Source organism: Bradyrhizobium sp. CSA112 (assembly GCF_029051645.1).
Lineage (GTDB): Bacteria > Pseudomonadota > Alphaproteobacteria > Rhizobiales > Xanthobacteraceae > Bradyrhizobium.
Genome location: NZ_JAACFS010000004.1, coordinates 395,210 through 449,038 on the forward strand (window position 1 = coordinate 395,210; position 53,829 = coordinate 449,038).

General features: G+C 62.5%; 52 protein-coding genes (1 of these 52 running past the window's edge). 19 read left to right on the top strand and 33 right to left on the bottom strand.

Translation table 11 applies throughout. From position 1 onward, the window contains the following. The 3 genes from GWE18_RS11915 to GWE18_RS11925 form a co-directional block, all read right to left on the bottom strand. Positions 1-298 carry the 5' end (the start) of an MFS transporter gene (locus tag GWE18_RS11915; RefSeq protein ID WP_275185934.1) on the bottom strand. The gene continues 986 nt to the left of window position 1, outside the view, so only the first 298 of its 1,284 coding nucleotides appear in the window; its start codon is at positions 296-298; its stop codon lies off the left edge, out of view. A gap of 446 nt (positions 299-744) precedes the next feature. Continuing rightward, positions 745-1,722 carry a DUF808 domain-containing protein gene (locus tag GWE18_RS11920; protein ID WP_275185935.1) on the bottom strand — a complete coding sequence of 326 codons (978 nt, stop codon included), beginning with the start codon at positions 1,720-1,722 and terminating at the stop codon, positions 745-747. Between the two features lie 121 nt (positions 1,723-1,843). Beyond that, a complete protein-coding gene (locus GWE18_RS11925) occupies positions 1,844-2,650 on the bottom strand; it encodes a response regulator (RefSeq protein ID WP_275185936.1) in 807 nt (268 codons plus the stop codon). Positions 2,651-2,954: 304 nt separating this feature from the next. On the opposite strand from GWE18_RS11925, the gene GWE18_RS11930 reads away from it, so the two are divergent. Both GWE18_RS11930 and GWE18_RS11935 read left to right on the top strand, forming a co-directional pair. Continuing rightward, a complete protein-coding gene (locus GWE18_RS11930; protein WP_275185937.1) occupies positions 2,955-3,152 on the top strand; it encodes a NepR family anti-sigma factor in 198 nt (65 codons plus the stop codon). Next, on the top strand, positions 3,152-3,700 hold the full coding sequence (locus tag GWE18_RS11935) for a sigma-70 family RNA polymerase sigma factor (RefSeq protein WP_057854563.1): 549 nt from the start codon (positions 3,152-3,154) through the stop codon (positions 3,698-3,700). The genes GWE18_RS11930 and GWE18_RS11935 overlap by 1 nt, the downstream gene beginning before the upstream one ends. A gap of 308 nt (positions 3,701-4,008) precedes the next feature. Here GWE18_RS11935 and GWE18_RS11940 read toward each other — a convergent pair whose 3' ends face one another. From GWE18_RS11940 to urtA, 16 genes are all read right to left on the bottom strand, one after another. Beyond that, positions 4,009-5,667, bottom strand: a complete 1,659-nt coding sequence (locus tag GWE18_RS11940) for an HWE histidine kinase domain-containing protein (RefSeq protein WP_275185938.1) — start codon at positions 5,665-5,667, stop codon at positions 4,009-4,011. Positions 5,668-6,027: 360 nt separating this feature from the next. Continuing rightward, positions 6,028-6,657, bottom strand: a complete 630-nt coding sequence (gene ureG, locus GWE18_RS11945) for an urease accessory protein UreG (protein WP_275185939.1) — start codon at positions 6,655-6,657, stop codon at positions 6,028-6,030. A 159-nt stretch (positions 6,658-6,816) separates the two neighbouring features. Continuing rightward, complete coding sequence (locus GWE18_RS11950; protein ID WP_275186006.1) at positions 6,817-7,554, bottom strand: urease accessory protein UreF; 738 nt, start codon at positions 7,552-7,554, stop codon at positions 6,817-6,819. Next, positions 7,535-8,113 carry an urease accessory protein UreE gene (locus tag GWE18_RS11955; RefSeq protein WP_275185940.1) on the bottom strand — a complete coding sequence of 193 codons (579 nt, stop codon included), beginning with the start codon at positions 8,111-8,113 and terminating at the stop codon, positions 7,535-7,537. Before GWE18_RS11955 ends, GWE18_RS11950 begins: the two co-directional genes overlap by 20 nt. Positions 8,114-8,300: 187 nt before the next feature. Continuing rightward, positions 8,301-8,600 carry a putative quinol monooxygenase gene (locus tag GWE18_RS11960; RefSeq protein ID WP_275185941.1) on the bottom strand — a complete coding sequence of 100 codons (300 nt, stop codon included), beginning with the start codon at positions 8,598-8,600 and terminating at the stop codon, positions 8,301-8,303. 24 nt (positions 8,601-8,624) lie between these two features. Continuing rightward, positions 8,625-8,924 carry a putative quinol monooxygenase gene (locus tag GWE18_RS11965; RefSeq protein ID WP_275185942.1) on the bottom strand — a complete coding sequence of 100 codons (300 nt, stop codon included), beginning with the start codon at positions 8,922-8,924 and terminating at the stop codon, positions 8,625-8,627. Between the two features lie 102 nt (positions 8,925-9,026). Beyond that, on the bottom strand, positions 9,027-10,742 hold the full coding sequence (gene ureC, locus GWE18_RS11970) for an urease subunit alpha (protein ID WP_275185943.1): 1,716 nt from the start codon (positions 10,740-10,742) through the stop codon (positions 9,027-9,029). Between the two features lie 23 nt (positions 10,743-10,765). Then, positions 10,766-11,302: an HD domain-containing protein gene (locus tag GWE18_RS11975; RefSeq protein ID WP_275185944.1), complete on the bottom strand. Its 537-nt coding sequence runs from the start codon at positions 11,300-11,302 to the stop codon at positions 10,766-10,768. Positions 11,303-11,358: 56 nt separating this feature from the next. Beyond that, positions 11,359-11,664 (bottom strand): urease subunit beta, encoded by a 306-nt coding sequence (locus GWE18_RS11980; RefSeq protein ID WP_275186007.1) that lies wholly within the window; start codon positions 11,662-11,664, stop codon positions 11,359-11,361. Positions 11,665-11,734: 70 nt separating this feature from the next. Further along, positions 11,735-12,037, bottom strand: a complete 303-nt coding sequence (locus GWE18_RS11985) for an urease subunit gamma (RefSeq protein ID WP_275185945.1) — start codon at positions 12,035-12,037, stop codon at positions 11,735-11,737. 45 nt (positions 12,038-12,082) lie between these two features. Beyond that, positions 12,083-12,919, bottom strand: coding sequence for an urease accessory protein UreD (locus GWE18_RS11990; protein WP_275185946.1), 837 nt, complete (start codon positions 12,917-12,919; stop codon positions 12,083-12,085). 45 nt (positions 12,920-12,964) lie between these two features. After that, the gene (gene urtE, locus GWE18_RS11995; RefSeq protein WP_057853162.1) at positions 12,965-13,660 is read right to left on the bottom strand and encodes an urea ABC transporter ATP-binding subunit UrtE; all 696 of its coding nucleotides are present in this window, start codon (positions 13,658-13,660) and stop codon (positions 12,965-12,967) included. 157 nt (positions 13,661-13,817) lie between these two features. Continuing rightward, complete coding sequence (gene urtD, locus GWE18_RS12000) at positions 13,818-14,579, bottom strand: urea ABC transporter ATP-binding protein UrtD (protein WP_275185947.1); 762 nt, start codon at positions 14,577-14,579, stop codon at positions 13,818-13,820. Positions 14,580-14,583: 4 nt separating this feature from the next. Further along, the gene (urtC, locus tag GWE18_RS12005) at positions 14,584-15,750 is read right to left on the bottom strand and encodes an urea ABC transporter permease subunit UrtC (protein WP_275185948.1); all 1,167 of its coding nucleotides are present in this window, start codon (positions 15,748-15,750) and stop codon (positions 14,584-14,586) included. After that, entirely contained in the window at positions 15,747-17,360 is a 1,614-nt protein-coding gene (gene urtB / locus GWE18_RS12010; RefSeq protein ID WP_275185949.1) for an urea ABC transporter permease subunit UrtB, read from the bottom strand. Before urtB ends, urtC begins: the two co-directional genes overlap by 4 nt. Before the next feature lie 130 nt (positions 17,361-17,490). Then, positions 17,491-18,807: an urea ABC transporter substrate-binding protein gene (gene urtA, locus GWE18_RS12015; protein ID WP_057853165.1), complete on the bottom strand. Its 1,317-nt coding sequence runs from the start codon at positions 18,805-18,807 to the stop codon at positions 17,491-17,493. A gap of 565 nt (positions 18,808-19,372) precedes the next feature. On the opposite strand from urtA, the gene GWE18_RS12020 reads away from it, so the two are divergent. The 4 genes from GWE18_RS12020 to GWE18_RS12035 all read left to right on the top strand — a co-directional run bounded on the left by GWE18_RS12020 (position 19,373) and on the right by GWE18_RS12035 (position 23,524). Next, entirely contained in the window at positions 19,373-20,812 is a 1,440-nt protein-coding gene (locus GWE18_RS12020; protein WP_275186008.1) for a DEAD/DEAH box helicase, read from the top strand. A gap of 24 nt (positions 20,813-20,836) precedes the next feature. Further along, complete coding sequence (gene infA, locus GWE18_RS12025) at positions 20,837-21,121, top strand: translation initiation factor IF-1 (RefSeq protein ID WP_057853167.1); 285 nt, start codon at positions 20,837-20,839, stop codon at positions 21,119-21,121. A gap of 270 nt (positions 21,122-21,391) precedes the next feature. Beyond that, on the top strand, positions 21,392-21,604 hold the full coding sequence (locus GWE18_RS12030) for a cold-shock protein (protein WP_002714433.1): 213 nt from the start codon (positions 21,392-21,394) through the stop codon (positions 21,602-21,604). A gap of 303 nt (positions 21,605-21,907) precedes the next feature. Next, positions 21,908-23,524, top strand: a complete 1,617-nt coding sequence (locus GWE18_RS12035) for a pilus assembly protein (protein WP_275185953.1) — start codon at positions 21,908-21,910, stop codon at positions 23,522-23,524. Positions 23,525-24,107: 583 nt separating this feature from the next. Here the strand turns inward: GWE18_RS12035 and GWE18_RS12040 are convergent. The 7 genes from GWE18_RS12040 to GWE18_RS12070 all read right to left on the bottom strand — a co-directional run bounded on the left by GWE18_RS12040 (position 24,108) and on the right by GWE18_RS12070 (position 30,387). Further along, positions 24,108-24,728 carry a TadE/TadG family type IV pilus assembly protein gene (locus GWE18_RS12040; RefSeq protein WP_275185954.1) on the bottom strand — a complete coding sequence of 207 codons (621 nt, stop codon included), beginning with the start codon at positions 24,726-24,728 and terminating at the stop codon, positions 24,108-24,110. 19 nt (positions 24,729-24,747) lie between these two features. Then, positions 24,748-25,302: a TadE/TadG family type IV pilus assembly protein gene (locus tag GWE18_RS12045; RefSeq protein ID WP_275185955.1), complete on the bottom strand. Its 555-nt coding sequence runs from the start codon at positions 25,300-25,302 to the stop codon at positions 24,748-24,750. A gap of 220 nt (positions 25,303-25,522) precedes the next feature. Next, positions 25,523-26,023 carry a pilus assembly protein N-terminal domain-containing protein gene (locus GWE18_RS12050; protein WP_275185956.1) on the bottom strand — a complete coding sequence of 167 codons (501 nt, stop codon included), beginning with the start codon at positions 26,021-26,023 and terminating at the stop codon, positions 25,523-25,525. A 136-nt stretch (positions 26,024-26,159) separates the two neighbouring features. Next, positions 26,160-26,987: a sterol desaturase family protein gene (locus GWE18_RS12055; RefSeq protein ID WP_275186009.1), complete on the bottom strand. Its 828-nt coding sequence runs from the start codon at positions 26,985-26,987 to the stop codon at positions 26,160-26,162. Between the two features lie 59 nt (positions 26,988-27,046). Beyond that, the gene (locus tag GWE18_RS12060; protein ID WP_275185957.1) at positions 27,047-28,087 is read right to left on the bottom strand and encodes an acyltransferase; all 1,041 of its coding nucleotides are present in this window, start codon (positions 28,085-28,087) and stop codon (positions 27,047-27,049) included. Beyond that, complete coding sequence (locus tag GWE18_RS12065) at positions 28,084-29,541, bottom strand: hypothetical protein (protein WP_275185958.1); 1,458 nt, start codon at positions 29,539-29,541, stop codon at positions 28,084-28,086. The genes GWE18_RS12060 and GWE18_RS12065 overlap by 4 nt, the downstream gene beginning before the upstream one ends. An 18-nt stretch (positions 29,542-29,559) precedes the next feature. Continuing rightward, on the bottom strand, positions 29,560-30,387 hold the full coding sequence (locus GWE18_RS12070) for a sterol desaturase family protein (RefSeq protein ID WP_275185959.1): 828 nt from the start codon (positions 30,385-30,387) through the stop codon (positions 29,560-29,562). Between the two features lie 308 nt (positions 30,388-30,695). Here GWE18_RS12070 and GWE18_RS12075 point away from each other — a divergent pair, with 308 nt between their 5' ends. The 9 genes from GWE18_RS12075 to GWE18_RS12115 all read left to right on the top strand — a co-directional run bounded on the left by GWE18_RS12075 (position 30,696) and on the right by GWE18_RS12115 (position 39,478). After that, positions 30,696-30,860, top strand: coding sequence for a Flp family type IVb pilin (locus GWE18_RS12075; protein WP_275185960.1), 165 nt, complete (start codon positions 30,696-30,698; stop codon positions 30,858-30,860). Between the two features lie 198 nt (positions 30,861-31,058). Beyond that, positions 31,059-31,583, top strand: coding sequence for a prepilin peptidase (locus GWE18_RS12080; protein ID WP_275185961.1), 525 nt, complete (start codon positions 31,059-31,061; stop codon positions 31,581-31,583). Between the two features lie 126 nt (positions 31,584-31,709). Continuing rightward, the gene (gene cpaB, locus GWE18_RS12085; RefSeq protein WP_275185962.1) at positions 31,710-32,495 is read left to right on the top strand and encodes a Flp pilus assembly protein CpaB; all 786 of its coding nucleotides are present in this window, start codon (positions 31,710-31,712) and stop codon (positions 32,493-32,495) included. Positions 32,496-32,512: 17 nt separating this feature from the next. Beyond that, positions 32,513-33,988: a type II and III secretion system protein family protein gene (locus GWE18_RS12090; protein ID WP_275185963.1), complete on the top strand. Its 1,476-nt coding sequence runs from the start codon at positions 32,513-32,515 to the stop codon at positions 33,986-33,988. 21 nt (positions 33,989-34,009) lie between these two features. Next, positions 34,010-34,750: a CpaD family pilus assembly protein gene (locus tag GWE18_RS12095; protein WP_275185965.1), complete on the top strand. Its 741-nt coding sequence runs from the start codon at positions 34,010-34,012 to the stop codon at positions 34,748-34,750. Then, positions 34,747-36,018, top strand: coding sequence for an AAA family ATPase (locus GWE18_RS12100; protein ID WP_275185966.1), 1,272 nt, complete (start codon positions 34,747-34,749; stop codon positions 36,016-36,018). The genes GWE18_RS12095 and GWE18_RS12100 overlap by 4 nt, the downstream gene beginning before the upstream one ends. Positions 36,019-36,040: 22 nt before the next feature. After that, positions 36,041-37,507 (top strand): CpaF family protein, encoded by a 1,467-nt coding sequence (locus GWE18_RS12105; protein ID WP_275185967.1) that lies wholly within the window; start codon positions 36,041-36,043, stop codon positions 37,505-37,507. Between the two features lie 8 nt (positions 37,508-37,515). Next, the gene (locus GWE18_RS12110) at positions 37,516-38,493 is read left to right on the top strand and encodes a type II secretion system F family protein (RefSeq protein ID WP_275185968.1); all 978 of its coding nucleotides are present in this window, start codon (positions 37,516-37,518) and stop codon (positions 38,491-38,493) included. Positions 38,494-38,503: 10 nt separating this feature from the next. Next, entirely contained in the window at positions 38,504-39,478 is a 975-nt protein-coding gene (locus GWE18_RS12115) for a type II secretion system F family protein (protein ID WP_275185969.1), read from the top strand. Positions 39,479-39,710: 232 nt separating this feature from the next. Here the strand turns inward: GWE18_RS12115 and GWE18_RS12120 are convergent, their stop codons facing one another. Further along, positions 39,711-40,547: a tetratricopeptide repeat protein gene (locus GWE18_RS12120; RefSeq protein ID WP_275185970.1), complete on the bottom strand. Its 837-nt coding sequence runs from the start codon at positions 40,545-40,547 to the stop codon at positions 39,711-39,713. Positions 40,548-40,684: 137 nt separating this feature from the next. Here GWE18_RS12120 and GWE18_RS12125 point away from each other — a divergent pair, with 137 nt between their 5' ends. Beyond that, positions 40,685-42,067 carry a leucyl aminopeptidase family protein gene (locus tag GWE18_RS12125; RefSeq protein ID WP_275185971.1) on the top strand — a complete coding sequence of 461 codons (1,383 nt, stop codon included), beginning with the start codon at positions 40,685-40,687 and terminating at the stop codon, positions 42,065-42,067. Continuing rightward, positions 42,060-42,902 carry an NlpC/P60 family protein gene (locus tag GWE18_RS12130; RefSeq protein WP_275185972.1) on the top strand — a complete coding sequence of 281 codons (843 nt, stop codon included), beginning with the start codon at positions 42,060-42,062 and terminating at the stop codon, positions 42,900-42,902. Before GWE18_RS12125 ends, GWE18_RS12130 begins: the two co-directional genes overlap by 8 nt. A 291-nt stretch (positions 42,903-43,193) precedes the next feature. Here the strand turns inward: GWE18_RS12130 and GWE18_RS12135 are convergent, their stop codons facing one another. From GWE18_RS12135 to GWE18_RS12160, 6 genes are all read right to left on the bottom strand, one after another. Continuing rightward, positions 43,194-44,819 carry an ABC transporter ATP-binding protein gene (locus GWE18_RS12135; protein WP_275185973.1) on the bottom strand — a complete coding sequence of 542 codons (1,626 nt, stop codon included), beginning with the start codon at positions 44,817-44,819 and terminating at the stop codon, positions 43,194-43,196. A gap of 9 nt (positions 44,820-44,828) precedes the next feature. Next, positions 44,829-46,007 (bottom strand): ABC transporter permease, encoded by a 1,179-nt coding sequence (locus tag GWE18_RS12140; RefSeq protein WP_275185974.1) that lies wholly within the window; start codon positions 46,005-46,007, stop codon positions 44,829-44,831. Next, entirely contained in the window at positions 46,007-47,119 is a 1,113-nt protein-coding gene (locus tag GWE18_RS12145) for a microcin C ABC transporter permease YejB (protein WP_275185975.1), read from the bottom strand. Before GWE18_RS12145 ends, GWE18_RS12140 begins: the two co-directional genes overlap by 1 nt. Further along, positions 47,119-49,002 carry an extracellular solute-binding protein gene (locus GWE18_RS12150; RefSeq protein WP_275185976.1) on the bottom strand — a complete coding sequence of 628 codons (1,884 nt, stop codon included), beginning with the start codon at positions 49,000-49,002 and terminating at the stop codon, positions 47,119-47,121. The genes GWE18_RS12145 and GWE18_RS12150 overlap by 1 nt, the downstream gene beginning before the upstream one ends. Positions 49,003-49,016: 14 nt before the next feature. After that, positions 49,017-50,918, bottom strand: a complete 1,902-nt coding sequence (locus GWE18_RS12155) for an extracellular solute-binding protein (protein ID WP_275185977.1) — start codon at positions 50,916-50,918, stop codon at positions 49,017-49,019. Between the two features lie 299 nt (positions 50,919-51,217). Continuing rightward, positions 51,218-51,769, bottom strand: coding sequence for a cytochrome c family protein (locus tag GWE18_RS12160; protein ID WP_275185978.1), 552 nt, complete (start codon positions 51,767-51,769; stop codon positions 51,218-51,220). A gap of 210 nt (positions 51,770-51,979) precedes the next feature. Here GWE18_RS12160 and GWE18_RS12165 point away from each other — a divergent pair, with 210 nt between their 5' ends. Beyond that, positions 51,980-52,720 carry a 3-deoxy-manno-octulosonate cytidylyltransferase gene (locus tag GWE18_RS12165; protein ID WP_275185979.1) on the top strand — a complete coding sequence of 247 codons (741 nt, stop codon included), beginning with the start codon at positions 51,980-51,982 and terminating at the stop codon, positions 52,718-52,720. Between the two features lie 21 nt (positions 52,721-52,741). Next, a complete protein-coding gene (locus tag GWE18_RS12170) occupies positions 52,742-53,602 on the top strand; it encodes a prephenate dehydratase (RefSeq protein ID WP_275185980.1) in 861 nt (286 codons plus the stop codon). Positions 53,603-53,829 lie beyond the last annotated feature (227 nt).

The window sequence follows — 53,829 nt, forward strand, 5'->3', positions numbered from 1 at the left end:
CCAGCGTAAACAGGGTGCCGCCGAAGCTGGCGACGATGAGCATGCCGACCACGGTGTAGCGCGGCCCGAACCGATCGAAGAAGAAGCCGCAGGGAATCTGCATCGCCGCGAAGCCGAAGAAGAACGCGCCGGTCAGTGCCCCCAGCGCTTCCGGCCCAATGGCCAGATCGCGCATCAGGTCGAGACCGATGGTGACATTGGAAGCGCGGAAAAAATGGCTGGCGACATAGGCGGTGGCCAATGTCGCAACGATGATCAGGCCCCGGCGGTGGGGGAAAGGCCGCTCGGCAGACCGCATCGGTAAAGGGACGTTTCCGTTTCTTTTCTTGTGGCTGCGGCGAGCCTATGCGGGCGTGGGCCGCAGTTCAACAAGCAATCCGCCGACCGCCTTCTGCAAAGCCAGCGTGACGCCGAAGGTCAACACCATTCGCAGCAAAAAAATCCGGCGCGCAGGTGGGGCACGCCGGATCAGTCCGACCAGCTTTGAAATCGAAGCTGGTGGCCCGAGCCAGGGGGAGAGATGCCTGGCCGCGAACTAAGTATCGCCCATCCCAAGACGTCGTCCTAAGACGTCGTCTCCGTGACGCACGGATGATAACTCCGACTTGGCGAACCCAAGGTGAACTGGTTCACAGGGCACGCGCATAAAAAAATCTGGCACGCAGTCGGGAGCGCTCCGGAACTCTACGCTACGACGCTTCGATCAGCCCGTGGCGCGGTGGTCCAATTGACGCGGGCGGTTCTTCAGCGTCGCAGAAGACGCTTCAACCCTGTCCATGCAGGCGCAAGGGCAAACCCGGCGATCGGAATTGATGCGGCGCCAACCAACAGCCCGATGGCACCCGAGATGGCCGCCACGACGATCCATTCAAGGACACCGGCCGCAGGCCGGAAGGCGTGAGCCGCGGCCTCCTCGATGGCCTTGACGGCTGAGCCTATGGCCGGAGGCCCGTAGACTTCGAGGCCATGCAGTATGATGCCGCCGCCAACCCAGATCATGGCGGCTGTGCCGACCACGCTGAGGAATTTCAAAAGCACGGGCATGCCACGAACAATGCCGCGGCCGACCGCCCGGCCGGTCGCCGAGGCGCGGTCGCTCCGTGCCAGCGCTACACCGACATCGTCGGCCTTCACGATCAGCGCCACCACGCCATACACGGCGGCGGTGATTCCGATTGCCACGACCGCCAGCACGAGCGCCTGCGTCAGGATGTTGCCCGCGGGGATGGCCGCCAGCGTAATCGCCATGATCTCGGCCGAGAGGATGAAGTCGGTCTTGATCGCGCTGGCGATCTTTTCATCCTCGACCGACTGCGCGTTCAATGCGACCGTGCCGAGCTGGGCTTCGTGCTGGTGCGCCTGATGGGGCATAACCGCTTCCAGCACTTTCTCCACCCCTTCATAACAGAGGTAGGCGCCGCCCAGCATCAGCAGCGGCGTGATCGTCCAGGGAAGGAAGTAGCTGAGCACCAGCGCCGCAGGGAGCAGGACCAGGAGCTTGTTACGCAGCGATCCTGCCGCAATCCGGCCTACAATCGGCAGCTCGCGCGCCGGCGTAAATCCGATGACGTAGCCCGGAGTGACGGCGGTGTCATCGATGACGACACCCGCCGCCTTTGCGCCCGCTTTGGCGGCCTGGCTCGCCACATCGTCGAGAGAAGCTGCGGCCACCTTGGCAATCGCCGCGATATCGTCGAGAAGGCCGATCAGCCCGACACTCATCGATCCCTACTCCACATCATCAAGAGGTTCGTCGCCAGGACCGTAGCAGGGTGCCCCAACAAAAATCCGGTGCGCACTGGGGCGCACCGGATGATTCCAACTCTACGCTAGAACGCTTCGATCAGCCAGTGGCCGCCCGCGGCGCGCGATTGCGCGAGTTGCGCTGGAAGAACAGTGCCTGGCTGGCGACCGCGGAGACCATCGCGGGCTGGAACGGTTTCGAGATCAGGAACGCCGGCTCGGGGCGTTCACCGGTCAGGAAGCGCTCGGGATAGGCGGTGATGAACACCACGGGCACCTCGAACACGCGCAGCAATTCGTTGACCGCATCCAGGCCCGACGAGCCGTCGGCGAGCTGGATGTCGGCGAGGATCAGGCCGGGCTTCTTGTTCTTCGCCAGCGCGACCGCATCGGCGTGGGTGCGGGCGACGCCGATCACGTTGTGGCCGAGGTTCTTCACCAGGCTCTCGAGATCCATCGCGATGAAGGTTTCGTCCTCGATGATCAGGACATCGGTGGCGATTTCCGCCGCCATCTCGCGGCCTGCGGCATCCGTCAACTGGCGGGTCTCGGCGATGTCGGTGTTGAGAATGAACGCCACCTCCTCCTCGGAGAAGCCTTCGAGCGACAGCAGCAGGAAGGCCTGCCGCGGCAGCGGCGTGATGTTGGACAGCCTTCGCTCCGGCGGCAGCGCCAACGTCGCGACATCAGGGTTGTCGTTGAGCGAGACCGAGTTCCAGATCTGGGTGAAGAGCTTGAACAGCCCGGCGCGCGGGCCATACCGCTCGTCGAGCAACGAGGAATCCTGCAGCAGGGCCTCCAGCATGGCGGCCACGTAGGCATCGCCCGAGGCCTGGTTTCCGGTCAGCGCACGGGCATAGCGCCGCAACAGCGGCAGATGTTCAGCAACGAGCTGTGATCGGGACATCCCCATTCCATCCTTATCTTGGGCCGTATCCATGGCCGTACACTTAGGGTCTCAGCCCGGCGGACGTAACCTTAAGCGCCGCGTCGGGGCGTCAAATTTAGTTTCGGCGGGGGGACCCCGGTTCCCCTGTCACCCCGATTACTCGCGGGGGACAAAAAAGTTCCAGAAAAAGTTCCCAGATTTCGGAACCTTCCGCAGATATTCGCATTAGCCTTTGACCTATAACGCGGCGGCCTAGGCCCAATTTCGAGGTAACCTCTTGAAACCACAGAGACTTAACTCTCGGGGAAGCGTGGATCAGACCATGAAGGAAGTAAAAAAGCAGGGCGGGCTAAACGCCGAGATTCAATCTAGGATCGGCCATCAGCTCCGCGCCATGTACGACGACGTGGTCCGACAAGGCGTGCCGGACCGCTTTGCCGAGTTGATCCGGAAGCTCGATGGGCCGGAGGCGGCAGCGGCCCAAATCGACGACACTGCAAAAAATGACGGGAGGGACTAATGCCTCTCACAGACTCTCTTCGCGACGACATTTTGGCGTCGGTACCTAGCCTACGCGCGTTCGCGATCTCGCTCTCAGGCAATGGCGACCGTGCGGACGACCTGGTTCAGGAAACGTTGCTGCGCGCCATTGCCAACATCGACTCGTTCCAGCCCGGCTCGAACCTGCCGGCCTGGTTGTTCACCATCCTGCGCAACCTGTTTCGCTCCGACTACAGGAAGCGGCGGCGCGAGGTAGAGGACGCCGAGGGTAATTACGCGAAAACCCTGAAGACCCAGCCGGCGCAGAATGCGCATCTGGAGTTCGAGGAATTTCGCAACGCGCTCGACAAGCTGCCGCAAGACCAGCGTGAAGCGTTGATCCTGGTCGGTGCCTCCGGCTTTTCCTACGAGGACGCCGCCGCCATCTGCGGCTGCGCGGTCGGCACCATCAAGAGCCGCGTCAACCGCGCGCGCTCGAAACTGTCAGCGCTGCTCTATGTCGATGGCGCCGAGGATTTCGGACCCGACGAGACCGTGCGCGCCGTGATCGGCGGCAATGGCGGGTGATGACGCTACCGAAATGACATGGAAAAGGCGGCCCGCGTGGCCGCCTTTTTGTGGTGGTTTCGTAGCCCGGATGAAGCGCAGCGAAATCCGGGATCAACTGCGACGCCCCGGATTTCGCTGCGCTCCATCCGGGCTACAAGGCTCCTCCATCGTCCCTCGATGCGGGCTAACGCGTGGATACATGGTTTGAACGGGCCACATGGTTCGAGACGCGCGGCTGCGCCGCGCTCCTCACCATGAGGGGATAGAGCACCTCATCCTGAGGAGCATCGCGAAGCGATGCGTCTCGAAGGATGTAGCCACCGTCCCTACTTTACCGGCCGCACGGGTGCGGAAATCTGCTCGGTGCGGTCGCGCTCGGTCATGTCGACGACGGTGACCATCGGCGCGGTGAGTTCGTAGACGTAGCTCACCTCGGTGAAGTAGCGCTTCGCGGTGCCGCCCATCGCTTCCGGCGCGACGCGGTCGAGCAGGATGAGACCGAAATCCGAGTCTTCCCGCCGCGTCGCCGCGCTGGTGTTGAACTCCTCCCAGCGGAAATGAAAAATCTCGTCCGGCGCCTCGCCGGTGACTTCCCAGTTGGCAACGATGTGCGGGTGCTTGCCGACCAGCGACAGCCCCTCGTCGGAATGCGAGGCCAGTTCGAAGAACAATAGCGACAGCGACTGCGCGGCGCGCGCGCTGACGGCGATGTCCGGGCCGTTGACCACGATGCGGTCGGCATGCGGAATGGCGCGCGACTCGAACAGCCCCCTCAGCTTGACACCTTGCCACTGGCTTTCGCTGAGCAGCGTCACCACGTTCGACATCGCGTGGATGCGGCCGATCAGCAGTTCGCGCGACACATCCATGTCCGAGCCGTGGCGCAGCGTGCGTGTCACGATCGACTGGATCACGGCCAGGATGTTCTTGACCCGGTGGTTGAGCTCGTCGATGACGGCGGTCAATCGCCGCTCGAAACCGATCCGGACCTGGATCTCGCGGCTGAGCCGCAGATTGTTGTACGCGACATATCCGAACAGGCCGCAGACGATGCCGGTGAGCGCCAAGCCAATGGCCGCCACGATGATCGCCGTCTGCTGCGCGCGCTGTGCGGCGTTGCTCTTGGCATAGTAGCCGAGCGACCAGTCGCGGCTGCCGAACGTCACCGTCCGCACCACCGACGGCAACGGATCGCCCTGCTTCACCGGCCGCAGGCTGATGACGCCCTGGTCGTTGGCGACATATTCGTCGCTGGCGTCATCAGGGTCCTTCAGCACCACCGCAAACAGCGAGCGGTCGTCATTGGTCAGCATCAACGGCGCCAACTCGTAGGAGAAGGTGACGAAGCCCACGGGATCCGCCGTGCCATCCTTCAGAATGGCGGAGGCAAGCACGATGCCGATCGGCCCGTCCCGCCGCTGCAGTGGAATCGGGTCCGACGCTACCGGCTTGCCGGAGGCCGCCGCCTGCGTCAGCATCGGCCCGATCACCGAATGGCGGTCGTAGGCGCGACCGGGAAAGCCCAGCGTATCCGCGCTGCGCGGCTCCTGGTCCATCAGGACGTCGAGCGGCCTGTCGATGGTCTTGATGTCGAGCGGCCGGTCGTCGAAATCGCGGATCGTCGGGTTGGTGAAGCCGGCGCTCTTCAGCTCCGCCTGCGCCGCGACCAGATCGCTCGGCTTGAGACGCGCGATCCAGGACGCGATCACGAAATCGGTCTTGAAGGCATAGATCGCCGACCGCAGCGGCTGCAGCATGTTGGCCTTCACCACCGAAGGTGTACGAAATAATCCGGATGCAACGCGCGCGAGCAATTCACGCTCGGTCAACCGGTCCTGCACCAGGCTGGCGTGAACGTCGATGGCGCGGGACAGCGCAATGCCGTCAAGCGCCAGTTCCTGCTCGTGGACGCGATAGGCTGCGAGACCGGAGAGCAAAACTCCGATCAGCGCAATGAAGCCGATAATGAAGCCCAGCCGAACCACTCGCTTACTCAGGAATGACGTGTTGGCGAAGACGTATTGAAAGCATCTCTGGGTCTGCCGGGGCAGAAGCACATGGCAATAGCGCGAAAGCCAACCGCGGCGAATATGACGGAGCGATCATCAGCACGCAACTGACAGGTTGGCAGCGGGCAACAACACGGCCGCCGTTAACGCTGATTTGGCGGGGCCAGAAGTTAATAATCTGACGGCGCCGATTTGGTTCCGGCGAGAACGGACAATTCACCGGCACCGGCGGCGGGACCGAATGTTAACATTAACGCGCGGCTCACCCCGGCCGCTGGCCGGACCGCTTGTCCGGCCGCCTGCGCGGCCCGCCTGGCTGGGCCGTTCATCCTGGCCCTACCCGGCCTTGGCCGGGCGCAGGCCGCCCTTGGCCTCGATGAAGCCGATGATGCGATCGAGCCCCTCGCTCTTCTTCAGGTTGGTCATCACGAATGGCCGCTCGCCCCGCATCCGCTTCGCGTCGGTCTCCATCTTCGCCAACGACGCGCCGACATAGGGCGCGAGGTCGATCTTGTTGATCACCAGCAGATCCGACCTGACGATACCAGGCCCGCCCTTGGAGGGGATCTTGTCGCCGGCGGCGACGTCGATCACGTAAATCGTGAGATCGGCCAGTTCGGGTGAGAATGTCGCGGCAAGATTGTCGCCGCCGGATTCGATCAGCACCAGATCGAGATCGGGAAATTTCGCGCGCATGTCGGCGACCGCCGCAAGATTCATCGAGGCGTCCTCGCGGATCGCGGTGTGCGGACAGCCGCCGGTCTCGACGCCGGCGATGCGGTCCGGCGTCAGCGAGCCCGAACGCACCAGGAACTCCGCATCCCATTTGGTGTAGATGTCGTTGGTGATCGCGGCTATGTCGTAGCGCTCGCGCATCGACTTGCACAGCAGGTCCATCAGTGCGGTCTTGCCGGAGCCGACAGGACCGCCGACGCCGATGCGGAGCGGGCCGTGAGAGGTTGCCATGTTATGCACTCTTTCCGTTCCGTCGTCCCTGCGAACGCAGGGACCCATAGCCACTGAACTCAATTGTTGTAGCAAGCTGGAGCTCCAACCCGGCATAGCCACGAACATTTGTGGTTATGGGTCCCTGCGTTCGCAGGGACGACGGGAGAGTGTGCTGCATCATGACCGGAACAACCGCGTGTACTGGGTCTCGTGGCGCAGGCTGGCGAGATCGGCGCGGAAGGTGGCGCTGCCGAGATCATCGAGCGAAGCTGTGAGCGCGCGCCTGGCGGTGGCGGCGACATCGGCTTCGAGCCTGGCGAGAATGCGCTGGCTGTCGGTTTGTCCGAGCGGCACGAGGCGAGCGCCGGCGGAAATCCAGTTCGACACCACGGCATGCAGGAAGGCATGCATCGCCGGCGCCAGCGGTACGGCATGGGCGGCGCTGACGACGCCGACTGCAACGGGATAGACCGTGCCGCCGCCGCACGCGGCGACCATGTCGTCGAGGCCGTCGCGGGCCCAGGCTGAGCGTGCGATTTCGATGAAGGCGCGGCCCTGCGTCGCCGTCTCTAGCTGTCGCTCGCGCGAGGGCACGAACGCGGCCGCGAGTTCCGCAATCTGGCGTAAGGCGGCGTCGTTTTGCGCGGCGGCCGCGCGATACGCCTGCGCCAGGAACACGGCGTCGCAGAAGCCTGAGCCCTCGGCGAGCATCGCGGCCAGCCAGTCGCGCAGCGATACGGCGTCCGTGATGTCGCCTGCCTCCACCGCCCATTCGATGCCGCTGGAATAGGAAAATGCGCCGACCGGAAAGGACGGCGACAGCCAGGTCATCAACCTGTACAGCGCCGCCGCCTCATCCGCATTCATTCCGCTGCTCGCATCGGCCTGCGCGGGCTCACTTGTGGTCATGAGCATGGGAGTGATCGTGGTGGTGATGGTCGTGGTCGCAATGCTCGTCGTGGTGATGGTGGTCGTGATCACCGTGATGGTGATGATCATCGTGATGATGGTGGCCGTGATCGTGTGCAGCATGATCATGCGCCGCCTGCGCATACGCGCCGCCCTCGGGATCGAACGGCGCCTCGATCTCGATGACGCGCGCGCCTAATCCCCTCACCATGGCCTCGATGACGTGGTCGCGGCGGATGCGCAGGCCCTTCGGCATGATCTGGGTCGGCAGATGACGGTTGCCGAGATGCCAGGCGATGCGGACGAGATGCAGCGGGTCGGCGCCCCTGATCTCGATCAAGGGCTCGGCGGCTGCGACCACCTCGATCAGCCTGCCGTCTTCCAACACCAGTGCGTCGCCGCCGCGCAGCGCCACCGCGTTCTCGAGGTCGAGCAGGAATTCCAGCCCGCGCGTGCCGGTCATCGCCATCCGCCGCCGGTGCCGGTCGTCGAAATCGAGCACGACGGTATCGGCCGCCGATTGCGTCCAGCGATGCTGGCCCAGGACTGTTGTCGCGCGGATCATGTGAGGACGCCCGGAGCAAGTTTTAACATCGTGGCCTCGTGGTTCGATCGGCGATGCAAGCCTCGTCCGAGGACGCGCGGCGGTGCCGCGCTCCTTACCATGAGGGTCTTAGACCTCATCCTGAGGAGCGCGCTCTTGCGCGCGTCTCGAAGGATGAAGCCACCCAATGCGCCACGACGCATATTCACTAAAACTTCTCCACCTTGCCGTCGCTGATGATCTCGATCACCGTCGGCGCCGTCTTCATCTGCGAAGAATACTCCCGCCACACCTTCATATGGGGCGCACGGCCATGCGCGTTGAGGTCGTCGCGGGTCTCCCAGCGCTCCACCACCACATACAGATTGGGATCGTTCACGCTGACATGGCCGTCATAGGAGATGCAGCCCTTCTCCTTGAGCGTTTCAGCGGCACAGGCCTTGTGCCCCTTGATGAAGTCGTCCTTGTTTTCCGGCTTCATCGGCGTGGTGGCGATGACGTAGATCATGAGTTTATCCCTTGTTTTTCTTGATTAGCGGACGTCGACCTTTTCGGGCGTGATCACTTCGATCTTCGGCGGCGCCGTCATGCACTTCACGGCGACGCGGCCAAACGTCTTCATGTGCTCGGCGCCACGATGCGGCACCAGCGCTTCGGCGTTCTCCCACTGCTCGACGAACACCATCTTGGAGGGATCGGTGACGCTTTCATGCAGGTCATAGGCGATGTTGCCCGGCTCTTTCCGGGTTTCCTTGATGCAGGCGGTGGCAGCGGCAATGAATTCGGCGCGCGTTTCGGGCTTCACGGTCAGCGTGGCAACGACGTAGATCACTAGATCCTCCCGGACTTTTGTTTTGGCTTGAGTTCCGGGACGGACCTTAACTCAGAAGCGCGATCGGACGCAAAACCGGAATCCACTTTTGCTGATCGCGCTTTAGAACATGAAATACCTCTGCGCCATGGGCAGGACCTCGGCCGGCGCGCATGTCAGAAGCTCGCCATCTGCGCGCACCTCATAGGTCTCGGCATCGACCTCGATCTTGGGGGTGGCGCCGTTATGGATCATGCTCTTCTTGGAGATGCCGCCGCGGGTGTTTTTGACGGGATAAAGCTCCTTTTCTATGCCGAGCTTGCGCGCCAGCCCGCCCGTGATGGCGGCCTTGGACGTGAACACCACCGAGGACGCGGTCAGCGACTTGCCATAGGCGGCAAACATTGGCCGGTAATGCACCGGCTGCGGCGTCGGAATCGAGGCGTTGGGATCGCCCATCGGCGCCGCCACGATCGAGCCGCCCTTGATGATGCAGTCGGGTTTCACGCCGAAGAAGGCCGGCGACCACAGCACGAGATCGGCGAGCTTGCCTTTCTCCACCGAGCCGATCAGCTTCGAGACGCCGTGCGCGATCGCGGGGTTGATGGTGTATTTCGAAATGTAGCGCTTGACGCGGAAATTGTCGTTGTCGTTGCCCTTGTCCTCCGGCAGCGCGCCGCGCTGTTTCTTCATCTTGTCGGCAGTCTGCCAGGTGCGGATGATGACTTCGCCGAGCCGGCCCATCGCCTGCGAGTCCGACGACATCATCGAGAGCGCGCCGAGATCGTGCAAAATGTCTTCCGCGGCGATGGTTTCTTTCCGGATGCGGCTCTCGGCAAAGGCGAGATCTTCGGCGATCGAGGGATCCAGATGGTGGCACACCATCAGCATGTCCAGATGCTCGTCGATGGTGTTGCGGGTGAACGGGCGCGTCGGGTTGGTCGAGGACGGCAGCACGTTCTTTAAGCCAGCGATCTTGATGATGTCAGGCGCATGTCCGCCGCCGGCGCCTTCGGTGTGGAAGGCGTGGATGGTGCGGCCCTTGAAGGCCTTGACGGTGTCCTCGACGAAGCCGGATTCGTTGAGCGTATCCGAATGCAGCATCACCTGGATGTCGTAATCGTCGGCCACGCTAAGGCAGTTGTCGATCGCGGCCGGCGTGGTGCCCCAATCCTCGTGCAATTTTAGCGCGCAGGCGCCGCCCTTGATCATCTCGACCAGCGCGGCGGGCCGCGCCGCATTGCCCTTGCCCGAAATGCCGAGATTGACCGGGAAGGCATCGAACGACTGGATCATCCGCGCCATGTGCCAGGGGCCCGGCGTGCAGGTGGTCGCAAAGGTGCCGTGCGAGGGCCCGGTGCCGCCGCCGAGCATCGAGGTGACGCCGCTCATCAGCGCGTGCTCGATCTGCTGCGGGCAGATGAAATGGATGTGGCTGTCGAAGCCGCCGGCGGTGAGGATCTTGCCCTCCCCCGCGATCACGTCGGTGCCGGGCCCGATCACGATGGTGACGCCGGGCTGGATGTCGGGATTGCCGGCCTTGCCGACCGCCGCGATCATGCCTTCCTTGATCGCGACGTCCGCTTTGACGATACCCCAGTGATCGACGATCAGCGCATTGGTGATGACGGTATCGGCCGCGCCCTGGCGGTTGGTGACCTGCGACTGCCCCATGCCGTCGCGGATCACCTTGCCGCCGCCGAACTTCACCTCCTCGCCGTAGGTGGTGAAATCCTTTTCGACCTCGATGATGAGATCGGTGTCGGCGAGCCGCACCTTGTCGCCTGTGGTCGGCCCGAACATGTCGGCATAGACGCTACGTTTGATTTTTACGGACATGTCAGCCCCCTATTTCCCTGCGCTCAGAACGCAGTCTTAGCCGCACTTACGGCTTCATCGAATTCGGCATCGAGTTTTGCATTGACGCCACGGCATCCGGCGACGACTTTTTCGGCAAATATCGTATAGGCCGCGAGATCGTTGCGTTCGTCCTGACTCGGATCGGGCACGATGCGCGCGCGGAGATTGCTGATCTTGTCGGCAATCTTAATCAGCTTTGCGTCCGGCGACTTTCCGGGCGCCTCTACGATCTGCAGTTGATGACGAGCGCTCTTGGGCAACCTCATATCGTCGGTCACTTCTGCTACCAGACTGGCAACGCGCTCACTGAATTTTTGCGCAAGCTCTTCCTGCGTGGTGGCCGTATCCTCGATCGTATCATGAAGCCAACCAGCCGCGACTAGTTCAGCGTCACGACCTCCGGTGACTGTCGCAAGCAAATTTGCTACCTCGGCAAGGTGATTGACGTACGGCTCGTTGCCACGCCCCTTGCGCGCCATACCCGTGTGGCGGCGCGAGGCGAACTCGGCGGCTTCGGAGACGAGGCATATCGGGGGCATCCACATGTCACAGCCTTCTCTAGCGGTCGGCGACCTTCTGGCCAAAAGGCTAGAGATCACAGCTTGCCCTGTACGTCGCCGCGGAAGCCGTAGACCGTGCGTTTGCCGGCGAGGGCGACCAGTTGCACGTCGCGGGTCTGGCCGGGCTCGAAGCGCACCGCAGTGCCGGCGGCGATGTCGAGGCGCATGCCGCGGGATTTCTTGCGATCGAATTTCAGCGCGGGGTTGGTTTCGAAGAAATGGTAGTGCGAGCCGACCTGGATTGGGCGGTCACCGGTATTGGCGACCGTGAGCGTCACGGTCTTGCGGCCGGCATTGAGTTCGATCTCGCCGTCCTTGATGAAGAGTTCGCCGGGGATCATCTTCGTTACCTCACACACTTGCTGCGTCATGGCCGGGCTTGTCCCGGCCATGACGATAGATCCACGCACATCATCGTATCGGCTCATGCACGGTGACGAGTTTTGTCCCATCGGGAAATGTTGCTTCCACCTGGATGTCGTGGATCATCTCCGCGATCCCATCCATGCACTGCGCGCGGCTGATGACCTGCGCGCCTGATTGCATCAGCTCCGCAACGGTGCGGCCGTCGCGGGCACCCTCGACGATGAAATCGGAGATGATGGCGACGGCTTCAGGATGGTTGAGCTTGACGCCGCGCTCGAGCCTGCGGCGCGCCACCATGGCCGCCATCGAGATCAAGAGCTTGTCCTTTTCGCGGGGAGACAGATTCATGCGAGCACTCTGGTGATTGAAGACCTAATTTAGCCAAAACCTTTATTAGTTAAGCCAAAGCCTTGGCAACGCCACGCCGCTGGCGCGGCCGAGCACAGCCATCATATCGGCGCGGAGCCGGACGGCATCTTGGGCACAGAAGCGGGCCATTGCAAATCCATTCCAGCAGGAGATGCCGACCTCGCCGCCGAAGGTCTCCGATGCCTCGCGGATCCGCTCTACCAGCGCCGCGTCGCCGGGCACGATCAGCGCGGTGCCGATCGCGACGCCGCCGTTGGCGATCGCCCGCCGCGCCAGTTTTGCGCCGATATCGCCATCGAGCCGGACGGTCTCCGCGAACACCAGCCGGCCGCCGCGGCGCACGCGCCAGCGGTCGATGAACTCGCCGTGCCGCATCGTTTCGCCCATCGCGGCGCGGCCGAACACCACGATTTCGCAGAGCAGAAGTGAGGCGTCTTCGGCCAGGTCGATATCAATGCGGCGCGAAATGCGCGCGCGGTCGAACAGGATGGTCTCCTGCGGCAGCCAGGCGAGATGCGCGCCGCGCTCTGCCTTCAGGGCGATGCTGAGCTCTGCCGCAGCACCGGGCGCGCGATAGATCTTTTCGGCCGCCGCCGTCGTCAGCGTCAGCCGGGCCCCCTCGCCTGCCGTGATGTCGATATCGAAACGGTCGCCGCCGGCGATGCCGCCGGCCGTGTTGACGAATACGCCGGACAGGCCCTCTTGCTCAGGAGAAGGAAAGCGCACGCGCAGCGAGCCGGATTCATGCAGGTCCCCGCGGCGGGTGACGCCATCTTGCAGATGCACGCCAAACCTCACCGCGCCCTGAGCGCGGTTGGCCGCAAATGTCGCAGCGTTGGCGCGCGTGCTATCGGTCCGCATCCGTCCCCCAAAAACGCGTTATGGCGCAACGCTCGAAGCGCGACGTTACAGCGCCATCTGGCGGCTGATCTCGGCAGGATCGAGGTTGGCGCGGTCACAGGCATATTTCACCGCGCCACGGTCCATGACTGCGAAATTGTCGCCGAGCTCGCAGGCAAAGTCGAGATATTGTTCGACCAGCACGATCGCGATGTTGCCGAGACTGCGCAGATACGAGATGGCGCGGCCGATGTCCTTGATGATCGAGGGCTGGATGCCTTCAGTCGGCTCGTCCAATAGCAACAGCTTTGGACGCATCACCAAAGCGCGACCGATCGCCAATTGTTGTTGTTGCCCGCCGGAGAGGTCGCCACCACGCCGTCCGAGCATCGTATTCAGCACCGGAAACAGCGAGAATACATCGTCGGGGATATAGCGGTCCTCGCGCTTCAGCGGCCCGAAGCCGGTCTTGAGATTTTCTTCCACCGTCAGCAGCGGAAAAATCTCGCGGCCCTGCGGCACGAAACCGATGCCGCGCCGGGCGCGCTCGTAGGGCTTCAGGCCGGTGATATCGTTGCCGTCGAGCGTGATCGACCCGCCCGCGATCGGATACTGGCCGACCATGGCGCGGAGCAGCGAGGTTTTGCCGACGCCGTTGCGGCCGAGCACGCACGTCACCTTGCCAGGCTCGGCGGACAGCGAGACGCCGCGCAAAGCCTGGGCTGCGCCGTAGTAGAGGCTGATATTGTCGACCTTCAGCATTTCGCACTTCGCTCCGGCCGAGAGGTTGCGTCATACCCCGCGAAGGCGGGGTATCCAGTACGTCGAGCCTCTGCGGTACAGCTCACCGTCTCGGAGTACTGGATCGTCCGCGTTCGCGGACGATGACAGCGTTCACGAGGAACCGTCAGCATATTCCTCACCTTCCCAAATACACTTCGATCACCCGCTCGTTCGACGAGACCTGATCGATGGTCCCCTCCGCCAGCACCGTGCCTTCATGCAGGCAGGTCACCTTGACGCCGAGTTCGCGCACGAAGGTCATGTCGTGCTCGACGACCATGACCGTCTTCTCCTTGTTGATTTCCTTGAGCAGCTCCGCGGTCTGGTGCGTCTCGACGTCGGTCATGCCGGCGACCGGCTCGTCGACCAAAAGCAGTTTTGGATCCTGCGCCAGCAGCATGCCGATTTCGAGCCACTGCTTTTGGCCGTGCGACAGGCTTCCGGCGAGCCGGCTGCGGGCATCCGTGAGCCGAATGGTTTCCAGCACGCGGTCGATCCGCTCGGCCTCGGCCTTGTTGCCACGCCAGAACAGCGTGCCCTTCACGCTGTGATCGACGTTCAGCGCCAGCAGCAAATTGTCCTCGATGGTCTGGCTCTCGAACACCGTCGGCTTCTGGAATTTGCGGCCGATGCCGAGTTCGGCGATGCGGGTTTCGTCAAGCCGCGTCAGGTCGGTGATGCCGTCGAACAGCACCGTGCCTTCGTCCGGCTTGGTCTTGCCGGTGATGATGTCCATCATCGTGGTCTTGCCGGCGCCGTTCGGGCCGATGACGGCGCGCATCTCGCCGGGCTCGAGCGTCAGCGACAGATTGTTGATGGCGTGAAAGCCGTCGAATGAGACATGCACGCCGTCGAGATAGAGCAGCGCGGAAGTGGTCCTTCCCTCCATGACACTCATGCGCTCACTCCGCCGGGTTCGGTTCGCCGACGCCGTCTTCACGCGCAGCGCTTTCGGCATTGGCCTTTTCCGTTGCTTTCCGGGACTCCCGCCATGCGGAGAAGGTGCCGACGATGCCCTTCGGCAGCAGCAGCGTCACCAGGATGAACAGCGCGCCCAGCATGAACAGCCAGTACGGCGCCAGCGGGCCCGACGTAAAGAAGGTCTTGGCATAGTTGACGACGACGGCGCCGAGCGCCGCGCCCACCAGCGTGCCGCGGCCGCCGACCGCGACCCAGATCACCGCCTCGATCGAATTGCCCGGCGCGAATTCGCTCGGGTTGATGATGCCGACCTGCGGCACGTAGAGCGCACCGGCGACGCCGGCCATGCAGGCCGACAGCGTGAACACGAACAGCTTGTAGGACTCGACGCGGTAGCCGAGGAAGCGCGTGCGGGATTCGGCATCGCGGATCGCGATCAAGACCTTGCCGAGCTTTGAGGTCACGACCGCCCGGCAGATCAGGAAAGTCAGGATCAGCGTCAGGCAACTTAATGCAAACAACGCCGCGCGGGTGCCGTCGGCCTGCACGTTGAAGCCAAGAATGTCCTTGAAGTCGGTCAGGCCGTTATTGCCGCCGAAGCCGAAATCGTTGCGGAAGAATGCGAGCAGCAACGCATAGGTCATCGCCTGCGTGATGATCGAGAGATAGACGCCGGTGACACGCGAGCGGAACGCCAGCCAGCCGAAGCAGAACGCGAGCAGCCCCGGGACCAGCAGAACCATCAGCGCCGCGAACCAGAACATGTCGAACCCGTACCAGTACCACGGCAGGCTTGGATAGTTCAGGAATACCATGAAATCGGGCAGGATCGGATTGCCGTAGACGCCGCGGCTGCCGATCTGGCGCATCAGGTACATGCCCATCGCGTAGCCGCCGAGCGCGAAGAACGCGCCATGGCCGAGCGAGAGAATGCCGCAATAGCCCCAGATCAGGTCGATCGAAAGCGCGAGAATGGCGTAGCAGGCGTATTTGCCGAACAGCGCGACCAGATAGGTCGGCACCTGCAGCGTCGAGCCCGCCGGCAGCAGCAGGTTGGAGAGCGGGATCAGCACGCCGAGGCCCGCGACCACCAGGATGAAGATGGATGCGCTACGGTCCAGCGAACGCGTCAGGACATGCGGCGTCATGCTTCCACCGCCCGGCCCTTGAGCGCGAACAGGCCGCGCGGCCGTTTCTGGATGAACAGGATGATCAGCACCAGAATGGCGATCTTGCCGAGCACGGCGCCGGCTACCGGCTCCAGGAACTTGTTGGCGATACCGAGCGTGAAGGCGCCGACCAGCGTGCCCCAGAGATTGCCGACGCCGCCGAACACGACGACCATGAAGGAATCGATGATGTAACTCTGGCCGAGGTTGGGGCTGACATTGTCGATCTGCGACAGCGCCACGCCGGCGATCCCGGCGATGCCCGAGCCGAGGCCGAAGGTCAGCGCGTCAACGCGCGAAGTCGCGATGCCCATCGAGGCCGCCATGCGGCGATTCTGCGTCACCGCGCGCATCTCGAGCCCAAGGGCCGTATAGCGCAGCATGGCGAGCAGGATGACGAACACGGCGAGCGTGAAGCAGAGGATCCAGAGCCGGTTATAGGTGATGGTGATCTGCCCGACTTCAAACGCGCCGCTCATCCAGGAGGGATTGCCGACTTCGCGGTTGGTGGGACCGAACATCGTGCGCACGGCCTGCTGCAGCACCAGCGACAGGCCCCAGGTCGCGAGCAGCGTTTCCAGCGGGCGGCCATAGAGGAAACGGATGATGCCGCGCTCGATCAAGACGCCGATCGCGCCGGCCACCAGAAACGCCAGCGGCACCGCGATCAGCAGCGAGTAATCGAACAGGCCGGGATAGCGGGTGCGGATCACCTCCTGCACCACGAAGGTGGTGTAGGCCCCGAGCATCACCATCTCGCCATGGGCCATGTTGATGACGCCCATGACGCCGAAGGTGATGGCCAGCCCAATCGCCGCGAGCAGCAGCACCGAGCCGAGCGACAGGCCGTACCAGGCATTCTGCACCATCGACCACGTTGCAAGATTGCTCTGGATCGAGGCGATCGCACTGGTCACGGCGCGCGCGACATTGGGCGGCAGTTCGTTGCCCAATCCGGTCAACAACGCCATCGCTTCCTGGTCGCCCTTGGCCTTGACGATGGCGACGGCTTCGAGCTTCTCGACCTCAGTCGCATCGGCCTTGTAGAGCAGGATGGCGGCGCGGGCTTCGGTGAAGGCGGCCTTGACCGCCTTGTTGGTTTCCTTCGCAAGCGCGCCGTCGATCACGGGGAGCGCGCTCTCCTCATGGCTCTTGAAGACCGACTGCGCGGCCGCGATGCGTTTGGCGGGATCGGGCGACAGCAGCGTCAGGCTGCCAACGGCTGCCTCCACGGCGCGGCGCAGGCGGTTGTTGAGGCGGACTGCAGCCGCACTATCGGGCAGCTTGTCGACGGCGGCACCGGTAGCGGCATCGATGATCTTGCCGTCGCTCCCCGTCACGAAAACCTTCTTGGTGTCAGGATCGGCCGATAGCCTTCCTTCCTGCAGCGCGCTGATGATGGGAAACGCCAGCGGATTGCCCGAAGCCGCAACCGCGCCGATCGCTTCGTCAGTGTCGGAAAAGTCGTCATTGGCGAATTTGGCGACCGCGTCCTCGAACGGACCCGCCAGCGCCGGCACGGCGAAGGCTGTCGTCAAAAGGATTGCGAGCAAAACCGCGCGAAGACGGTCGAGGAAATTGGCAGACACAATACAACCCCGGCAGGAGTAGTGGGGAGAAGGCGGCGGCATCGCCGCCTTCTCCGGTCTCTTGGAAGTACCTGGATAGTTTTCTTGGAAGTCTTCTTGTTTCAAGTCACGCGGTGATCAGGAGCGGTGATCAGGAGCCCTGACCGCCGCACTTGTTGGTCTTGGTGTTGTAGTTACCGCACTTCTTGCCGACCCAGTCGCCGATCAGGTCCTTGGAGCCTTCGAGCTCCTTCGACCATGCATCGCCGGCCACCAGGCCCGGGGTCTTCCACACCACGTCGAACTGGCCGTTGGCTTTGATTTCGCCAATGAACACCGGCTTGGTGATGTGATGGTTCGGCAGCATCTTGGAGGTGCCGCCGGTCAGGTTCTTGGCTTCGATGCCGGGCAGCGCGTCGATTACCTTGTCCGGATCGGTCGACTTCACCTTCTCGACCGCCTTGACCCACATTTCGAAGCCGATGACGTGCGCTTCCATCGGATCGTTGGTCACGCGCTTCGGATTCTTGGTGTAGGCCTGCCAGGCCTTGATGAACTTTTCGTTGGCCGGGTCCTTGATCGACTGGAAGTAGTTCCAGGCGGCGAGATGGCCGAGCAGCGGCTTGGTGTCGATGCCGGCGAGCTCTTCTTCACCGACCGAGAACGCGACAACTGGAATGTCGGTCGCCTTGATGCCCTGGTTGCCGAGCTCCTTGTAGAACGGAACGTTGGCGTCGCCGTTGATGGTGGAGACCACGGCCGTCTTCTTGCCGGCCGAGCCGAACTTCTTGATGTCGGCCACGATCGTCTGCCAATCACTATGACCGAACGGCGTGTAGTTGATCATGATGTCTTCCTGCTTGACGCCCTTCGACTTCAAGTAGGCTTCGAGGATCTTGTTGGTGGTGCGCGGATAGACGTAGTCGGTGCCGGCCAGCACCCAGCGCTTCACCTTCTCGTCCTTCATCAGGTAGTCGACGGCGGGGATCGCCTGCTGGTTCGGCGCCGCACCGGTGTAGAACACGTTGCGCTCGCTCTCCTCACCCTCGTACTGCACGGGGTAGAACAGGATCGAGTTCAGCTCCTTGAACACCGGGAGCACGGACTTGCGCGACACCGAGGTCCAGCAGCCGAACACGACCGAGACCTTGTCCTTGGTGATCAGCTCGCGCGCCTTTTCCGCAAACAGCGGCCAGTTCGAAGCGGGGTCGACGACGACAGCCTCAAGCTTCTTGCCGAGCACGCCGCCCTTTTTGTTCTGCTCATCGATCAGGAAGAGGACGGTGTCCTTCAGCGTGGTTTCGCTGATGGCCATGGTGCCGGAAAGCGAGTGCAGGACGCCGACCTTGATAGTCTCCTGCGCCTTGGCGTTGGAGAACGCAGCCAAGCCCAAAACCAGGCCGGCGGTGGCCGCCAGCCAGCGACGGCGGCTCACCGTCGCTATATCGTGAGTCAATTGAGTAAGCATGAGGTGTCATCTCCCTGACGCAGACGTTGAACGCTGCGAAACGGCCCCACGGCCGCCTGCATTAACGGAATCGCAAGAACCATGCCACGGTTTGGGAAGAGAGTAAGCCCATCTAATCGCTTGGGAATCCCGCGCGCGCGGAAATCGGCGGCGCCAGACCTGCCTATTTTTTGAACTGCGAAAATGTATGCTTTGGCGGCAAACTATCTAATTTTTGAGCAAATGTCGCAATTTGGCTAAATTTCTTGCACGATTTTTGATCGTTTTGGCTTCTAGCGGGCGTCGTTGTGCGGTCTGGCGAGCCTGTTTCCTTAACCGCGCAGACAACGTGCGCGGAATTCAGCTTGAAAGCGCAGCGCGGGTGCTCCATATGATGCGCGTGACCTAGAGAATCATCAGGTCCTTGCGAGCCGCGTGTTCTGATCCCGTTTTGCGGTTTCTGGCTTGCCCCCTTCAGCTAGCAAAACCGACGCCCCAAACACGCGGGTGTCTCAGACACACTCGCGCGCTCCTGGCAGACATCGCCGGGCGCCTGCCTTTTTTTTTTAATGGAAAGAACCACCTTTTGACCTCCTTTCAGGATTTCGGCCTTGCCGATCCCATCTCGCGTGCGCTCAAGGAAGAAAATTACCACACGCCCACGCCTATCCAGGCCCAGACCATCCCGATCGCATTGACCGGCCGTGACGTCGTCGGCATCGCCCAGACCGGCACCGGCAAGACCGCAGCCTTTGCGCTGCCGATCCTGCACCGCATTCTGGAGAACCGCATCCGGCCGCAGCCGAAGAGCTGCCGCGTGCTGGTGCTCTCGCCCACCCGCGAATTGTCGGGCCAGATCCTCGACAGCTTCAACGCCTATGGCCGCCACATCCGCCTGAGCTCGGCGCTGGCGATCGGCGGCGTGCCGATGGGCCGTCAGGTCCGCTCGGTCATGCAGGGCGTCGAAGTGATGGTAGCGACCCCCGGCCGTCTGCTCGATCTCGTCCAGAGCAACGGGCTGAAGCTCGGCCAGGTCGAGTTCCTCGTGCTCGACGAAGCCGACCGCATGCTCGACATGGGCTTCATCAACGACATCCGCAAAGTCGTCGCCAAGCTGCCGATCAAGCGTCAGACGCTGTTCTTCTCGGCCACCATGCCGAAGGACATCGCGGAACTCGCCGAATCCATGCTGCGCGACCCCGCCCGCGTGGCGGTGACGCCGGTGGCAGCAACCGCCGACCGGATCACCCAGCGCATCATCCAGGTCGATTTCTCGGCCAAACCGGCCGTGCTGGCGCAGCTTCTGAAGCAGGAACCGGTCGACCGCGCGCTGGTGTTTACTCGCACCAAGCATGGCGCGGACAAGGTGGTGAAGGTACTGGCCAAAGCCGGCATCAACGCCAACGCCATCCACGGCAACAAGTCGCAGAACCATCGCGAGCGCGTGCTGGCGGCGTTCCGCACCGGCGAGATCCGCACCCTGGTTGCCACCGACATTGCCGCCCGCGGCATCGACGTCGACGGCATCAGCCATGTCGTGAACTACGACCTGCCCAACGTGCCGGAAACCTACGTCCACCGCATCGGCCGCACCGCCCGCGCCGGTGCCGAGGGCATCGCGATCTCGCTGATCGCGGGCGCGGAGGAAATGGGCTATCTGCGCGACATCGAGCGGTTGATTCGCATTGCACTGCCGCGGGAAGACCGCCGCACGCCGGGCAGCCGGGACGCCGCGCCGGCAGCCTCGCAGCAGCCCGCCCAGCACCGGGGCGGACGGTCGGCGCCGCGCGCCCACACGGTCCGTTCCAATGACGGCGTACAGGCTTCAAAAGGCCCTCGCCGACGCCGCCGCGGTGGTGGTAATAATGCGCCGCCGCAGCCGAACCGGCACGAACAGCCGCGCCCGGCGCAGCAGGCCGGCAAGAGCCAAGGCGGGAAAAGTGAGGGTATGCAGGGCGTCGCCTTCTTGCATCGCGAGAGCCGTCCGAATACTCAACCCAACCGTACCCACCGACCGCAGCGCTAAGCCTCGATCGACCTGGAGACCATCATGGCTAAAGAAGAGCTGATCCAGTTCGAAGGACTGGTGACCGAAATCCTCCCCGACGCGCGCTACCGCGTGCAGCTTGACGCCGGACACGAGATTGTTGCCTACACCGCCGGCAAGATGAAGAAGAACCGGATCAAGACGCTGGCAGGCGATCGGGTCACGATCGAAATGTCGCCCTATGATCTGGAGAAGGGACGCCTGATCTTCCGTCACAAGGACGAGCGTCCCAGTACCGGAGCCCCGCGTAGTGGGCCGCCGCGCGGCGGCCAGTTCCGCCGCCGGTAACGCGCCCGCAAACGCCTCCCAAAATCGTGCCCGATACGCCATATCGTGCGCGAGCGAGGGCGGCTGGCCGGCCGAATCAAAAAATCGTGCACGTCAGGATTGTTTTGAACCCTACTATCGAATAATATTGGGCATCGATTTTCGGCCGGACGACATTAGCTATCCACCGGTACAGCCGGTTTAGACGCTGACGACCCTTCCAAAAATTCGATCTCACCAGCCCGTCGCGAGGCGGACTACGACTTGTATATCTGAGAAGGGACTACCCCCGTGAGCATGGGAACCGTGAAGTGGTTTAACGCAACCAAGGGCTATGGCTTCATCCAGCCGGATGACGGCGGCAATGACGTGTTCGTGCACATCAGCGCTGTCGAGCGTGCCGGCCTCGGAACGTTGCGTGAAGGCCAGAAGATCTCCTACGAAATCGTGGCAGATCGCCGCTCTGGCAAATCTTCGGCCGACAATCTGCGCGCCGCCGGATAAGGGATTTCCTCCGGCCTCGGCCGAGAAATCCCGTTCGAAATATAAAAAGGCCGCGCTGATGCGCGGCCTTTTTTATTTGGTCGATGCGAGCGATCTGGCGATCGACGGAGAAAGCGCAGGCGTGGCGGCTTCACGAAGCCAGCCCAAGCCTTCACAGACCCAAAGTAGTAAAGAGATCGTAACCGACGACTCCTGAAATCGATCACATCCGAGATCAGCCTGTTTTTCGGCAATCAAATTAAGGGGCACTTAGGGGGGCTGCGGCTACGATCACGCACTTTGGATAGCCAGGGGGGCGTTCTCGTGCCATTCCGTCTTCAGCAGTATGTTGCCCGTTTCTGCCGCGATCGACGCGGCAACGTCGCCATCATTTTTACGATCGCGGCGATCCCCCTGATATCGGCCATTGGCTGTGCGGTGGATTACTCGATGGCGACCAGGATGAAGGCAAAACTGCAATCCGCGGCAGACGCCGCGGGCATCGCCGCGCTTTCACAGAAGTCGCCGGGCTTTCTCGCGGCTTCGGTCATGACAGGCAACGGCTCGGTCACCGCCGGCGTTACCGATGCCAACAATGTCTTTGACGCCAACATGAGCGGGATCACCGGCTACCAAAATCTGGTTCGCACCAGCACCGTTACGAAGACCGGAATCAAGCTGGATGCCAAAGTCGAGTTCACTGCCGATGTACCGGTAACCTTCATGAAAGTGGTCGGGTTTCAGAAGCTGACGGTAACGGGCTTTTCCAGCTCGGCCGCCTCGCTGCCGCCGTATCTCGATTTTTATCTGACGCTGGACGTCTCGGGGTCGATGGGCCTGGCGTCGACGCAGGCCGAGCAGACGCGGCTTGCCCAAGTCAACCCGGATAACTATCGCCAATATCCCACCGGCTGCGCCTTCGCCTGCCATTTTGCGCCGCAGAACAGCGCCTGCACCAATAGCGGGACCCAGGGATACCCAACGAACAACTACTGCTTGGGCTATAAAATCTCGCGCGTGAGCCAAAGCGGATACACAAGTCTCCTCATGACAAACAACACTTATCCCAAACAGCAGCAACTGCCGACCGGCATCGCTTCAGGCCTGCCGAACTCGCTGTATGCCCCCAAGAACCCCGGGCCGAAGTCAGACCTGACTGGGGGGGGCCTGACCGCGGTTTCAAACTGCCCGACCGCTGGCACCGACGACTGCATCCAGTTGCGCCTCGACGCGGTCGGCTACGCCTTGACCGAGTTGTTCAAAACTGCGAACGCCGAGAAGAAGGTTCCCGACCAGTTCAAGATCGGTCTCTACCCGTTCATTCGGTATCTCTACGCTTATTTTCCGCTGACCAAAGACATCAACGGCCTTCCCACCACCCCCGGCACCATCAACTACGCGGCCGCAAACCTTGCCACGCTGCTTGACACAAATGTGAATGCAAACCTTGGCTCCGGCGGCACGCATATCAGTGCCGCGCTTACTTCGGTCAATAGCCTCATCTCCGGCGGCAGCGGCCAGGTCGGCGACGGTAGCACGCCGACCACCCCGCAGCCTTTCGTCTTCCTCGTCACCGACGGCGCACAAAACAACCAGGTGAAAGGCGTTCCCAACGGCTCCTGGTCGGGCAGCAACCACGCCACCACGATTGATCTCCAGAACACCCTGACGACCGTTCCCTCCTGCCAAGCCCTCAAGGGCCGCGGCATCAAAGTTTCCGTGCTTTATATTCCCTATGAAAAGATCGATCCCGTGAATACGAGCTTTGCCGGCAACGAAGGCACCTATGCCAACAACAACATTCAGTACATTCCGGCCAGCCTGCGGAAATGCGCGTCGTCGTCTGATTTCTTCCGCACCGCGAACACGCCCCAAGAAATCAAGGATGCGCTGGACGCCATGTTCAAGCACGCGCTGCGGACCGCGCATATCACGCACTGACCTGGCAGAAGGGGCCGGCCATCAGCTCCTTAATGGGGCTGTTCGGCCGGCGAGGCCCGTCTTCAAAATCGGCCACGACGGCGGATGGCCTTGGTCCCATGCGGCCAGCGTTTTTTCTAGCGTTCTATCCCAGACGGCAAGGCGCCCGGAACGACCACGAGGAGATTGAGGTTTGTCCGTTCGGCGGCCAGGCAAACGATAGATGCAGAAATTCTGCATTGCTGGCGCGCACTTTAGATCCTGATCCGATCAGTCGGATGAGGATCCGATGTCTTTCTTTGAGTATGACCTCCGGGCAAACGCTCCCGAGGGAAAACGGGCTTCCCCACTTTCCTGGATCATGTACCAGCCGTTGAAGTCCCACGGTGGCGTGGGCAAAGGCGCCGCGTGTCGGTCAGTGGAGGGCTGGACGCATCCGCACTGAATTGCAACGCTGCCGCACGGGGCTGCTTTCGAATGCACGGATCAGCTCCCCTTGCCGAAGCCTGAACCAATTTAGCCTCACAAAACAGCGCCGATCCTCCTCCAAGAGAAGGTCACGGTGAACAGTGCAAGTTGCGACGGTTGTCCGAGACTACTGCCGTCACACCGGCGGCGGACATTCTTTGGGAAGGCTACCCGAGGGCGTCGGATATATAACGCAAAGCACCAGGCGCGGACGCGTGAACGCGGCATCCTTCACGGTGAGGCCAGTCTTCGCCAGCATATAACCGACGGCCGGCGTATATTTGTAGCTGACCTCGCTCCAGATCACGTATGTCCCCTTGGCCGCGGTGAGAGTTGACGGTAGCGGCACAACGTCACCCGGGTTATGAGGCGCCGTCGGCGCGATATCGACGTTGCCTGATGCATCGATCGTCAGCCCCTTGCTCCACTGAACCCGAGCAACGCCCGTCGTTTGATCGACGTAAACCTCCGTAATCGAGGATATCAACGGCGATGGCGGGTAAGGTGTCATGGTCGCCTTTGCCGCTTCACCAAAATTCTTGAGATCGACATCCGCCACACTCTTCATCTGAGACGTCAGATCGGAAAGCGTTCGCGCTGCAAGGATGGTCTTGCGATACGCAGAAATGGCCGCCGAAAGCTCGACCACTCCGAAGAACATCACCAGCATGATCGGAAAAATCATGGCAAACTCGACCGCCGCAAGACCGCTGCGATCATCCAACAAGCCGCGCACGCGAAGCGACATCTTCTGCATCGGGGACACCATCATCGCATCAGGGCTCTACATGAAAAGCGGCGGTCGCAGCGAGCAGCCGCTTGCTGCCGCTGAGATTTGCGAAGTTGAAGCCGAGTCCGGTGACGAACAGCGGCCATTGATAAAAGGCGCGAACGACGATGGTATTGGGAGAGCCCGATGGCGGCAGAGAATATGAGAAAGTTCCGCTCAGGCTTCCATTGACGATCGGATCGGTAATCGTGATCTTGGTGCCCGGGGTAAAGACCTTCACATCCACGGTAATGCTGGCCGGATTGCCGTAGCAGTTGAACAACACCTTGATGCGATTGCAGAGGTCCGTCTTGAACGCGGTTTCGTCCATGCCGCTGTCCTGGGCCTGACGCGTCATCATCAGCCGCGCGCTTTCCGCCGTTCCCTGTTCCAGAATCTGGCCTGCAAAAAACACAATCGCCGCCTCGACAATCGCAAACAGCACGGCGAAGAACAACGGCGCAACCAGCGCGAACTCGACGGCGGCCGAGCCCCGTCGGTTGCGGCGAAATCGGCGTAATACATTTCTAACAGAGACTGTTGCAGCAGCGGGTGACGACATCGAAAATCCCCAGACGGCAGCGATTATCCGCCTGCAAGAGCTACCTGAAAGTGATTGTGGAAGTGTTTCGTCGAATCGAGGCAGAGCGGCCCGGCCCGCTAACCGGACGTTAACTCTCTTCGAAACGGCCCTGTGCGGGCCGAGATCGATTCGCGGACAGGATAATGTGCCTGATACGCCGACTGCGGTTTCGGTTCTGATTCAATTAGAACCGAAGAGCTCAGTTCGCCGATTTGGTCCCGGCGCTGGCGGCTTGACCGCTGAGAGTACCGGCCTGGTCGATCGCCGATTTGAAGTAGGTCTCGCCGTCGCCCAGGGTAACCCGGCGCTGGCAGATCGGCATGCAGCTATAGGATTCGCGCTCGACGCCGCGGTAGACGGTGACGAGCTGATCGGTCGGGCCTTCGACCTGGATCTGGCGGTCGACCAGCACCTCGCCGTTGCGGTCCATGGCGATGAAATTGGTCGCACCGTAGCCCTTGCCGGTGACAACGACGATGCCGCCGCTCTGCAGGGTCACGTCCGCGATCAGCGGGTTTCCGACCACGATGGTGGAGACCTTGGCAGGAAGCTTCACGAGCTTTGCCTGATCGACATAGACGGCGATACGGTCGGGATCGGGCGAAGCCAGGCAGACGGCCGGCCACAGCAGGAATCCTGCGGCGAGGGAACGCAATCCAAAACGCGCGCGTGCGCGAATACGCTGAACCTTGAACGACATACTCTACCCCGGGGCATCAACAAGCCGGCAAAGGCGATACGCAGCGGAACCGGCGCCCGACACGGGTGAATCTGACGACAATTCATGAACAAAGGGCAAATAGGCCCCGAAATGGCGTAAGAAATCCGCGACCCGTCTACTTGCGGAACGGATAGGCCAGTTGTCCGATGATTTCGCGGGGAAACGAGGGCTGGTCGTCTATGCCATAATGGTCCGGCAGCGCGCCTTCCGGCATCCGGAAGGTCCCGAACAGGACGTCCCAGAGCGGAAAGGTGCCCGCGAAATTCGTATCGCCGCCCTCCTCGCGGGATGTGTGGTGCCAGCGGTGAAACACCGGTGTCGCCACGACGTATTTGAACGGGCCGAGCGTCCAGTTGAGGTTGGCGTGAACGAAGGCCGAGTGGAAGATGTTGAACGGCCCGAGCCAGAGCATCACGCCCGGCGAAATGCCAGCCATCAGCAGCACGACATCGATCCCGATGGTACCTAACAGCAGGTTGACGGGGTGAAAGCGCGCCGCCGAGATCCAGTCCACATCTTCCGACGAATGGTGGATGGCGTGGTATTTCCAGAACCCGCCGCGATGGAACATGCGGTGCAGCCAGTACATCATGAAATCGGCTGCGACCAGGAACAGGATTGCCTGCAGCCACAATGGCAGCCTCGACAGCGGGCCATGGCCGTTGTCGTAAAAGGCGATCAGTTCGTCGGCGTCGCGAATTCCAAACACCAGGGCGGCGCCTAGCACCAATAGCCCGACGCGAAACACGCGTGCGAACAGCGGCACCAGGAACCAGTAGCAGACGTCGGTGACGAGTTCGCGCTTGCGCCACCACGGCTTGCCGGGATTGCAGGCCCAGAAATGCGCCAGCACCGAGAACACGAGCGCCAGCGCGATCGTGACCGGCGCCACCTTGGCCAAGGTCTGGCCGAGCATTTCGACGATTTCGGTCGGCAGGTTCATTTCGACCCGGCGTACCAGAAGCTCGGCCTCGCCGCCAGTTCGCACGTCCATCGAGGGCTTCAGGAGACCGCCACGACGGCTTTCGGCGCACGATCTACCGACGCCAGTGCGTGACCCAGCCGATTGAAGCGACGCTCGATCCGGGGCTCGATCAGATGATAACTGAATGCCAGCGACGCGGCGGAGACCAGCACGAACAGCGGCAGCGAGCCCATCGGGAAGAGCGTGAATATGGCGGACATCACGGCGAAATGAGCGAGATAGATGGCGTAAGAGTGCCTTCCCAACACCGTCATCCACGACAGCGAGACGTTCGAGATCAAGACACCGAAGGCGAGTGCAGCCAGCAGCGCGACTTCGGGAGACATTAGCGAAGCGCCGACCAGAAACAGCGCGCCGAATGTCGGCCTGTTCTTCAACTCGATATAGTCGTACAGCAGGATGCCGAAGCCGAAGCAGATCGCCTGGCGCGGCAGCCAGCTCGTGACGACGTCTTCAGCCAGATGCGCTTGGCTGGCGGGCAGCGACGCCGCCAGCCGCGGAATCAGGTAGGGCTCAACGACAAATTGCCCGATGACGCTCACAAGCGCGATCAACGCGTAGCACAGCATGGCGCCGTTACGCCGGCGGAACAGATAGACCAGAAGCGGAAACAGCAGATAGAACTGCATCTCCACCGCAATGCTCCAGCCGCCCGGAACGACCGAATTGTAGGCGGTGACACTGCTCCAATGCAGGAAGAAGAACGTCAGCAGCACATCGCTTATGCCGACGCCGTCAGGCGCAAAATTTGTAATGCCGCGGCCTCGTGTCACCAGCATATAAAAAACAATGGCGAGCCAGAACAGCGGCGCGATCCTGAAGACGCGCCGGATATAAAACGAGCGGGCCGCGGCAAGATCGATCCTATCGCCAAACGTCAGCATCATCGTATAGCCGCTGACGATGAAAAAGAGCTGGACGCCGAGCCTGCCATACTCATTGGCAACCCAGCTCAGGCCGGGAACGACGTCTCTGGACTCTCCCTGGCAGTGCACCAGGACGACGAGCAGGATGGCCACACCACGCAAAAGATCCAGCGATTGGTTGCGCTGTGTCATGGCCTGCCGACGGTACGAACGTGCAGCACGGCGTTCTCGTCGGCGTAGGCGCGCTGCCAGCCGCCGATATGGTCGAGCAGGCCGACCGCAGGCGTAGACGGCGTCAGCAGCACGGCGTCGATGTCCCATTTCTTGAGAATGTCGAGAAGCTGGTTGACGTCCTTGAGCTGCATGGCGCGGTAGTAGGCCACGTCGAAGGCTTCGCCATAGAGCTCGGCGCGCCCGTCGACGAATACGGGGATCTGTTGCCAGATCAGATAGCCGCCGAAGGGAAGATCGTTGAGGACCCGCTTGGGACTATGCGCCTTCAGCGCATCAACGGCCATAGCGGGCGAATGGTTTTCGGGCGGTGCAAAAGTGGTGTTGGCCGCAAGCAGCCATGTCCAGCCGCCGAGCAGGACCATCACCGCCGCCATCACGGGCATCGGGGCCCCGGAGCGGGCGAGCCAGGCCGGTCGCAGCGCGAACTGAGACGCCACCGGCGCGAGCACCACGATCGGCAGCAGCAGTGCGAAGATCTCGACATTCCTGACATGCGACAGCGCCATGTGCAGCAGGCCCAGCACCAGCGCGATCCGCGGCGGCGTGAGCTTGACGCCGCCATAAAGCGCGCCGCCGATCAGCGTGAGAATCGCCATCTCGAACGCGCCGAATTTACTGAAGTCCGCCGGCATCCATTCATAGATCAGGTGCAAGAGTTCTCCGAGATCGAGGATCTTGCGTGCAGCGAGGATCGATCCCCACCCGTAAGGCGTGGCGCAGCAGGCTACCAGCGCGCCGATGCCGAACGCCGCCCAGCCCAGCACCACCGACTTTCGCTGTGCGCGATCGGCATTCCACAGCGCATCGAGCGCGAACGCGCCGACCAGCACCAGGCCAAACACGAATCCGCCATGCAGGTTCGCCCACAACGCCATCAACGGCAGCAGCCATGGCGACGGCGCCTGGCCGCGCTCGCTCGCCGACAGCAGCCCGTTCGCCCACGCAAGCATGATCGGCAGCACCAGCACATGCGGGCGCGCCAGAAAATGCCCCGTCGAAAGCGCCAGCGCCGCCGCCGCGATGGCGACCGCATAGGCCGCGGGAATACGACGGCTGAGAATATGGGTGAACAAGGCGAAGGTCGCGGCGATGCAGCTAGCTGCGAGAGTCACCGGCCCCGTCCAGCCCGCCAGATTGTAGCTCGTCGCATACAAAACCTGCGCCAGCCAGGACGACGATGTCCACGGCTCGCCCGTCTTGGTGAAGGAATAGATGTCGACACGCGGCATCGCGTGGTGATCGAGAATCCACTGGCCCACGGCGATCTGCCAGTAGGTATCGGAATCGTTCAGAAGCGCCCGTCCGCCAATCAGCAGCAGCACGTAGACGCCAATTCCGACCCAGAGCCATGCCGGGACGTCGGCAAGGCTGAAGGCTTTCTCCCGCTGGATCGCTCCGGCTTCAGTGCTCATGCGAAATTACCGGCCGGACTATTGACGGAATGGATAGGCCAGTTGCCCGGCGATCTCGTTGGGGATCTCCTGATCGTCCACACCGTAATTGTCGGGCAGCCGGTTCTCCGGCATGCGGAACGTTCCGAACAGGATGTCCCAGAGCGGGAAGGTGCCCGCGAAATTGGTATTGCCGCCCTCCTCAACCGATGTGTGATGCCAGCGATGGAAGACCGGCGTGGCAAGCACATATTTGAAGGGGCCGAGCGTCCAGTTCAGGTTGGCGTGAACGAAGGCGGAGTGGAAGGTGGTGAACGGCCCAACCCATAGCATGATGTTGGGAGAAATGCCCGCGATCAGCAGGATGACGTCGACCAGGATCGTTCCGATGAACAGGTTGACGGGGTGGAAACGCGCCGCGGAGATCCACTCGAGATCTTCAGAGGAATGATGGATGGCATGGTATTTCCAGAACCCGCCGCCGTGAAACATGCGGTGCAGCCAGTACAGCATGAAGTCTGATGCAACGAGGAATAACAGCGCCTGCACCCAGAGCGGAAGCTGCGCCAGCGGCCCATGACCATTGTCGTAGAATGCGATCAGTTCGTCGGCCTCATGAATGTTGAAGAGGACGGCGGCGCCGAGCACCAGCAGCCCGATGCGGAAGATGCGCGCAAATACCGGCACGAAGAACCAGTAGCAGATGTCGGTGATGAGTTCGCGCTTGCGCCACCAGGGTTTGCCCGGATTGCAGGCCCAGAAATGCGAGAGCACCGTGAACACGAGCGCGAGCGCGATCGTGACCGGAACGACCTTCGCCATCGTCTGGCCTACGACCTCGATGACTTCCATTGGCAAGCTGGACATGACGGCCTCGTTCGATCGGAGACGTCAGGGGTATCTGCTCGCGCTTAAGGAGCCGTGAATCAAAGGAGCCGACCGACACATAGCGCGACGACGAGCGATCCTTCGCAGTCCGTTTGCATTTAGTCGAACGCCTTAATGCGGTGTTTACTGTGCTCAAGAACAGCAAGTTCCAAGCATTTTTGCGCGGTCGCATTAACTGCGCCGAAATTGTCGCACCCTAGGGTGACGCCATGGTCGCGGTGCTGAGAACGCCGGCAAGACCAAACTTAAGTTCGACCAGCCACGTGTGTACACAGGAGTTATCATCTATGAAGAATCTCGTTTCGCGTTTCGTGAAGGATGAGTCCGGCGCCACCGCCATCGAATACGGCCTGATCGCCGCCGGCATCTCGATCGCGATCATCACCGTCGTCAACGGCCTCGGCACCTCGCTGTCGACCAAATTCAACGAGGTCTCGTCGTCGCTGAAGTAAGCGACGGTTGCGAGCTAGCTTTAAAGGCCCCGGCTTGCCGGGGCCTTTATCGTTTTTTTTCAAAGCATGCAGGAACCAACTAGCCGCCATAGGATATGGTTCGAACGTGCAATTTCCGGCGTTTCCCGATTGTTCACTTCTCATGACTAGGCTCGGCCAGGGCCTCGAGCCCGGTCAACCGCAGCCCCGCGTGAATTCATGATCCTCGATACCGCCCGCCTACTGCTGTTTCCGGCCCTGATGGCGTTTGCAGCCGCGAGCGACCTGTTCACGATGACGATTTCGAACCGGGTATCGCTGGCGCTGATCGCCGGGTTTGTGGCGCTCGCGGTGCTGGGCGGCATGGGCCTGCACGACATCCTCATGCATTTCGGCGCCGGCGCAGCCGTCCTGGTGGTGGCCTTTGCCTGCTTCGCGATGGGATGGGTTGGCGGCGGCGACGCCAAGGTCGCGGCCAGCGTGGCGCTCTGGTTCGGTTTCGACCATCTCCTCAATTATCTAGTCTATGCCTCGCTGCTCGGCGGGGCGCTGACGATCCTGCTGATTCAATTCCGGCAATGGCCGCTGCCCTACCCGCTTGCGGGACAAGCCTGGCTGAACCGGCTGCACGACAAGCAGAGCGGGATTCCCTACGGCATCGCGCTCGCCCTCGGCGCGCTGATCGTCTATCCGGAGACCCAATGGATCAAGGCGATCGACCTCGCGCACCTCGCCATGCGCTGATCCAACGCCGCTAACTTTCCGTTAAGGCAATTTACACACGCCTCATTAACCATGCTTTGACGAATAGCTGGTCAACTCCCATCACGGCGACGGAAGCGTCGCAGCGTAATGTGGAAAGTGAAGCGTATGAATAAGCCACGCATTGTGGTCATGGCCATCGCTCTCGGCGCCGGCGGCATTGCCGCATATCTCGCCAGCGGGGCCGGCGACAAGCCTGCGCCGGCCCAGCCGGTCGCGCAGCTGCAGACCGTTGATATTCTCGTCGCCAAATCGGATATCGGCCTTGGCCAGTCGGTCAAGCCGGACGATCTGCAATGGCAGACCTGGCCGGCCGCGACCGCCAGCAACTTCATCAGCCGCGCCAGCAAGGCCGACGCCATCAACGAGATCACAGGCTCCATCGCGCGCGCGCCATTCATCGCGGGCGAACCGATTCGCGAACAGAAGCTGGTGAAGGCCGACGGCTCCGGCTTCATGGCGGCGATCCTGCCCGCCGGCTACCGGGCCATTGCCACCGAAATTTCCCCGGAAACCGGCGCCGGCGGCTTCATCCTGCCGAACGACCGCGTCGACGTGATTCTTACCAAGCGCGACAAGAATCCGGCAGCCTCGGATGTCCCGGTTTCGGAGATCATCCTCAGCAATGTCCGCGTTCTCGCAATCGACCAGGCGCCAAAAGAAAAAGAAGGCGCCAACGCGCTGGTCGGCAGGACCGTCACCCTCGAACTGAAGCCCGAGCAGGCCGAAATGCTGGCGCGATCGCGCCAGAGCGGCACGCTGACGCTGGCGCTGCGCAGCATCGCCGACATCAAGACGGTCGAGAACCCGGACGAACAGCAACTCAACAAGCGCGGCGAAAACCTCAACGTCATTCGTTACGGCGTTGCCAGCCAGCAGACGATGCAGAAGTGACCGAAAGGACGCACGATATGAAGTGCAGGGAAGTTCAGCCGATGATGCGAACGTTCATCGTCCGCGCCCTGTCGTTTTCGGCCGTGGCTGCACTCACGCTCAATCCGGCGCTGACGCCGGTGGTGGCGAGCGACTATCGCGCTGCTGCGCCGGTCGCTGCCGACGGGCAGATGAACGCGCGGTTCGTTTCGCTCGGGATCGGCAAATCGATCGTGATCGACCTGCCGCGGGAAATCAAGGACGTGCTGGTCGCCGATCCGAAGATCGCCAACGCCGTCGTCCGCTCGACCCAGCGCGCCTATATCATCGGCGCCGCGGTCGGCCAGACCAACATCATCTTCTTCGATTCGACCGGCACTCAGATCGCGGCCTATGACATCGCCGTCAAGCGCGACCTCAACGGCGTGCGCGCCGCGCTGAAACAGTCGATGCCGAATTCGGAGATCCTGATCGATGGCGTCGGTGACGGGGTGATATTGACCGGCACCGCGGCGAGCCCGATCGAAGCGCAGCAGGCCGCCGATATTGCTGCCCGCCTCGTGGGCGGCACTGAAAAGGTCGTCAATTCGATCGCTGTCCGTGGCCGCGACCAGGTAATGCTGAAAGTCACGGTCGCCGAAGTCGCCCGCAGCATCATCAAGCAGTTGGGTATCGATCTCACTGCCAACATGAACTACGGCACTGCGGTTGTGAATTTCAACAACTCCAACCCGTTCACCGCTCTCGGCCGTCCCGCGGTCGCGGCCAACGCGCTACAGACATCGTTTGGAAGCATGCCTTCGGTCACGGCTACGCTCCGCGCGATGGAGAGCGCCGGCGTCGTGCGCACCTTGGCTGAACCCAATCTGACCGCGATCTCCGGCGAATCCGCGACCTTCATTGCCGGCGGCGAGTTTCCCGTTCCCGCAGGCTATTCCTGCGATCCGCTCACGCGCGTCTGTCAGACCCAGATCTCGTTCAAGAAATTCGGTATTTCGCTCAACTTCACTCCGGTCGTGCTGGCCGAAGGCCGGATCAGCCTTCGCGTCATGACGGAAGTGTCGGAACTGTCGAACGACAACTCGATCACGCTGACGCAGTCTCTCAGCAATAACTCGACGAACTCGCTGACCATCCCCTCGGTCAAGACCCGCCGCGCCGAAACCACCCTGGAAATTCCCTCGGGCGGCGCGATGGCGATGGCGGGCCTGATTGCGGACCAGACCAAGCAGGCCGTCAACGGCCTCCCCGGTCTGTCGCAATTGCCGGTTCTCGGCACGCTGTTCCGCAGCCGCGATTACGTCAACAACCAGACCGAACTGATGGTTCTGGTCACGCCCTATGTGGTGCGTGCAGTAGCGCAGAAGGATCTGTCGCGTCCCGATGACGGCTTTGCCAGCGCATCCGACCCGCAGGCCGATCTGCTCGGCAGCATCAATCGCATCTACGGCGTTCCGGGCCGGGTCGAGAAGGCACGGAATTATCGCGGCACCTACGGCTTTATCACGGACTGAGGCGGGACGATGACACCCAGGATGAAATCCATAAGACTCGCCGATCTCAGGCGCGCCCTCCGGCTAACGGGAGCGCTGATCGGTCTTTCCGTGGCGCTTGGCGCCTGCAAGCACACCACCGAGGTCGTGACGACGGCGGGCGTGCCTGACGACGTTCGCCAGCGTCATCCGATCGCGGTCCAGGAAGCCGACCGCTCGATCGTCGTTTTCGTCGGCCGCGGCCGCGGCGGCCTTTCCGCCTCGCAACGCGCCGACGTGATGGGCCTGGCTCAATCCTGGCTTCGCGAAGGCACCGGCGCGATCAGCGTCGACGTGCCCGTCAATACTCCGAACGCACGGGCGGCCGAGGATTCATTGCGCGAGATCCAGGCGACCTTCTCGGCCGCCGGCGTGCCGCCGCGCGCGGTCAATGTCCGGCAGTATCGCCCCGAGGACCCCAGGCACATGGCCGCGATCCGCCTCAACTATCCGAAGATCTCGGCGGTGGCCGGCCCATGCGGGCTGTGGCCGGAGGACATCGGACCGTCGATCCACAACAAGGGCTATTTCGACAACAAACAGTATTACAATTTCGGCTGCTCCAACCAGCGCAATCTGGCGGCGATGGTCGACAATCCGTCTGATCTCGTGCAGCCGCGTTCCGAAACCCCAGCCTATACGCCTCGCCGTAGCGTTGCCTTCGAGAAATATCGCAAGGGCTTGTCCACGGCGACCGTCTACCCCGACAGCGACAAGGCCAAACTCAGCGATACCGGCAAATGATCACTTACGAGCGACAGAATACAGACCAGCAGCCGCATATCACGGCGCCGTCTACCGAGGATCACATCGCGCCGGCGCCGCGGGTGTCGGTACAGGCGTTCTGCGAGACGGTGGAAACCGCGGCTGCCGTGCAGGCGGCGGGCGAAGACCGCCGCCTCGGCAAGGCTCATCTCAAGATCCAGATGGGCGGCATGGCCGCTGCCATCGAGGCCTACCGCTCGGCCCCGACCCCGAACGTCATCATCCTGGAGACCGAAGGCCGCAACGACATTCTCAACGGCCTCGACCAGCTTGCCACCGTTTGCGACGCCGGGACCCGCGTGATCGTGATCGGCCGCATCAACGATGTCATGCTCTATCGCGAACTGGTCCGCCGCGGCGTCAGCGACTACGTCATCGCTCCGGTCAGCGCCATCGACGTCGTGCGCTCGGTCTGTAACCTGTTTTCGTCGCCGGAAGCCAAGGCCGTTGGCCGCATCATCGCCATCGTCGGCGCCAAGGGCGGCGTCGGCGCATCCACCGTCGCGCACAACGTCGCCTGGGCGATCGCACGCGATCTGGCGCTGGACTCCGTGGTCGCCGACCTCGACCTCGCTTTCGGCACCGCCGGCCTCGACTACAACCAGGACCCGCCGCAGGGCATTGCGGACGCGGTGTTCTCGCCCGATCGGGTCGATACCGCGTTCCTCGACCGCCTGCTGTCGAAATGCACCGACCACCTCAGTCTGCTGGCCGCGCCGGCTACGCTGGACCGGGTCTACGATTTCGGCGCCGAGGCGTTCGATTCGATCTTCGATACGCTTCGCACCACGATGCCCTGCATCGTGCTCGACGTTCCCCATCAATGGTCGGGATGGACCAAGCGTGCCCTGATTGCAGCCGACGATATTCTGATCGTCGCGGCGCCCGATCTGGCGAATCTGCGCAACACGAAGAACATCTTCGATCTCCTGAAGGCATCGCGGCCAAACGATCGCGTTCCGCTTTATTGCCTGAACCAGGTCGGTGTCCCGAAACGGCCGGAGATCCCCGCCAGCGAGTTCGCCAAGGCAATCGAAAGCCAGCCGATCGCTACCATCCCGTTCGAGCCGCAGATGTTCGGATCGGCCGCGAACAATGGCCAGATGATCGCGGAAATCTCCGCCACACATCGCACCACCGAAATGTTCCTGCAGATTGCGCAGCGGCTCACCGGCCGCGGCGAGACCAAGAAGCCCAAGAGTTCGTTGTTGTCACCTCTGATCGAGAAGTTGCGGGCCAAGAAATAGGTCACCCGCATGGAGTGCCATCGTGTTCGGTAAGCGTAGTGGAAATGATAGTGATACGCGGGTATTGAAGCCCGCCATTCAGGCGCCGGAGCCGGCTTCAGCGCCGGCCGTTGCGCGCGAGATGGCCGCGCCGGCCGTCGCTTCGCCTCCAATCGCTCCGATGAAGGCGCCACCGCCCGCCCCTGCCATGGAGGCGCGGCGGTCCGACAATTACTACCAGGTCAAGGCGACCATCTTCGGTGCCCTGATCGAGGCGATCGACCTCGCCCAGCTTGCCAAGCTGGACGGCGAGTCGGCGCGCGAAGAAATCCGCGACATCGTCAACGAAATCATCGCGATCAAGAACATCGTGATGTCGATTGCCGAGCAGGAAGAGCTGCTCGACGACATCTGCAACGACGTGCTCGGCTACGGCCCGCTGGAGCCGCTGTTGTCGCGCGACGACATCGCCGACATCATGGTCAACGGCGCCGGCACGGTGTTCATCGAAGTCGCCGGCAAGATCCAGAAGACCGGCATCCGTTTCCGCGATAACCAGCAGCTTCTCAACATCTGCCAGCGCATCGTCAGCCAGGTCGGCCGCCGCGTCGACGAATCCTCGCCGATCTGCGACGCCCGCCTCGCCGACGGCTCACGCGTCAACGCCATCGTTCCGCCGCTGGCGATCGACGGGCCTGCCCTCACCATTCGTAAGTTCAAGAAGGACAAGTTGACGCTCGACCAACTGGTCAAGTTCGGCGCGATCTCGCCGGAAGGCGCGACGATCCTGCAGATCATCGGCCGTGTCCGCTGCAACGTGCTGATCTCGGGCGGCACCGGCTCCGGCAAGACCACGCTGTTGAACTGCCTGACCCAGTTCATCGAACACGACGAGCGCGTCATCACCTGCGAAGACGCCGCCGAACTTCAGCTCCAGCAGCCTCACGTGGTGCGGCTCGAAACCCGCCCGCCCAACATCGAAGGCGAAGGCCAGATCACGATGCGCGAGCTGGTCCGCAACTGCCTGCGTATGCGTCCCGAGCGCATCATCGTCGGCGAAGTCCGCGGACCAGAAGCGTTCGACCTGCTGCAGGCCATGAACACCGGCCACGACGGCTCGATGGGAACGCTGCACGCCAACAATCCCCGCGAAGCCCTGTCGCGCTGCGAATCGATGATCACGATGGGCGGCTTCTCGCTGCCCTCGCGGACCATCCGCGAAATGATCTGCGCCTCGATCGACGTCATCGTGCAGGCCGCGCGCCTTCGCGACGGTTCACGCCGCATCACCCACATCACCGAGGTGATGGGCATGGAAGGCGATACCATCATTACCCAGGACGTATTCCTGTACGACATGATCGGCGAGGACGCGAACGGCAAGATCATCGGGCGGCACCGCTCGACCGGGATCGGACGTCCGCGGTTCTGGGAACGGGCGCGATACTTCGGCGAAGAGAAGCGGCTTGCAGCCGCGCTCGATGCCGCCGAAGTCATCGAGAAGGTTTGAGGAATGCGATGAGCATGCAGATACTTGCACTGGCCTTTCTCGCCGCTACTGCCATCGGCGGCCTGGCATGGGTATTCATCTATCCGTCGCTGTCGGGCGAGCGGAAGGCCGAATCCCGCCGCGCCTCGATCGCACGGACCGACGCCCCGGCGCGCCAGGTCGAAAAAACCCAGCGTTCGCGCCGCGAGCAGGTCGAAGGATCGCTGAAGGAACTCGACGCCCGCCGCAAGAAGGACAAGTCCGTGCCCCTTTCAGCCCGCCTTGCGCAGGCCGGTTTGGGATCGTGGACGCCTCAGAAATTCTGGATCATGTCAGCCGTTTCCGGCGCGGTTGGATTCGTGCTCGCCTTTGTGATCGGCGGCCACCTGCTGGGCGCCGCCGTGATGGCTTTCGCCACCGGCCTCGGCCTGCCGCGCTGGGCCCTGAACTATCTCAAGAAACGCCGCGAGAAGGCCTTTCTGAAGGCGCTCCCCGATGCCGTCGACGTCATCGTGCGCGGCATCAAGGCAGGTCTACCGCTGTTCGAATCCATCAAGGTGGTCGCCGCCGACTCGCCGGAGCCGCTCAAGAGCGAGTTCAGCGCCATCATCGAAACCCAGACCATCGGAATGCCGCTCGGCGAGGCCTGCGCGCGACTGTATGACCGGATGCCGTTGCCGGAGGCGAACTTCTTCGGCATCGTAGTCGCGATCCAGCAGAAGTCCGGCGGTAACCTGTCGGAAGCGCTCGGCAACCTCTCCAAGGTGCTGCGCGACCGCAAGAAGATGGCGGAAAAGATCCAGGCGATGTCGACGGAAGCCAAGGCCTCCGCAGCCATCATCGGCTCGCTGCCGCCGGCCGTGATGCTGATGGTCTATATCTCGACGCCCGACTACATCTCGCTGCTTTGGACCCATCACATCGGCCAGTTCATGCTGGTGTGCTGCCTCGCCTGGATGACGATCGGTATCCTGGTGATGAAAAAAATGATCAATTTCGACTTCTGACGGTGCGGCTATGATTGAGTTTCTGATCGCCAAGATGCACGACGCGCGGTTCATGACCATGCTGCTTGCCGCCGTCGCGGCGAGCGCGACCGCCTATACGCTGATCATGCCGCTGTTTGCCGGCGAAGGTCTTTCCAAACGCATGAAGGCGGTCGCCAGCGAGCGCGAACGGCTCCGCCAGCGCGAGCGCGAGCGCCTCAACAAATCGGAGAAGGTATCGCTGCGGCAAACCCCGAAGCAGCTCGTCTCCAAAGTGGTGGAAGACTTCAACCTGACCAAATGGCTGGCGCAGGAAGCTGCGCGCGACAAGCTAGTCATGGCCGGCTATCGCGGCCACGCGCCCTATGTCACGTTCCTGTTCGCCCGCGCAGTGACGCCGATCGTGCTGTTTGTCGGCGCGGCCCTCTACGTGTTCGTGATCACGCAGATGGATAAGTCGTTGACGATCAAGCTCGGCATTTGCATTGCGGCCGCCTATCTCGGACTGCAGGCACCGATGCTGTTCCTGAAGAACGCCATCAGCAAGCGCCAGCTCTCGATCAAGCGCGCCTTTCCCGACGCGCTCGACCTCCTGCTGATCTGCATCGAGTCCGGCATGTCGGTGGAAGTCGCCTTCCGCAAGGTCTCCACCGAGATCACGGGGCAATCGATCGCTCTGTCGGAGGAATTCGCGCTGACCACGGCGGAATTGTCCTACCTGCAGGACCGCAAGGTGGCCTACGAGAACCTCGCCAAGCGTACCGGCCTCGAGGGCGTGAAATCGGTCTGCCTGGCGCTGATGCAGTCGGAACGCTACGGCACCCCGCTCGGCCAGAGCCTGCGCGTGATGGCGCAGGAAAACCGCGACATGCGGATGACCGAGGCCGAGAAGAAGGCGGCCGCGCTGCCGCCGAAGCTGACCGTACCGATGATCCTGTTCTTCCTGCCGTGCCTGTTCATCGTCATTCTCGGACCGACCTACATCAAGGTCCAGATGATTCAATAATGCGATCGGCGCAGCCGCTGCTGCGCCGTTCGACGTCAACCTTGCCACGGCACACGCGGCGCCGGATTGACCTTAGACAGCCTTGAATATCGGGAAGTCCGCTTCGCTGGCGATGACGGCTCGCGGCCGGCCTATAGCGCTTTCGAGCGAAGTGGATACCCGGTTCGCGTGAAGAAAACGCGTCAAAACGAGAATCTAGAGCTTCCGTTCTGGTTCAACCAGAACCGAAGCTCTAGTCCGGCCGGTTGAGCGCTGCGACCGGGACGGCCGCCTTGTTGCCCGGAGGACGCGAATTGTCCTTATCCTTGCGGCTTAGCATTTCCCGCAAGTAGGCCACGTTGGCGGCCGCCTCGTCGGCCGGCAGGTCGCCCTTGGCGATGGTCTCCGCTTCCGCGAAGCGGCCCTGCAGACCGGCCACGAGCGCCAGGTTCTGCCGCACCCTTGCGTCGGCGCGGGGATTGGAATAGGCGCGCCGAAGCGTTTCCTCAGCTTGCGGCAGCTCCCGCGTCAGCATGTAGGAGAGACCGAGATTGGACAGCACCGACGGCTCTTCCGGCATGATCTTCAGCGCGCTCGCGTAATAGCGGCGGGCCTCGTCGTGCTTGCCCATCTTGTCAAGCGTGGTGCCCTGCGCCGAAAGAATGCGCCAGTCGGGATTGGCCGGCGAATGGGCGCGGCTCAGCACGTCGAAGGCGGCCTGCGAATTGCCATTGTCGGCGAGCGCGCGGCCGTAAGCGGCTAGCAGCGCCTTGTTGCCCGGATGGGCGATGGTGGCCTGTTCGAGCACGGCGGCGGCCTGCGCCCGCTGGCCGGTGGCGCGGAGCGCTTGGCCATAAGCCAGTGCTGCCTCGGCATCCTTGGGGTTGGCACGATATCGCTCGCCATAGACCTCGGCCGCTCGGCGCGGATCTTCGGGAACGGCTTGCGCCTTTGATGACGATGAGGTCAACGATCCCGTGATGTCGGACATGGTCTGGCAGCCGCCAAGGCCTGCGGCCAAAACCGCCGTAACGGCCGCGGTGGTCAGGAACCGGGCAAAAGACCCGGTGGGGTTGGACTGTCGACACATGGCACTTCAACTCACGGAGATTGCGGACGAATGGAGCCGAACGAGCCAGCAATAGACTGTTAACCCTAACGGCCCGTTAATTGGCCGTGCTATGCCAGTTGCACCATCCCTGTCCCCGTCCCCTTCACGAGACAAGCATGCAATCGCCGTTCGAGACCGCGCCTACCGCCCCCGCTATTCCGATTACCTTCGCCACCAAGACGACCTGGAGCGAGATCGCCAGGGACCTTCCCGAGCAGGCCCGGCAGTTTGCGCTCGCCAATGATTTCACCGCCAAGCCCGGCAAATGCCTGGCCCTGCCCGCGCCCGACGGCCAGATTGCGCAGGTCGTGTTCGGGCTTGAGGACGAGAGCAGCAAATCCCGCGACCTGTTCCGGCCCGGCGCGCTGCCCGGCCTGCTGCCGCCGGGCGTCTATCGCTTTGCCAACGCGCCGCATGATGCGCGGCTCGCGACGCTGGCCTTTGCGCTGGGGAGCTATCGCTTCAGCCGCTACCGCAAGGCGGAAAAGCCCGAGGTCCGGCTGGTGCCGCCTGAGGGCGTCGATGTCGGCGATATCGCGCGGATGGCGGAAGCCGCCGCGCTGGCGCGCGACCTGATCAATACACCGTCGAACGACATGGGGCCGGAGCAACTGGCGGACGCCGCGCAGGCACTGGCGACGCGCTTCGACGCCGAGTTCAGTTGCATCGTCGGCGACGAGCTCGTGAAGCAGAATTTTCCGCTAATCCACGCGGTCGGCATGGCCTCGACGCGCGCCCCGCGCCTGATCGACCTGAGCTGGGGCGATCCTTCGCACCCCAAGGTGACACTGGTCGGCAAGGGCGTCTGCTTCGACACCGGCGGCCTCGACATAAAACCGTCCAGCGGCATGCTGATCATGAAAAAAGACATGGGCGGCGCCGCCAACGTGCTGGCGCTGGCGCAGATGGTGATGGATGCGAGGCTGAAGGTCCGGCTCCGCGTCCTGATTCCCGCGGTCGAGAACGCCGTGGCCGGCAATGCCTTCCGGCCGCTCGACATCTTCAAGTCGCGCAAGGGGCCGACCGTCGAGATCGGCAACACCGACGCCGAGGGACGGCTGGTGCTGGCGGATGCCTTGGCGCTGGCGGACGAGGAGAAGCCGGATCTGCTGATTGACCTCGGCACCCTGACGGGTGCGGCACGGGTGGCGCTCGGGCCGGATTTACCGCCCTTTTACACCCATGATGAGACGCTCGCCGAAAACGTCGCAGCTCATGCAAAACGCGAGAACGATCCATTGTGGCGAATGCCGCTGTGGCCGCCTTACGATTCCTGGCTGGATTCGAAGGTCGCCGACATCAACAACGCGCCGTCGGGCGGCTTTGCCGGCTCGATCACCTGCGCGCTGTTCCTGCAGCGCTTCGTCACGGACGCCAAGAGCTGGCTGCATGTCGATATCTACGGCTGGACGCCTTCCGCAAAACCGGCGCGTCCCGAAGGCGGCGAATGCCAGGCCGCCCGCGCGATCTATAAACTGTTGAGCGAACGCTATGGATGATCCGCGCCTGACGCCGGCACGACCGGACGTCGCCGCCAAATATCTCGAAGGCAAGGTGAAGGCCGCACGCTTCGTCACCGGCGAAGAATTTTGCGTGGCCGAGGCCATCGCGCCGCTGCGCGCGGCGCCGGCCTCCGATGCCGCGCTGCTGACGCAGGCGCTGAAAGGCGAGCGCGTCACGATCTACGACCGCAACAGCGAAGGCTTTGCCTGGGGGCAACTGAGTGGCGACGGCTATGTCGGCTGGATTCCGGATGCCGCGCTGACAAGGCCTGCGGCCGCGCCGACACACAAGATCACGGCGTTGCGGACGTTCGCGTTTCCCGGGCCGTCGATCAAACTGCCGCCGGTCGAGATACTGCCGATGGGCGCAATGGTGACGGTCGCGCGCGAAGACGGCGTGTTCGCCGTGACCAGCGACGGCCTCTATCTGCCGCGCAACCATGTCGGTGGCCTCGACATGATGGACAAAGATTTCGTCGCGGTCGCCGAGCGCTTTGCCGGCACCCCCTATCTCTGGGGCGGCAAGAGCTCACTCGGCATCGATTGCTCGGGTCTCGTCCAGGTATCGCTGAACGCCGTCGGCACCGGATGCCCGCGCGACAGCGACATGCAGCAGGACGGCCTAGGCGGTGCATTGAATCCTGCCGAGATGCAGAAGCTGCAGCGCGGCGATTTGATCTTCTGGAAGGGCCATGTCGCGATCGTGCGCGACGCTGACAGCATCATCCACGCCAATGCGCATCATATGGCGACGGTGGTGGAGAACACGCGCGAAGCGATCGCGCGGATCAAGGCGGCCGGCAGCGAGGTGACGGCGATCAAGCGGCTGTAGCTATAGGCCTCTATTGTCATCACCCGCGAAAGCGGGTGATCCAGTACTCCGAGACGGTAGTGATCGAGCCGAGACGCCGCGGCGTACTGGATCCCCGCCTTCGCGGGGATGACAGTTGGCGTTGCGTTGTTATCTCTGCGTCATTGCGAGGAGCGGAGCGACGAAGCAATCCATCTATCCCCGAGCCGAGACGTGGATTGCTTCGCTGCGCTCGCAATGACGGGGAGAAGCCGCTGCATACCGGATGCCCCGCCCCAGTGCGCAATTGCGCACAAGGTGGGGCATGACAGGTTATAGCTCCGGCACGGCCTCGATCCGGAACGCCGCCGCGAACAGCGCGCGGGTGTAGTCGCTCTTCGGATTCTTGAACAGCTCAGCGGCCGGCCCCTCTTCCACCACCTTGCCGTGCCGCATCACGATCAGATGGCTCGCCAGCGAGGCCACCACGCGCAGATCGTGCGAGATGAACATGTAGGTCAGGTCGCGCTTGCGCTGCAGTTCGCGCAACAGATCGACCATCTGGGCCTGGAACAGCATGTCGAGCGCGCTGGTCGGCTCGTCCAGCACGACGAAGTTCGGCTCCAGCACCGCCGCGCGCGCGATCGAGATACGCTGGCGCTGGCCGCCGGAGAATTCATGCGGATAGCGGAAGCGCGTCGCCGGATCGAGGCCGACGTCCTGGAGCGCCTTGACGACACGCGCCTCGCGTTCTTCGTATGACAGCGACTTCTGATGCACGCTCAAGCCTTCGGCGACGATATCGCCGACCGACATGCGCGGGCTCAGCGCGCCGAACGGGTCCTGAAACACGATCTGCATGTCGCGGCGGAACGGCAGCATGGCCTTGAAACGCAGGCCCTGAATGTTGTTGCCGAGGAACACGATCGGCCCATCCGAGGAAATCAGCCGGAGGAGCGCCAGCCCCAGCGTGGTCTTGCCCGAGCCGGATTCGCCGACGACGCCGAGCGTCTCGCCCTTGCGCACCGCGATGCTGACGCCATCCACCGCCTTGATATGGCCGACGGTCGAGCGCAACAGCCCGCGCTTGATCGGAAACCAGACCTTGAGGTTGTCGGCCGACATCACCACCGGCTCGTTGGGCCGCGGCGGCGCCGGATCGGGCTTGGGCTCGGCCGCCAGCAACGCGCGCGTGTAGGCGTGCTTCGGCGCTGTAAAGACCTCTTCGACCGGCCCCTGCTCGACGATCTTGCCCGAATTCATCACGCAGACGACGTCGGCGATGCGGCGGACGATGCCGAGATCATGGGTGATGAACAGCATGCTCATGCCGAGCCGGGACCTGATCTCGGCGAGCAGCGCCAGGATCTGGGCCTGCACCGTGACGTCGAGTGCGGTGGTCGGCTCGTCCGCGATCAAGAGGTCCGGCTCGTTGGCCAGCGCCATCGCGATCATGACGCGCTGGCGCTGGCCGCCGGACAATTGATGGGGATAGCTCTTCAGCCGGGTTTCGGGATCGGGAATGCCGACCTGGGTCAAGAGTTCCAGCGTACGCGCCCGCGCCATTTGCCCGCCGATGCCGCTGTGCAGGGAAAGAATCTCACCGATCTGCGCCTCGATCGTGTGCAGCGGATTGAGCGAGGTCATCGGCTCCTGAAAGATGATCGAGATGTCGTTGCCGCGGATCTCGCGCATCTCGCGTTCCGAGGCATTGAGCAGCTCGCGGCCCTTGAAATGGATGGTGCCGGAGGGATGCGACGCGGTCGGATAGGGCAGCAATCTTAGCACCGACAGCGCGCTGACCGATTTGCCGGAACCGGACTCGCCGACCAGAGCCACGCACTCGCCGCGCTTGATCGAGAACGAGACGCGGTCGACCGCAATCGTGGCGCCGCTCGGCTGGTGAAACGCCACCGAGAGATCGCGCACATCGAGCAAGGGCTGGTTGACGACGTCCATGCGCCCCCCTTACCGGAACGTCTTGCGCGGGTCGAAGGCGTCGCGCACGCCCTCGCCGATGAAGATCAAAAGCGACAGCATGATCGCGACCGAGAAGAAGCCGGTGAAGCCGAGCCACGGCGCCTGCACGTTGGACTTGCCCTGTGACAGCAGCTCGCCGAGCGATGGCGAGCCCGGCGGCAGGCCGAAGCCGAGGAAGTCGAGCGCGGTCAGCGTCATCACCGAGGACGACACGATGAACGGCAGGAAGGTCATGGTCGCCACCATCGCGTTCGGCAGCAGATGCCGGAACATGATCACACCATTGGAGACGCCGAGCGCGCGCGCCGCCTGGATGTATTCGAAATTGCGCCCACGCAAGAATTCCGCGCGAACCAGGCCGACCAGCGAGGTCCAGGAGAACAGCAGGAGAATGCCGAGCAGCACGAAGAAGCCGGGCACCAGCACCGATGACAGGATCAGCAGCAGATAGAGCGAGGGAATCGCGCTCCAGATTTCGATGATGCGCTGGAAGATCAGATCGGTCCAGCCGCCGAAATAGCCTTGCACGCCGCCGGCGATGACGCCGATGATCGAGGACAGGATAGTCAGCGTCAGGCCAAACAGCACCGAGATGCGAAAACCGTAGATCAGTCGCGCCACCACGTCGCGGCCCTGGTCGTCGGTGCCGAGCCAGTTGTATTCAAGGTCGCTGCAGCTCTTCAGGCCCTTCTTCTCCACCACGGGCTTGCACTGCTCTTCCGTCAGCATCCATGTCGGCTTCGACGGTGCCGGCGTCGGCAAATCGAGATTGTGGGTGGAGTAGGAATAGCGGATCAAGGGCCAGATGATGGTGCCGCCCTTTTCGGCGATCAGCTTTTGCAAATAGGGATCGCGGTAGTCGGCCGCGGTTTCGAAATCGCCGCCGAAAGTGGTCTCGGAATAGCTGACGAAAGCCGGCCAATACAGCTTTCCGTCATACTTGATAAGGAACGGCCGATCGTTGGCGATCAGTTCGGCAAACAGCGAGATCACAAACAGCGCAAGGAATATCCAGAGCGACCAGTAACCGCGGCGGTTCGCCTTGAAGTTCTGCCAGCGCCGGCGGTTCAGCGGCGATGGCGCGAACGCGTGCTGCGTGGCCGGGACGACCTCGCCAAGCGGCGACCGCGCGGTGGTTTCGACCGGTTGTGGAGCGAGCAGCGCCATCAGACTTCCCTCGCCTCAAAATCGATCCGGGGATCGATCCACATGTAGGTGAGGTCGGAGATCAGACCCACCACAAGACCCACGAGGGAGAAGATGAACAGCGTGCCGAACACGACCGGATAGTCGCGGTTGAGCACGCTTTCGAATCCGAGCAACCCGAGCCCGTCGAGCGAGAAGATGGTCTCGATCAGCAGCGAGCCGGAGAAGAAGGCGCCAATGAACGCTCCGGGAAAGCCTGCGACCACGATCAGCATGGCGTTGCGGAAGATATGGCCGTAAAGCACCTGCCGCTCGCTGCAGCCCTTTGCGCGCGCGGTCATCACATACTGCTTGCGGATCTCGTCAAGGAACGAGTTCTTGGTCAGCAGCGTCATGGTGGCAAAGGCACCAAGACCCATCGCGATCAAAGGCAGGGTGAGGTGCCAGAGGTAGTCGATGATCTTCCAATACCAAGGGAATTGCGACCAGCCGTCCGAGGTCAATCCGCGCAGTGGGAACCAGTTGAAGAACGAGCCGCCGGCAAACAGGATGATCAGCAGGATCGCGAACAGGAAGCCGGGAATCGCAAAGCCGACGATGATGGCCGCCGATGTCCACGTATCGAATCGCGTTCCGTCGTCGACCGCCTTGCGGATACCAAGCGGAATCGAAATCAGATAAGTCAGCAGCGTCAGCCAGAGCCCGAGCGATATCGAGACCGGCAGCTTCTCCTTGATGAGCTGCAACACTGTGGTGTCGCGAAAATAGCTCTTGCCGAAATCGAAGCGGGCGAAATTCCACACCATCAGCGCAAAGCGCTCATGCGCCGGCTTGTCGAAGCCGAACTGCTTTTCCAGGTTCTTGATGAAATCAGGATCGAGCCCCTGCGCACCGCGGTATTTCGAATTGACGGCGTCGGCGGAGGCGCCGGCCTGTGGCGTACGGCCGGCAAAGTCGCCGGTGGAAGAGCCTGAGATGCGCGAGGAGCCGCCGGTATCGGCGCCGGACAGCTGCGCGATCACGCGCTCGACCGGCCCGCCCGGCGCGAACTGCACCACCACGAAGGAGATGAAGAGGATGCCGAGCAAGGTCGGAAACATCAGCAGAATGCGGCGGGCGATATAGGCAGTCATTATTGCTTCGCCTGCTCGAGTTTGCCCGCCTTGGCGCCGTCATACCACCAGATAACGCGCTCGCCGGAGCCCGATGCATCGATCTGATAACGCGGCAGGTTCTTCGGGCGGTCGAAGATGTCCCAATAGGCCAGCCGATGCGTCTTGTTGTACCACTGTGGCACCCAGTAACGCCCGGCGCGGAAAACGCGGTCGAAGGCATGGCAGGCAACCGTCAGCTCGGCGCGGGTATCCGCCGCAATGATCTTTTCGATCAGCGCGTCGATGGCGGGATTCTCGATACCGGCCAGGTTGTAGGAGCCCTTGGTCTTCGCGGCGTGCGATGAGAAGAAGGCACGCATTGCGTCGCCCGGCGTCGTCGACATCGAGAAGCGCGTGATAGTCATGTCGAAATCGAAATCTTCCACCCTCGCGCGGTACTGCACGGCATCGACCATGCGCGGGCTCGCCTCGATTCCGAGCGTGCCCAGGTTCTTGATGTAGGGCGCGTGATGTGGATTCAGCGAGGGCTCATCGTACAGGAATTCGATGCGGAACACTTCGCCGCTCGGCGTCATCCGCTTGCCGTCCTTGATGACGAAACCGGCCTCGTTAAGCAATTGCTGCGCCTTGCGCAGCATATTGCGATCCTGCCCCGAGCCATCCGAAACCGGCGGCACGTAGGGCTGGCCGAACACTTCCGCGGGCACCTGAGCGCGGAACGGCTCGAGCAGCTTCAGCTCCTCCGGCGAGGGCGGCCCTTTCGCCATCATGTCGGAATTCTGGAACGGCGAATGCGTCCGCGCATAGGCATCGTACATGATGGTCTTGTTGGTCCACTCGAAATCGAAAGCGTTGATCAACGCCTCGCGCACGCGGGGATCCTTGAACTTGTCGCGGCGGGTGTTGATGAACCAGCCCTGCGCGCCCGACGGCCTTTCGTCCGGCACCTGCTCGCGCTTGACGCGGCCGTCCTGGATCGCGGGGAAGTCGTAGCGCGTCGCCCAGATGCGCGCGGTGAACTCTTCGCGGAACAGATAATTCTTGCCGGTAAAGCCTTCGAAGGCGACGTCGCGGTCGCGATAGAATTCGTAGCGGACCACATCGTAATTGTAATAACCGCGGCAGACCGGGAGATCCGCACCCCACCAGTCCTTGACGCGTTCGTATTCGATGTAGCGGTTGACCTCGAACTTGCCGACCTTGTAGGGCCCCGAGCCCAACGGCGTGTCCAGCGTCGATTCATCGAAGGGCCGCGTCTCGTAATATTTCTTCGAGAAGATCGGCAGCCCCGCGACGTAGAGCGGCACGTCGCGCGCGCGCTTCTCGGCGAAGGTGACGATCACGGTCGCATCGTCGAGCGCCTCGGCGCCCTTGACGTCACGCATCTGCACCTGGATCAGCGGATGGCCCTTGGCCTTCAGCGTGTTGATGGACCAGGCGACGTCATGCGCCGTGATCCTCGAGCCGTCATGAAACTTGGCCTCGGGGCGAAGCGTAAAGCGGTAGATCAGCTTGTCCGGCGAAATTCGCACCGACTTTGCGACGAGCCCGTACATCGCGTCCGGCTCGTCGCCGGCCCGCACCATCAGCGCTGAGAAGGTCAGGTCCATGCCCTGCGCGCCCTCGCCCTTGAGAATGTAGGCGTTGAGCGAATTGAACGTATGGTAGGACTGATTGTAGGAGCGCGTCGAAGGAATGGTTGAAAACACACCGCCCTTGGGCGCTGCGACATTCACATAGTCGAAATTCTTGAAGTCGGCGGGATACTTCAAGTCGCCGAAGGCCGAGATGCCGTGCACCTCGGCGCCATTCTCTTCGGCCGCACGCGCCGGCCCGAGCGTCAGAACGCCCAGCGCGCCGACACCGAGACCGAGCACATGCCGGCGAGAGAATTGCGCCATGCGCAAGATATCCTTCAAGACCGTTTTCCGATCTTTGCCGCTTTGTCGGGGTCGTACCACCATAGCGACGGGAAGCCCGACAGGCCGTATTTGGGCAATTCGGACGGCCTGCCGAAGCGATCCCAGCGCGCGGTACGAACCTTGGGATAATTCCACTGCGGCACGACATAGTGATTCCACAACAGCACGCGGTCGAGCGCTCTGGTCGCGGCAACAAGGTCATCCCGGCCCTTGGCATAGATCAGCCGCTCGATCAGTTTGTCGATCGCCGGATTCTTGATGCCGATGACATTGCGCGAACCCGCCATGTCCGCCGCCTGCGAACCCCAATATTCGCGCTGTTCATTTCCGGGCGACAACGATTCCGCCCACGACGAGACGACCACGTCGAAATCCCAGCTGCGAAGCCGGTTTTCATACTGTGTCGGATCGATTGTGCGCACGCTGACGACGATGCCAAGCCGCTCCAGCGACGGCTTGAAGAACAGCATTACCCGTTCGAAGGTCGGGTCGGCACCGAGCAATTCGAGCGTAAATTGTGCTCCCGTCTTGCTATCGACCAGCTTGCGCTCGCGCACCTCGTACCCAGCTTCCTTCAGCAAGCGCAGCGCTTCGCGTAGATTTTCGCGAACTGCTTCGGGACTACCGCCGACCGGATTGGTATAGGGCTTCGTGAAAACCTCGGGCGGCACTTCCGCGCGGACAGCTTCAAGTATCTCCAATTCCCTGCCTTGCGGCAGGCCGCTTGAAGCCAGTTCAGTGCCATCGAAATAGCTGCTGATGCGCTTGTACTGACCGAAGAAGATCTGCTTGTTCATTTCCTCGAAGTCGAACGCAAAATTCAGCGCACGACGCACGCGCGGATCCTTGAACTGGTCACGCCGGATATTCAGCGCGAACGCCTGCATGATCCCGGAACTGCGGTTCGGAAACTCCTCAAGCAGCACGCGCTTGTCATTGACGGCCGGGAAGTCGTAGGCCGTGGCCCAGTTCTTGGCGCTGTTTTCGGTGCGCCAATCGACCTGGTCGCCTTTGAACGCCTCGAGTGCGACCGTCGAGTCCCGGAAATATTCCAGGCGCAGCTCGTCGAAATTATTGCGTCCGACATTCGTGCTGGAATCGCGGCCCCAATGGTCCTTCACACGCTCCAGCGTCAGCGTCCTACCCGGGACAAACTCCTTGATGCGATAGGGGCCCGAACCCAGCGGCCTCTCCAGCGTCGTCGCGGAAATGTCGCGCTTGCGGCCCTCGCTGTCGGCGCCCTCCCACCAATGCTTCGGCAAGATCGTGAGTTGGCCGACGATCAGCGGGAGTTCGCGATTGCCGGGCGCGTCGAAGCTGAATTTTATGTCGAGATCACCGACCTTTTCAGCTTTCACCACGTGGCGATAGTAGGCCGAGTACTGCGGATGATGTTGCTTGAACGCATTGAGCGAGAAGATCACGTCGTCAGGCGTGACGGGTTTTCCGTCATGCCATTTCGCCTCTCGCCGGAGGCGGTAGGTCACCCAGGAGAAATCCTCGGGGTGGCTGACGGCTTCGGCCAGTTCGCCGTACTCGGTCGAGACCTCGTCCTGCGATGACGTCATGAGAGATTCGTAGATCAACTGAACGCCGGCTGCGAGCGAGCCTTTGACGCCGGCAACCACAAGGTTGAAGTTGTCAAAGGTACCGATCTGGATCTGACGTACGGTGCCGCCCTTCGGGGCTTCCGGATTGACGTAGTCGAAGCGCTTGAAGTCGGCCGGGTATTTGATTTCGCCGAACAGCGACAGCGCATGCCGAAAGGCTGGTTCGCCCGATGCGGATTGGGCGTGGGCCGCTTCAATCGCGGAAACGTTCGCAGTGAGCCCGAGCGCCGGGGCCAACGTGGCCGCGGCACCGCTTTGTAGAAGATGTCGTCGGGTAATCGCCAAATGCAGAATTCCTGTTGCTGACGCCAGTATCCGTGCTTTCGAAGTCCGCGATCCGCGCCGGCCCGGTGACACGGACTACGCAAACGACGAGGCCCCGAGCTAGTGAGGACCCAATATAAGGCAAGGGTTCGACGAATTACGTTGCTTTTTCCTCATGATAGCAGCTTGGGAACCCCGCCGCTGCGGCGAAAAGTCCCGGTAACAACTCCGGCAACGGCAATGCGATCCCACATACGCAAACGGCCAGGCAATGCCTGGCCGTCATGTGATCGCGAAGCCCATGCCGGACTGTCGAAATTTTACTTCGCCGCGGTGGGCAGCGGCGCCGGGCTGTCCGAAAGGCTGCGCAGATAAGCGATCACGTCGGCGCGCTCGCTGTCTTTCGGGATGCCGGCGAAGCCCATCGCGGTGCCGGGAACGAAGCCCTTGGGACTGGCGAGAAACTTGTTGAGGTCGTCATAGGTCCAGGTGCCGCCCTTGGCCTTCAAAGCAGCCGAGAAGTTGAAGCCGCCGCGACCCTGGCCCTTCGGCTCGTTCAGGACGCCGAACAGGTTCGGGCCGACGCGGTTGGGGCCGCCTTTCTCGAACGTATGGCAGGCGGCGCATTTCTTTGCGGCCGCGGTGCCCTTCTCGACGGAGGCAGTCTGCAGCAGCTTCTCGATCGGCTCGGACGGCGCCGCGGCTTCCTTGGCTCCACCAGCCTTGGTGTCTTCCTTCACGGCGATCTCGAAGCCCGGCTTTTCCGGTTTCACGGGTGCGAAAATCGCCTGGGCGGCAAAGCTCGTCACCAGGAGAACGAGGCAGGTACCGAGGATGGCACCGAGAATCTTGTTGAGTTCGAAGGAGTCCATAGTTGGATCAGGCTCCAGGCCGGAAGATCGACTGAAGGCCGGCAAAACGGCCGCGGGTGCGCGTCAGGAATCAGGCTTTCGCGCCGCACCCTCAGCAGCGCCTGAGATATCGGTTTGCCCGGGCTCTGGCAACCCGTATAAACGCGCCGACTTTCCGCCAATCCCCATCATTTCAGGCCCGTTTTTGTTGGCCCCCAGACCTCGTCCCCGATGACCGAAAACCGCGTCCTGGTGCTGATTCCTGCCCGCATGGCGGCGACCCGCCTGCCCGGCAAGCCGCTACTGGATATCGGCGGCTTGCCGATGATCGTCCACGTGCTGCGGCGGGCCGAGGAGGCCAGGATCGGCCGGGTGGCGGTCGCCACCGACACGCTCGAGATCGCGGCCGCCGTGAAGGCCGCGGGCGGCGAGGTAGTGATGACCCGTGCCGATCATCCCTCCGGCTCCGACCGGATCCATGAGGCCATGCGGACGATCGATCCCGGCGGCCAGGCCGAGATTGTGGTCAACCTGCAGGGCGATTTCCCCACGATCACGCCGGACACCATCCGCGCCGCGCTGCCGCCGCTCGACGACCCCACCGTCGACATCGCGACGCTGGCCTCGCAGATCCATACCGAGGAAGAGGATCAGGCCCCCAGCGTGGTGAAGGCGGTCGGCTCGCCGATCGGCCCAAACCGGCTCCGTGCGCTCTATTTCACCCGCGCCACGGCGCCCCATGGCGATGGCCCCCGCTACCACCACATCGGCCTCTACGCCTACCGCCGCGCCGCGCTGGAACGGTTCGTGACGCTGCCCCCGTCTGCGCTGGAGCAGCAGGAGAAGCTCGAGCAGCTCCGCGCGCTGGAGGCCGGGATGCGGATCGACATCGCCATCGTCGACAGCGTCCCCCGCGGCGTCGACACCCCAGCCGACCTCGAAACCGCCCGCCGCATACTGGCAAAAGCCTGAGCCGCTGCTAAAAGGCCCCGCATGACCAAGAAGCTCAAAATCGCATTCCAGGGCGAGCGTGGCGCCAATTCCCATATCGCCATCGTCGAGGCCTATCCCGACGCCGAGCCGATGCCGTGCGCGACCTTCGAGGACGCGCTGTCCGCAATCTCCTCGGGCGAGGCCGATCTCGGCATGATCCCGATCGAGAATTCGGTCGCGGGGCGGGTTGCCGATATCCACCATTTGCTGCCGGCGTCCGGCCTGTTCATCGTCGGCGAATGGTTTTTGCCGATCCGCCATCAACTGATGGCGCCGCGCGGCGCAAAACTCGCCGACATCAGGACGGTGGAGAGTCATGTCCACGCCCTCGGCCAGTGCCGGCGTATCATCCGCAAGCTCGGCATCAAGCCGATCGTCGCGGCCGACACCGCCGGCAGCGCGCGCGACGTTTCCGAACGCAAGGACAAGAGCGTTGCCGCCATCGCTTCGCGGCTGGCCGCAGACATCTACGGTCTCGACATCCTCGCCGAAGACGTCGAGGACGAGGCCCACAACACCACACGCTTCGTGGTGCTGGCGCGCGAGGCCGATTGGGCCAAGCAGGGATCGGGGCCGCTGGTCACCACTTTTGTCTTCCGGGTGCGCAACCTGCCCGCCGCGCTCTACAAGGCGCTCGGCGGCTTTGCCACCAACGGCGTCAACATGACCAAGCTGGAAAGCTACATGGTCGACGGCAATTTCTTCGCGACGCAGTTTTATGCCGACGTCGACGGCCATCCCGAGGACAAGGGCCTCGCCTTCGCGCTGGAAGAACTAAAGTTCTTCTCGCGCGAATTCCGCATCGTCGGCGTCTATCCCGGCCATCCGTTCCGCGCGACGTTCAGCGAAAAGCAGGATTAAGGGACGCGCACGCATCTGTTCGCGCCTCTCGGCGCGACTGCTGCCGTGGGCGCGGAGAGCGCAGATTCGTGACGTGCAACAGCCGGACGCTTACCAGCGAGCGGCGAGTTGCGCGGCGTTAGCGGTGCAGCGGATACGGATATTATGAAAGCGGTACTCGCGGCGTTATCAGCCGGCGTACGCCCCCTCTCCGATCACCACCGGCCGTTACCAGCCCCACCCTGGAC

Bases quoted from the DNA above. Each gene is read 5' to 3' on its own strand.
- GWE18_RS11975 (WP_275185944.1), bottom strand. From the start codon at position 11,302: ATGCCCCCGATATGCCTCGTCTCCGAAGCCGCCGAGTTCGCCTCGCGC.
- GWE18_RS11935 (WP_057854563.1), top strand. From the start codon at position 3,152: ATGCCTCTCACAGACTCTCTTCGCGACGACATTTTGGCGTCGGTACCT.
- GWE18_RS12115 (WP_275185969.1), top strand. From the start codon at position 38,504: ATGATTGAGTTTCTGATCGCCAAGATGCACGACGCGCGGTTCATGACC.
- GWE18_RS11985 (WP_275185945.1), bottom strand. From the start codon at position 12,037: ATGAATCTGTCTCCCCGCGAAAAGGACAAGCTCTTGATCTCGATGGCG.
- GWE18_RS12080 (WP_275185961.1), top strand. From the start codon at position 31,059: ATGATCCTCGATACCGCCCGCCTACTGCTGTTTCCGGCCCTGATGGCG.
- GWE18_RS12070 (WP_275185959.1), bottom strand. From the start codon at position 30,387: ATGTCCAGCTTGCCAATGGAAGTCATCGAGGTCGTAGGCCAGACGATG.
- urtD (WP_275185947.1), bottom strand. From the start codon at position 14,579: ATGAGTGTCATGGAGGGAAGGACCACTTCCGCGCTGCTCTATCTCGAC.
- GWE18_RS11955 (WP_275185940.1), bottom strand. From the start codon at position 8,113: ATGATCCGCGCGACAACAGTCCTGGGCCAGCATCGCTGGACGCAATCG.
- GWE18_RS12170 (WP_275185980.1), top strand. From the start codon at position 52,742: ATGACCAAGAAGCTCAAAATCGCATTCCAGGGCGAGCGTGGCGCCAAT.
- ureG (WP_275185939.1), bottom strand. From the start codon at position 6,657: ATGGCAACCTCTCACGGCCCGCTCCGCATCGGCGTCGGCGGTCCTGTC.
- GWE18_RS11950 (WP_275186006.1), bottom strand. From the start codon at position 7,554: ATGCTCATGACCACAAGTGAGCCCGCGCAGGCCGATGCGAGCAGCGGA.
- GWE18_RS12090 (WP_275185963.1), top strand. From the start codon at position 32,513: ATGAAGTGCAGGGAAGTTCAGCCGATGATGCGAACGTTCATCGTCCGC.
- urtA (WP_057853165.1), bottom strand. From the start codon at position 18,807: ATGCTTACTCAATTGACTCACGATATAGCGACGGTGAGCCGCCGTCGC.
- urtE (WP_057853162.1), bottom strand. From the start codon at position 13,660: ATGCTGAAGGTCGACAATATCAGCCTCTACTACGGCGCAGCCCAGGCT.
- GWE18_RS12150 (WP_275185976.1), bottom strand. From the start codon at position 49,002: ATGGCGCAATTCTCTCGCCGGCATGTGCTCGGTCTCGGTGTCGGCGCG.
- GWE18_RS12050 (WP_275185956.1), bottom strand. From the start codon at position 26,023: ATGTCGTTCAAGGTTCAGCGTATTCGCGCACGCGCGCGTTTTGGATTG.
- GWE18_RS12055 (WP_275186009.1), bottom strand. From the start codon at position 26,987: ATGAACCTGCCGACCGAAATCGTCGAAATGCTCGGCCAGACCTTGGCC.
- GWE18_RS12095 (WP_275185965.1), top strand. From the start codon at position 34,010: ATGAAATCCATAAGACTCGCCGATCTCAGGCGCGCCCTCCGGCTAACG.
- GWE18_RS12140 (WP_275185974.1), bottom strand. From the start codon at position 46,007: ATGGCGCTGCTCGCTCCACAACCGGTCGAAACCACCGCGCGGTCGCCG.
- ureC (WP_275185943.1), bottom strand. From the start codon at position 10,742: ATGTCCGTAAAAATCAAACGTAGCGTCTATGCCGACATGTTCGGGCCG.
- GWE18_RS12045 (WP_275185955.1), bottom strand. From the start codon at position 25,302: ATGTCGTCACCCGCTGCTGCAACAGTCTCTGTTAGAAATGTATTACGC.
- GWE18_RS12120 (WP_275185970.1), bottom strand. From the start codon at position 40,547: ATGTGTCGACAGTCCAACCCCACCGGGTCTTTTGCCCGGTTCCTGACC.
- GWE18_RS11920 (WP_275185935.1), bottom strand. From the start codon at position 1,722: ATGAGTGTCGGGCTGATCGGCCTTCTCGACGATATCGCGGCGATTGCC.
- GWE18_RS12135 (WP_275185973.1), bottom strand. From the start codon at position 44,819: ATGGACGTCGTCAACCAGCCCTTGCTCGATGTGCGCGATCTCTCGGTG.
- GWE18_RS11960 (WP_275185941.1), bottom strand. From the start codon at position 8,600: ATGATCTACGTCATCGCCACCACGCCGATGAAGCCGGAAAACAAGGAC.
- GWE18_RS12065 (WP_275185958.1), bottom strand. From the start codon at position 29,541: ATGAGCACTGAAGCCGGAGCGATCCAGCGGGAGAAAGCCTTCAGCCTT.
- GWE18_RS12060 (WP_275185957.1), bottom strand. From the start codon at position 28,087: ATGACACAGCGCAACCAATCGCTGGATCTTTTGCGTGGTGTGGCCATC.
- GWE18_RS12130 (WP_275185972.1), top strand. From the start codon at position 42,060: ATGGATGATCCGCGCCTGACGCCGGCACGACCGGACGTCGCCGCCAAA.
- GWE18_RS11925 (WP_275185936.1), bottom strand. From the start codon at position 2,650: ATGTCCCGATCACAGCTCGTTGCTGAACATCTGCCGCTGTTGCGGCGC.
- GWE18_RS12125 (WP_275185971.1), top strand. From the start codon at position 40,685: ATGCAATCGCCGTTCGAGACCGCGCCTACCGCCCCCGCTATTCCGATT.
- GWE18_RS11980 (WP_275186007.1), bottom strand. From the start codon at position 11,664: ATGATCCCCGGCGAACTCTTCATCAAGGACGGCGAGATCGAACTCAAT.
- GWE18_RS12040 (WP_275185954.1), bottom strand. From the start codon at position 24,728: ATGCAGAAGATGTCGCTTCGCGTGCGCGGCTTGTTGGATGATCGCAGC.
- GWE18_RS12160 (WP_275185978.1), bottom strand. From the start codon at position 51,769: ATGGACTCCTTCGAACTCAACAAGATTCTCGGTGCCATCCTCGGTACC.
- urtC (WP_275185948.1), bottom strand. From the start codon at position 15,750: ATGACGCCGCATGTCCTGACGCGTTCGCTGGACCGTAGCGCATCCATC.
- GWE18_RS12110 (WP_275185968.1), top strand. From the start codon at position 37,516: ATGAGCATGCAGATACTTGCACTGGCCTTTCTCGCCGCTACTGCCATC.
- GWE18_RS11930 (WP_275185937.1), top strand. From the start codon at position 2,955: ATGAAGGAAGTAAAAAAGCAGGGCGGGCTAAACGCCGAGATTCAATCT.
- cpaB (WP_275185962.1), top strand. From the start codon at position 31,710: ATGAATAAGCCACGCATTGTGGTCATGGCCATCGCTCTCGGCGCCGGC.
- GWE18_RS11990 (WP_275185946.1), bottom strand. From the start codon at position 12,919: ATGCGGACCGATAGCACGCGCGCCAACGCTGCGACATTTGCGGCCAAC.
- GWE18_RS12100 (WP_275185966.1), top strand. From the start codon at position 34,747: ATGATCACTTACGAGCGACAGAATACAGACCAGCAGCCGCATATCACG.
- infA (WP_057853167.1), top strand. From the start codon at position 20,837: ATGGCTAAAGAAGAGCTGATCCAGTTCGAAGGACTGGTGACCGAAATC.
- GWE18_RS12145 (WP_275185975.1), bottom strand. From the start codon at position 47,119: ATGACTGCCTATATCGCCCGCCGCATTCTGCTGATGTTTCCGACCTTG.
- GWE18_RS12165 (WP_275185979.1), top strand. From the start codon at position 51,980: ATGACCGAAAACCGCGTCCTGGTGCTGATTCCTGCCCGCATGGCGGCG.
- GWE18_RS12075 (WP_275185960.1), top strand. From the start codon at position 30,696: ATGAAGAATCTCGTTTCGCGTTTCGTGAAGGATGAGTCCGGCGCCACC.